The 49,311-nt window shown below is 67.4% G+C and carries 51 protein-coding genes and 1 pseudogene; 32 read left to right on the top strand and 20 right to left on the bottom strand.

Going from position 1 to position 49,311, the window contains the following annotated elements:
- A partial coding sequence (locus ABB33_RS13315; RefSeq protein WP_152985089.1) for a transposase occupies positions 1-90 on the bottom strand: 90 nt, incomplete at its 3' end.
- A 251-nt stretch (positions 91-341) separates the two neighbouring features.
- Between ABB33_RS13315 and ABB33_RS13310 the strand changes: the two genes are divergently transcribed.
- On the top strand, positions 342-647 hold the full coding sequence (locus tag ABB33_RS13310; RefSeq protein WP_012638437.1) for a helix-turn-helix domain-containing protein: 306 nt from the start codon (positions 342-344) through the stop codon (positions 645-647).
- Positions 648-710: 63 nt separating this feature from the next.
- Here the strand turns inward: ABB33_RS13310 and ABB33_RS13305 are convergent, their stop codons facing one another.
- A complete protein-coding gene (locus ABB33_RS13305; protein WP_012638436.1) occupies positions 711-1,025 on the bottom strand; it encodes a DUF736 domain-containing protein in 315 nt (104 codons plus the stop codon).
- A gap of 806 nt (positions 1,026-1,831) precedes the next feature.
- Here ABB33_RS13305 and ABB33_RS13300 point away from each other — a divergent pair.
- The gene (locus ABB33_RS13300) at positions 1,832-2,284 is read left to right on the top strand and encodes a nuclear transport factor 2 family protein (RefSeq protein ID WP_211260886.1); all 453 of its coding nucleotides are present in this window, start codon (positions 1,832-1,834) and stop codon (positions 2,282-2,284) included.
- Between the two features lie 132 nt (positions 2,285-2,416).
- Here ABB33_RS13300 and ABB33_RS13295 read toward each other — a convergent pair whose 3' ends face one another.
- The 3 genes from ABB33_RS13295 to ABB33_RS13285 form a co-directional block, all read right to left on the bottom strand.
- Positions 2,417-2,626, bottom strand: a complete 210-nt coding sequence (locus tag ABB33_RS13295) for a hypothetical protein (protein WP_012638434.1) — start codon at positions 2,624-2,626, stop codon at positions 2,417-2,419.
- A gap of 62 nt (positions 2,627-2,688) precedes the next feature.
- Complete coding sequence (locus ABB33_RS13290) at positions 2,689-4,743, bottom strand: ParB/RepB/Spo0J family partition protein (protein WP_012638433.1); 2,055 nt, start codon at positions 4,741-4,743, stop codon at positions 2,689-2,691.
- Positions 4,744-4,823: 80 nt separating this feature from the next.
- Positions 4,824-5,648 (bottom strand): DUF932 domain-containing protein, encoded by an 825-nt coding sequence (locus ABB33_RS13285; protein ID WP_012638432.1) that lies wholly within the window; start codon positions 5,646-5,648, stop codon positions 4,824-4,826.
- 283 nt (positions 5,649-5,931) lie between these two features.
- Here ABB33_RS13285 and ABB33_RS13280 point away from each other — a divergent pair, with 283 nt between their 5' ends.
- Positions 5,932-8,499 (top strand): ATP-binding protein, encoded by a 2,568-nt coding sequence (locus ABB33_RS13280; protein ID WP_225546706.1) that lies wholly within the window; start codon positions 5,932-5,934, stop codon positions 8,497-8,499.
- 68 nt (positions 8,500-8,567) lie between these two features.
- Here ABB33_RS13280 and radC read toward each other — a convergent pair whose 3' ends face one another.
- The 3 genes from radC to ABB33_RS13265 form a co-directional block, all read right to left on the bottom strand.
- Complete coding sequence (gene radC / locus ABB33_RS13275) at positions 8,568-9,074, bottom strand: RadC family protein (RefSeq protein ID WP_012638430.1); 507 nt, start codon at positions 9,072-9,074, stop codon at positions 8,568-8,570.
- Between the two features lie 325 nt (positions 9,075-9,399).
- Positions 9,400-10,488 (bottom strand): PDDEXK nuclease domain-containing protein, encoded by a 1,089-nt coding sequence (locus ABB33_RS13270; protein ID WP_248842454.1) that lies wholly within the window; start codon positions 10,486-10,488, stop codon positions 9,400-9,402.
- A gap of 71 nt (positions 10,489-10,559) precedes the next feature.
- On the bottom strand, positions 10,560-11,765 hold the full coding sequence (locus ABB33_RS13265) for a tyrosine-type recombinase/integrase (protein WP_012638428.1): 1,206 nt from the start codon (positions 11,763-11,765) through the stop codon (positions 10,560-10,562).
- A 254-nt stretch (positions 11,766-12,019) separates the two neighbouring features.
- On the opposite strand from ABB33_RS13265, the gene ABB33_RS13260 reads away from it, so the two are divergent.
- Positions 12,020-13,309: a nucleotide sugar dehydrogenase gene (locus tag ABB33_RS13260; protein WP_054664700.1), complete on the top strand. Its 1,290-nt coding sequence runs from the start codon at positions 12,020-12,022 to the stop codon at positions 13,307-13,309.
- A gap of 30 nt (positions 13,310-13,339) precedes the next feature.
- Positions 13,340-14,962, top strand: coding sequence for an FMN-binding glutamate synthase family protein (locus tag ABB33_RS13255; RefSeq protein WP_054664703.1), 1,623 nt, complete (start codon positions 13,340-13,342; stop codon positions 14,960-14,962).
- Positions 14,963-15,059: 97 nt separating this feature from the next.
- On the opposite strand, the gene ABB33_RS13250 is transcribed toward ABB33_RS13255, so the two are convergent.
- A complete protein-coding gene (locus tag ABB33_RS13250) occupies positions 15,060-16,307 on the bottom strand; it encodes a TIGR03862 family flavoprotein (protein WP_056932420.1) in 1,248 nt (415 codons plus the stop codon).
- Positions 16,291-16,722, bottom strand: a complete 432-nt coding sequence (locus ABB33_RS13245) for an FKBP-type peptidyl-prolyl cis-trans isomerase (RefSeq protein WP_054664709.1) — start codon at positions 16,720-16,722, stop codon at positions 16,291-16,293. Before ABB33_RS13245 ends, ABB33_RS13250 begins: the two co-directional genes overlap by 17 nt.
- Before the next feature lie 157 nt (positions 16,723-16,879).
- On the opposite strand from ABB33_RS13245, the gene ABB33_RS13240 reads away from it, so the two are divergent.
- The 3 genes from ABB33_RS13240 to ABB33_RS13230 all read left to right on the top strand — a co-directional run bounded on the left by ABB33_RS13240 (position 16,880) and on the right by ABB33_RS13230 (position 19,122).
- Entirely contained in the window at positions 16,880-17,245 is a 366-nt protein-coding gene (locus ABB33_RS13240) for a DUF6164 family protein (protein WP_056932419.1), read from the top strand.
- Between the two features lie 27 nt (positions 17,246-17,272).
- Complete coding sequence (locus ABB33_RS13235; protein WP_054668642.1) at positions 17,273-18,019, top strand: sulfurtransferase; 747 nt, start codon at positions 17,273-17,275, stop codon at positions 18,017-18,019.
- Positions 18,020-18,132: 113 nt separating this feature from the next.
- The gene (locus ABB33_RS13230) at positions 18,133-19,122 is read left to right on the top strand and encodes an LLM class flavin-dependent oxidoreductase (RefSeq protein ID WP_054664715.1); all 990 of its coding nucleotides are present in this window, start codon (positions 18,133-18,135) and stop codon (positions 19,120-19,122) included.
- A gap of 102 nt (positions 19,123-19,224) precedes the next feature.
- Here ABB33_RS13230 and ABB33_RS13225 read toward each other — a convergent pair whose 3' ends face one another.
- On the bottom strand, positions 19,225-19,902 hold the full coding sequence (locus tag ABB33_RS13225) for an exopolysaccharide biosynthesis protein (RefSeq protein WP_054664719.1): 678 nt from the start codon (positions 19,900-19,902) through the stop codon (positions 19,225-19,227).
- Positions 19,886-21,202 (bottom strand): hemolysin family protein, encoded by a 1,317-nt coding sequence (locus ABB33_RS13220; protein WP_056932418.1) that lies wholly within the window; start codon positions 21,200-21,202, stop codon positions 19,886-19,888. Before ABB33_RS13220 ends, ABB33_RS13225 begins: the two co-directional genes overlap by 17 nt.
- Positions 21,203-21,479: 277 nt before the next feature.
- On the opposite strand from ABB33_RS13220, the gene ABB33_RS13215 reads away from it, so the two are divergent.
- Positions 21,480-22,106 (top strand): DUF47 domain-containing protein, encoded by a 627-nt coding sequence (locus tag ABB33_RS13215; protein WP_054664724.1) that lies wholly within the window; start codon positions 21,480-21,482, stop codon positions 22,104-22,106.
- Positions 22,107-22,248: 142 nt separating this feature from the next.
- Entirely contained in the window at positions 22,249-23,370 is a 1,122-nt protein-coding gene (locus ABB33_RS13210) for an inorganic phosphate transporter (RefSeq protein WP_054664727.1), read from the top strand.
- 90 nt (positions 23,371-23,460) lie between these two features.
- Here the strand turns inward: ABB33_RS13210 and ABB33_RS13205 are convergent, their stop codons facing one another.
- Both ABB33_RS13205 and parE read right to left on the bottom strand, forming a co-directional pair.
- The gene (locus tag ABB33_RS13205) at positions 23,461-24,960 is read right to left on the bottom strand and encodes a S10 family peptidase (protein ID WP_054664730.1); all 1,500 of its coding nucleotides are present in this window, start codon (positions 24,958-24,960) and stop codon (positions 23,461-23,463) included.
- Between the two features lie 209 nt (positions 24,961-25,169).
- Entirely contained in the window at positions 25,170-27,059 is a 1,890-nt protein-coding gene (parE, locus tag ABB33_RS13200; RefSeq protein WP_056932417.1) for a DNA topoisomerase IV subunit B, read from the bottom strand.
- 162 nt (positions 27,060-27,221) lie between these two features.
- Here parE and ABB33_RS13195 point away from each other — a divergent pair, with 162 nt between their 5' ends.
- The 9 genes from ABB33_RS13195 to truD all read left to right on the top strand — a co-directional run bounded on the left by ABB33_RS13195 (position 27,222) and on the right by truD (position 34,937).
- A complete protein-coding gene (locus ABB33_RS13195) occupies positions 27,222-27,473 on the top strand; it encodes a hypothetical protein (RefSeq protein WP_054664739.1) in 252 nt (83 codons plus the stop codon).
- 187 nt (positions 27,474-27,660) lie between these two features.
- Complete coding sequence (gene pyrG / locus ABB33_RS13190) at positions 27,661-29,325, top strand: CTP synthase (protein ID WP_054664741.1); 1,665 nt, start codon at positions 27,661-27,663, stop codon at positions 29,323-29,325.
- A 157-nt stretch (positions 29,326-29,482) separates the two neighbouring features.
- Complete coding sequence (kdsA, locus tag ABB33_RS13185) at positions 29,483-30,316, top strand: 3-deoxy-8-phosphooctulonate synthase (RefSeq protein ID WP_056932416.1); 834 nt, start codon at positions 29,483-29,485, stop codon at positions 30,314-30,316.
- A 37-nt stretch (positions 30,317-30,353) separates the two neighbouring features.
- Positions 30,354-30,848 carry a hypothetical protein gene (locus ABB33_RS13180; protein WP_152985087.1) on the top strand — a complete coding sequence of 165 codons (495 nt, stop codon included), beginning with the start codon at positions 30,354-30,356 and terminating at the stop codon, positions 30,846-30,848.
- Complete coding sequence (gene eno / locus ABB33_RS13175) at positions 30,845-32,137, top strand: phosphopyruvate hydratase (protein WP_056932414.1); 1,293 nt, start codon at positions 30,845-30,847, stop codon at positions 32,135-32,137. Before ABB33_RS13180 ends, eno begins: the two co-directional genes overlap by 4 nt.
- Positions 32,138-32,142: 5 nt before the next feature.
- Entirely contained in the window at positions 32,143-32,493 is a 351-nt protein-coding gene (gene ftsB, locus ABB33_RS13170; protein WP_056932413.1) for a cell division protein FtsB, read from the top strand.
- Positions 32,490-33,185 (top strand): 2-C-methyl-D-erythritol 4-phosphate cytidylyltransferase, encoded by a 696-nt coding sequence (gene ispD, locus ABB33_RS13165; protein WP_056932412.1) that lies wholly within the window; start codon positions 32,490-32,492, stop codon positions 33,183-33,185. Before ftsB ends, ispD begins: the two co-directional genes overlap by 4 nt.
- Positions 33,186-33,239: 54 nt before the next feature.
- Entirely contained in the window at positions 33,240-33,737 is a 498-nt protein-coding gene (ispF, locus tag ABB33_RS13160; RefSeq protein ID WP_054664758.1) for a 2-C-methyl-D-erythritol 2,4-cyclodiphosphate synthase, read from the top strand.
- Positions 33,738-33,887: 150 nt separating this feature from the next.
- Positions 33,888-34,937, top strand: a complete 1,050-nt coding sequence (gene truD / locus ABB33_RS13155; protein ID WP_056932411.1) for a tRNA pseudouridine(13) synthase TruD — start codon at positions 33,888-33,890, stop codon at positions 34,935-34,937.
- Between the two features lie 52 nt (positions 34,938-34,989).
- Here truD and ABB33_RS13150 read toward each other — a convergent pair whose 3' ends face one another.
- A complete protein-coding gene (locus ABB33_RS13150; protein WP_056932421.1) occupies positions 34,990-35,529 on the bottom strand; it encodes a Smr/MutS family protein in 540 nt (179 codons plus the stop codon).
- 173 nt (positions 35,530-35,702) lie between these two features.
- Here ABB33_RS13150 and surE point away from each other — a divergent pair, with 173 nt between their 5' ends.
- The 5 genes from surE to ABB33_RS13125 all read left to right on the top strand — a co-directional run bounded on the left by surE (position 35,703) and on the right by ABB33_RS13125 (position 39,001).
- Positions 35,703-36,482 carry a 5'/3'-nucleotidase SurE gene (gene surE / locus ABB33_RS13145; RefSeq protein WP_054664760.1) on the top strand — a complete coding sequence of 260 codons (780 nt, stop codon included), beginning with the start codon at positions 35,703-35,705 and terminating at the stop codon, positions 36,480-36,482.
- Positions 36,479-37,153, top strand: coding sequence for a protein-L-isoaspartate(D-aspartate) O-methyltransferase (locus ABB33_RS13140; protein WP_056932410.1), 675 nt, complete (start codon positions 36,479-36,481; stop codon positions 37,151-37,153). The genes surE and ABB33_RS13140 overlap by 4 nt, the downstream gene beginning before the upstream one ends.
- An 18-nt stretch (positions 37,154-37,171) precedes the next feature.
- Positions 37,172-37,786 carry a YqaA family protein gene (locus tag ABB33_RS13135; protein ID WP_054664766.1) on the top strand — a complete coding sequence of 205 codons (615 nt, stop codon included), beginning with the start codon at positions 37,172-37,174 and terminating at the stop codon, positions 37,784-37,786.
- Positions 37,783-38,565, top strand: a complete 783-nt coding sequence (locus ABB33_RS13130) for a peptidoglycan DD-metalloendopeptidase family protein (protein ID WP_056932409.1) — start codon at positions 37,783-37,785, stop codon at positions 38,563-38,565. Before ABB33_RS13135 ends, ABB33_RS13130 begins: the two co-directional genes overlap by 4 nt.
- A gap of 208 nt (positions 38,566-38,773) precedes the next feature.
- Positions 38,774-39,001, top strand: coding sequence for a hypothetical protein (locus ABB33_RS13125; RefSeq protein ID WP_054664771.1), 228 nt, complete (start codon positions 38,774-38,776; stop codon positions 38,999-39,001).
- Between the two features lie 91 nt (positions 39,002-39,092).
- On the opposite strand, the gene ABB33_RS13120 is transcribed toward ABB33_RS13125, so the two are convergent.
- On the bottom strand, positions 39,093-39,476 hold the full coding sequence (locus ABB33_RS13120) for an Mth938-like domain-containing protein (RefSeq protein WP_056932408.1): 384 nt from the start codon (positions 39,474-39,476) through the stop codon (positions 39,093-39,095).
- 18 nt (positions 39,477-39,494) lie between these two features.
- Positions 39,495-39,800, bottom strand: a complete 306-nt coding sequence (yhbY, locus tag ABB33_RS13115) for a ribosome assembly RNA-binding protein YhbY (protein ID WP_056932407.1) — start codon at positions 39,798-39,800, stop codon at positions 39,495-39,497.
- A 64-nt stretch (positions 39,801-39,864) separates the two neighbouring features.
- Here yhbY and rlmE point away from each other — a divergent pair, with 64 nt between their 5' ends.
- The 8 genes from rlmE to ABB33_RS13080 all read left to right on the top strand — a co-directional run bounded on the left by rlmE (position 39,865) and on the right by ABB33_RS13080 (position 47,636).
- Positions 39,865-40,494, top strand: coding sequence for a 23S rRNA (uridine(2552)-2'-O)-methyltransferase RlmE (gene rlmE, locus ABB33_RS13110; protein WP_380609894.1), 630 nt, complete (start codon positions 39,865-39,867; stop codon positions 40,492-40,494).
- Positions 40,495-40,549: 55 nt separating this feature from the next.
- On the top strand, positions 40,550-42,472 hold the full coding sequence (ftsH, locus tag ABB33_RS13105) for an ATP-dependent zinc metalloprotease FtsH (protein ID WP_054664781.1): 1,923 nt from the start codon (positions 40,550-40,552) through the stop codon (positions 42,470-42,472).
- Positions 42,473-42,658: 186 nt separating this feature from the next.
- Positions 42,659-42,838, top strand: a complete 180-nt coding sequence (locus ABB33_RS18630; RefSeq protein WP_152985084.1) for a hypothetical protein — start codon at positions 42,659-42,661, stop codon at positions 42,836-42,838.
- The gene (folP, locus tag ABB33_RS13100) at positions 42,838-43,734 is read left to right on the top strand and encodes a dihydropteroate synthase (protein WP_054664783.1); all 897 of its coding nucleotides are present in this window, start codon (positions 42,838-42,840) and stop codon (positions 43,732-43,734) included. The genes ABB33_RS18630 and folP overlap by 1 nt, the downstream gene beginning before the upstream one ends.
- Entirely contained in the window at positions 43,734-44,687 is a 954-nt protein-coding gene (gene miaA, locus ABB33_RS13095) for a tRNA (adenosine(37)-N6)-dimethylallyltransferase MiaA (RefSeq protein ID WP_054664786.1), read from the top strand. The genes folP and miaA overlap by 1 nt, the downstream gene beginning before the upstream one ends.
- A gap of 90 nt (positions 44,688-44,777) precedes the next feature.
- Positions 44,778-45,053, top strand: coding sequence for an RNA chaperone Hfq (hfq, locus tag ABB33_RS13090; RefSeq protein WP_054668644.1), 276 nt, complete (start codon positions 44,778-44,780; stop codon positions 45,051-45,053).
- A gap of 14 nt (positions 45,054-45,067) precedes the next feature.
- On the top strand, positions 45,068-46,378 hold the full coding sequence (gene hflX / locus ABB33_RS13085; protein WP_054664789.1) for a ribosome rescue GTPase HflX: 1,311 nt from the start codon (positions 45,068-45,070) through the stop codon (positions 46,376-46,378).
- 85 nt (positions 46,379-46,463) lie between these two features.
- The gene (locus ABB33_RS13080; protein WP_152985083.1) at positions 46,464-47,636 is read left to right on the top strand and encodes a DUF6624 domain-containing protein; all 1,173 of its coding nucleotides are present in this window, start codon (positions 46,464-46,466) and stop codon (positions 47,634-47,636) included.
- 192 nt (positions 47,637-47,828) lie between these two features.
- On the opposite strand, the gene ABB33_RS13075 is transcribed toward ABB33_RS13080, so the two are convergent.
- The 3 genes and pseudogenes from ABB33_RS13075 to asd all read right to left on the bottom strand — a co-directional run.
- Positions 47,829-48,443 carry a DUF5625 family protein gene (locus tag ABB33_RS13075; RefSeq protein WP_056932405.1) on the bottom strand — a complete coding sequence of 205 codons (615 nt, stop codon included), beginning with the start codon at positions 48,441-48,443 and terminating at the stop codon, positions 47,829-47,831.
- Between the two features lie 55 nt (positions 48,444-48,498).
- Positions 48,499-48,627, bottom strand: a pseudogene (locus tag ABB33_RS18625) (phosphatidylserine decarboxylase); the annotation flags it as partial.
- 79 nt (positions 48,628-48,706) lie between these two features.
- Positions 48,707-49,311 (bottom strand): archaetidylserine decarboxylase (gene asd / locus ABB33_RS13070; RefSeq protein WP_056932404.1); only part of this gene is annotated, 605 nt, incomplete at its 5' end.

Raw genomic sequence — 49,311 nt, 5'->3', positions numbered from 1 at the left:
GGCTACGTCCACGACTGTAAAGCCGCGCTCGATTACCTGCTTCACCGCCTCTGCGCGGAACTCATCCGTGTACTGCTTGCTGTTGCCCATAAACACCTCGGTCATTGCCATCAATTATGGCGTCCGAGTGTCTACGAAAGGCTGGCCGGTCCAAGAACCGCGAAACCGGATTTGCGCCTTCGTGCGCAAGCACGGATGCGCTTACGCGGCTTTGCTGGAACGCGCCGATGCGGATTTCCGTAAAGCCACAAAAACGGATAGCAACACCAAATGAACACTATAGATTGTAGTCCTATAGGGCGCAATGGGCTGTCATCTTGGTTTTTTGAGGGAAACCATAGGTGGCGGCTGGGTATTCATTGGCAAAGGCATTGAAGACGGTCAGAAAGGCGCGTGGCTTGAGCCAGGAAGCCTTCTCTGACGTGTCCAGCCGCACCTATATGAGTACCCTCGAACGCGACCTGAAAAGTCCGACCCTGCATAAGCTGGCCGAGCTGTGCGAGGTGATGGAGATCCACCCGCTCACGCTGCTAACGCTGGCCTACGCGGGCGATAGCCCGCACAAGGCCGACGAGCTGCTGGCGCAGGTGCGCCGGGAGCTGGAGTCGGTGTTGAAAGAGCGCGACGCGGCGAAGCCGCGCGCGTGATGCGGTGATGTGCTGCGACCAGCAGCACAGCGCCCCGCCGCGATGGACGGGGCGCTGCGGCGGTCACGCCGCCTGGGGCTTGCTGCGCGACCAGATCAGGTCGTGCGTGCCGTCCTCGCCTTCGATCATGCGGGCGTAGACCGGAGCCGGGAACGAAGGATCGTCGAGGGTCACGGACAGGTAATCCCGCCCGGCTTCGCTGGTCTTCTTCCACGCCGCGCCGATGTCGTGACCGGCCGCCTGGACGCGGAAGTCCGGGGCTTTCTCGCTGTCCCCCTTGTCGTTGGGAACCAGCTTGACCTTGACGTTGAGCGTCAGGGTGCGAAGCGTGCCGGTGAAGCCGTCTTTGTCTGCGGTGAAGGTGCCGATGTTGGCCATGATGTTTTCTCCTTTCGGTTGAACAAGGTTCGCGCCCATCGCGTCCTTGTTGTGATCCGGCCGGCGGGGGACGGGCTGGCTGCACCGCTTGCGGTCGAAACGCAGTGGAGAACCGGAAGGCGAAAAGAATTTGTCCCGCGAGGAATGCGCTTCAGCGCAGGGGAAATTGTTTTCGCCGGACGGTTGCAGCCATGAAGCCCGAGGCGCAGCCGCGCCCCCGCCAGGATTCACAACGAGACAAGGACGCCTTGGGCCGAACCGCTCCGAAAGGAGATGGGGCCGGCTCGGCATCCCCGCATGAAGGCTGCTCCGACTCGCCCGCTGACGCGGGCCAGGTCAACCACCCGACGACAAGCGAGAACGCCCCTGCCGCACCTTGCGATGCCGGTCTTGAGGCGTGGCGTGGAAGCTCCATAGCGATGCCGGGCGGGTTGTCCGTGAACCGTCCTTCGTGATGTAACAGGCTGGAGCCGCCAGCGTTGAGGACGGCCCGCATTTGCACAACCTGCCGCAGCAAGCGCCAGCGTGTTCGCCAGCGCGCCGTCCATCGCGGCGGGGCGCTGGCCGGGCCGATCCGGCGTAGGCCGGTTCGGCGGCATCAAGGGGTGCCAAGCATCGCGCGGCGGGGATAGCCCGCAGGGCTTTCCCCTAGAGGCAAGCGGAGCGCGCAGCGCCGCAGGCGCGAAGGCGTGAGGGATTGAAGCCGAATGGCCGTGACGGCAAAGACGGCACGGGGCGCAGCCCGAAAGCCCGGCGGCGCATCGCGCCGACACGGCCTACCATGACGAGTACGAACAGCGAAGCCCATGCCCAAGGAAGCACCGATGGAAGAAAAGCGCATCCATGAGTTCTTCAAGCGATACCAAGACATCTTTCGCCAAGGATTGAAAAACGAAGCGAACATGGAGCAAGTGGCCTCGTCCTATGCCACCGCCTTCATCGCCGCCTCGCCGGCTAGGGTCATGGCAGGCCAGAACGACGAGCAACTGAAACAAGTCATGCGCCAAGGCTTCGAGCGTTACCGCCAACTCGGCACGAAGGACATGACTCTGCGAGGCATTCGCATCGCCCCTATCGACGCGCATCATTGCCTTGCACACGTCGCTTGGACGGCAACCTATGACCGGGGCGCGGCCCCGGACGTGTCTATCGACTTCGACGTCCACTACTTCGTGCAGCAGCTCGATGGCGATCCCAAGGTATTCGGCTGGGTGTCAGGCGACGAACAGGCGCTGTTGAGGCAGCACGGTATCGTCTGACGCCACTGCCGCGAAGACGGCGGCGCTCTGATTCGGCTGTTGGCCTTGAACACCGGGCGCGGCCACCGCCGCGCCCGGATTTGCATTTCACCGCGCCCAGGGCGGAACGGCCTGGGCGCGGTGCTGTTCGGGTTATTCCTTCGTCTCGATGAGCCACCACACGGCACGCGGCAAGGCGCGGCCCGTGATGGGGTGAATGTCGGTGAGGTCGGCGCGGGCTGACCAGCCCGAGGGCGGGCGGTAGCCGCGCACGTCGCCGTCGCCGTGCCAGCGGCGGGCGCGTACCGCGCCGGGGGCGTAGATCGCCGCCATGCGTGGGCGGCGGGTGGTGGTGCGGGTCATGGGGCGTTCTCCTTCCAGCGAAGCGCCCCGGTCGGGGCCGGGGCGCTTGCCATCGGCGCGGGTCAAGCGGCCAGCGCCACGGCGGGTTCATCCGCCAGTGCCTCGGCATCCTCCGGGGCATCGTCCTGCGCCTGCGGTTCTGCCTGCGTGGTTTCCTGCGCACCTTCTGCCTTGAAGATGGCGGGCATCCATCCGCTGCCGTTCGCCAGCCGCTCGGCCTCGCTGGCAATGTCGGCCTTCTTCAACTTCGCCAGCCGGGAAACCTGCTCGGGCGCGTAGTCGCCCACGGCTTGCAGAACTGCCGCCTTGGGAACGTGCTTGAAGTAGCCTTCTGCGGTCGGCTTCCACCATGCGGCCATGTCGAGGCCCACGGCCTGCGCCAGTTCCTCGCCGGGTTGGTGCGGCGGGGCGCGAGGCGTCACCACGTCCACCGTGGAAGCCACGCAGACGGCCAGCAACTTGACCAGTTCGTCTTGCGGCTTTGCCAGCAGCACGGCGAACAGTTCGGCGCTGTCCTGCGGCAAGGTTTCACCTGCCACCTGTTGCAGTTCGCGCAGCGCCACGGCGGCGGGCGATTCCGGCCAGTCCGGGGCCATGCCTTCCAGCCGGTCTTGCACGTTGAGGCGCACGCCGAGCGGCAGGCCGTCGCCGTAGGCGTCAGGCTGCAAAACCTCCTGCACCATGCCATGCACCAGCGCGGCCAGCGCCACTTGCGGATGCCGTGCCACTTCGATTTGCAGCGCCGCCGTGCGGTGTGCGCTCAACCGCTGCGCCAGCCGGTCGGACAGGCTCGCAGCCTTGGGCGCGTCGTCGGCGTCGTGGCCTTCGTCGTTGTCGGCTTCGCCTTCCGCGCTGCCGAAACCGCGCCGCAGCTTTTCCAGCGTGCGCAGCGCCTTTGCCTCGGCCTCGCGCAGCAGGCCGCGATGAATGACGGCCTCGCCGTTGCGGTCGATGGTGACGATGGCACCGGCCACCTCGCGCACTTCGGGCGCATAGCCTTGTAAGGCGTCATCCGCGTCTTGCAGTTCCCCGATCACCTGATCGCGCCGCTGTTCCAGCTTCTCGGCCTTGGCCTCGTCCTCGGCGTCGCTGGCGTCCTCCAGTTCGGCGTCGATCTTTTCAAGCCGGTTTTCCAGCGAGGCGATGCGGCGGGCCTCGCGCGTGGTCGGCTCGCGGCGGTGGCGCGGTGCGTTCTGGAACGCCTGCCGTTCCTCGTAGGCCAGATGCGGCACGGCCTCCACCCATGACCAGCCCTCGGCGCGCACGTTCTCGGCCAGCGTTGCCAGCTTCTCGCGCACCAGCGTTTCCAGCACTGCGGCGTCGGTGAGGTAGGTGCCGGCATCGCCTTCGGCGAACAGGTCGCGGCGGATGCCTCCGCCTGCCTGCCGGTAGGTGTCCAGCCCGACGAAGCGCACCAGCGCGTGCGTGGCGTCGATTTCGCGCTCGGTGAGGCGTGCGCGCAGCGCGGACGGGCCGCGCTGCCATTCCGGCGCAGCATAGAACGCGGCTTCCTGCGCGGCGTGGTCGTCGGTGATGGTCAGGGCCATCAACTGCTCCAGCGTGACGGTTCCGGCGCGGTAGTCGGCCATCAGGCGCGGCGCGATGTGGGCCAGCTTCAAGCGGCGCTGCACCACCAGCGGGGACACGCCGAAGTCGGCGGCAATGTCCTCGATGGGCCGGCCTTCCTTCACCAGCGCGGCGAACGCCTCGAACTGGTCGGCGGGGTGCATCTGCTCGCGCATCAGGTTTTCCGCGAGGCTGAGGGTGCGGGCGCTGCCATCGGCCACCAGCAGGCACGGCACCTCGTAGTCGGCGGAGATGCGGTGTTTCTTCGCCAGCAGCTTCAAAGCGGTCAAGCGGCGATCACCGGCCACCACCTCGTAATGCTCGCCATCGGCGGATGCGATCACGATCAGGTTTTGCAGCAGGCCGATGCGGGCGATGCTCGCGGCCAGTTCGGGGATGGACAGGCGCGGCATCTTGCGGGCGTTGCGCTTGGAGCGGCGCGGCAGCAACTGCGAGAGGGCAACCAAGATCAGGTTCTTGGACGGGTCGGCCATTTCCAGCGGCGCGGCGGTTTCGATGGCGCGGGCTTCGGTTTGGGTTACGGCGTTCATGGTGATAACTCCTAACGATTCAGGGATGCAGCAGCGAGGGATGCGGCAAGGGCTGCTGCCTGCCCCTGCCGCGTGGGGATTCAGGCTTTCAACTGGCGCAGGCCATCGGCCAGCAGCCACAGGGAGCGATTCAGGCGCACGCTCTGGTCAATGCCCTGCACGGGCCGGGTGGTCTGGCGGCGGCCATTGGCAGCGCGGGCGGACAGGCCGCCTTTGATGAGGTTTTCCTGCGTGCGGTTGAACACGCTCCACAGGTCGCGGCGGTCGTCGTCGCCACGGCGCGGCATCAGGATTTGCGATTCCGTGACGGGTGCGGGCTTGTCCTCGTCGTACTTCAAGGCCAGCGCAGCGCGGGCGAACACTTCCGATTCCCCTGCGTCGAGGGTGATGGCGCGCATGGCATCGCGGGATTCCTGCGCCCGGTCGAATCCGTGCAGGACTTCGTAAGCGCCTTCGATGACGTGCCCGGCCACGTCGCCTTTGTGGGGCACGCGCACGTCGGCCACGGTGTCGCCGCACACCAGCCCATTGCTGCACACGAAGCGGAACATTCCGGCCAGCATCTGGTAACTGCTGGTGCCGTCATGGGAGTTCAGCAGGATGATTTCGTTGGCCTCGCGCCCGTTGATCTGGCTGGCGTGGCGCAGGCGGATCATGTGCTTGGTGTAGTCGCGGCGGTCGTCGTGGCGCACGCGGGTCTGGCACACCATGAAAGGCTCGAAACCTTCCCCGCGCAGTTCCTGCAACACGGTCGCGGTGGGGATGTAGGCGTACCGCTCGGAGCGGCTTTCGTGCGGGGCGTCCGCGAAGATGGACGGGGCCACCCTGCGGATTTGGTCATCGGACAGCGGGTAATCGCTGCGCAGTGCCGGGGAACGGGAAGCGAAACGGGATGCGAGTTGCATGATCTTTCTCCTGACAAAAAAGAGGTTTGCTGTTCACCGCACACCGGATTCCTAGATTCGGAGCCCAGCCTTTCGGCTGTTTGGTGCGGTCGGCACGAGGAACCCGGTTGGCCCTGTTGCCACCGTCTTTCCTGAGTTCATCGCCCGCGACGGTCAGGAGCGCGCGGACGGGGGCCGTCAAGGAGGAAAGCGCAGGGTCGGTGCGGCCCGCAGGCGCAGCCGAGGACACGGCTCTGCGCGCCTTGATGGCCCACGGGAGCGGGCTACAGTCGCGGACAAGGTGATGAAGTCAGGGAAGACGGCTGGACATGGCAACGGCCTTCCCTGTGTGCAGACCGCACGGCAAGCGAAGCGCGCAGGCCCGAAGCTGGAAGCCGGGCCGGAGGCGTCAGCGATGCGAAAGGCTGGCAAAGCCAGTCCCGCCAGGGATGAGCGACTAGCGAACCTGGAGCAGCGCGATCCGCGAAGCGGAGACGCAAAAGAACTCTTCGTTTACCATTTGTTCTGCAAGCAAATGTTGCTAAAGCAAGAACACGGGGGGCTAAAAGTGATCGTCTGCATTAACCGTCTCAAGCAGTTCGGCATCTTCAGCGACTTCAATGGAACGAAGATCCAGAAGTTCGGCCGGTACAACCTTGTCTATGGCTGGAACGGAACAGGCAAGTCAACCCTATCGAATCTATTCTCTTGCTTTGAGCTTCGCTCGATGGTTCCTCGCTTCAGCGCGGGTCAGTTTTCAGTTATTTTGGAAGACGGCTCAACGATCACGGAAGCCACACTCCCTTCATCCCAATTAAATATCCATGTCTTCAATCAACGCTTTGTGCATGAGAATATTGATTGGGACAAATCCGTAAAAAGCATCCTTCTCATTGCGAAAGAGAAGATTGATGACTTGCAAAAACTGGAGAAGCTAAAAGGCGATCTTCAATCGAAGAAGAAAGCTCACGACGAAAAGCAAAGCGACATCAAGAAGCAGCGTGAAGCATTGGATAAATTTCTGACCAATGCTGCCAAGAAAATGAAGCTAGGACTTCAGGCGATTGATACGAGCGATAGCTACTACTTGAACTACGACCGCCGAAAGCTCTCCAATTTCATTCAGAATAATGGCAAGGCCATTGTTAATCCTGGCTCGGTTCTTCCAGATGAGAAGGTCATCGACCTCACGAATGCCGCCAAACCAGATCAACTTCCAAGTATTACCTTCGCCTCAACGGCCATTGAGCCGGACTACTTTAAGAAGGCGGCAGGTCGCATCAGAGACTTGATTGGAACTACAGCAGTCAATCAAGCTATCCGGCGGCTGACTGATAACCCGGACATTCGTGAATGGGTTCAAGCCGGCTTGGAAATTCATAAAAACCATGATTCGCAATCCTGCGAGTTCTGCGGCTCCCCATTCACCCAGCTTCGTGCTGAGGCACTTGCCGCTCACTTCAGCAAAGAGTTCACGGATTTTCAAAACCGGCTTCAGAGCGCCGCGACTTGGATTGAATCTCAAGGTGCTCCAGCCAATCAGTTGCCCGCAGCGACGGAGTTTTATAAAGAGCTATCGGCTGACGCAGATAAATTCCAGAAGGAATACACATCTGCTGCTGAGAAGATCAACCAGCAAATAGACGGATGGCGGCAAGCTCTGAAAGCCAAAATTACAGATCCTGCAAAGACAGACATTCAGATTTCGGATGTGGTTGAAGAGGATGTCACGAATTTCAATGAGATCCTAAAGTCGATCGTTGCGCTCGTCGGAAAGCATAACAATAAGACTTCAAACTTCAAATCTGAGACATCAAAAAGCAAGGTGGCACTGGAACTTCACTTTGCTGCGGCTGAGGTGCAAGAATTTGACTATGCTGGAAGTGAGAAGAAATGCAATGACCTTGAGGCTGAAGCAAAGAATGACTACAAGGAAATTGAAAAACTTGGTCAAGAGGTCGGAGCAATAGAGGCGCTGCTCTCAAATGAGACGGTGGGGGCGAAAGAGTTCAATGACATCCTGCATCGTTTCATCGGTCGTTCTGAGCTTTGCTTGAGCTTTAATCAAAATAAAAAAGGCTATGAGATCATCAGAAACGGTGTGGGTGAGCATGATGGGAATTTGAGCGAAGGTGAGAAGACTGCGATTGCATTTGTCTACTTCATCACGAAGCTCAAAGAAAATGGAAACAACATCAAGGACACAATTGTCGTCGTTGATGATCCGGTCTCAAGCTTTGATTCAAATCACCTGTTTCATGCCTATTCTTTCCTGAGAACTCAATGCACTGAAGCCAAGCAACTTTTTGTACTCACCCACAACTTCACTTACTTCAAGCTGGTGAGAGACTGGTTCACTGGAACGAACAGGAACAGGATCGCCAAAGGAAAAGCTGAGAATTGCTTCTTCTATCGACTGGATGCGCCTCCTGGTTCACCCCGCCACTCGCTGCTTGTTGACGCCGACGACTCTCTGAAGAATTACGGTTCGGAGTACCACTATATTTTCAAGAAGCTCTATGAATATAGGGCGCATACGACTCTTAACCGAGACGAAGCATTCTTGACGGCGAACCTCGCACGCAAGCTAGTTGAATCGTTCTTTACCTTCAAGTATCCAAGGCGGAGAAGCGACATTAGTCAATTAATGGATGTTGGCCTGAAAGACTGCACCATCACGACACCGGAACTCAAAGAGAAGATATACCGCTTTATCAACAAGTATTCGCATAGCGATGTAATTGAAATAACCGAGGAATCGGCAGAAAACTTGGCAGGCGAAAGTCACAGCGTCATCGGGCACATCTTTCAGTGGCTGGAGGAAGTGGACAAGAAACATTACGACGAGATGATTCAGGTTGCGACTGCCTGAGCGCCAGGCCCGCGAGGGCCGGAGTTGCGCCACCAGGCGCAGCAAAAAGGGGGCCGAAGCCCCCCTCGTCAAATCAGGCCGCGCTCGGCGAATGACGTGGTGCGAGTCCCCGCAACGATGACGTGATCCAGCGTGCGAACGTCCACCAGCGCCAGCGCCTGCCGAAGCTGCGCGGTCATCGATCTGTCGGCCGCGCTCGGCTCGGGGTTCCCACTCGGATGGTTGTGCGAAACGATGACCGCCGCCGCATTGAGCCGCAGCGCCTGCTTCACCACTTCGCGCGGATGCACCTCGGCGGCGTCGATCGTGCCGTGGAACATCTCCACGTAGTCGATCAACCGATGGCGCGTATCGAGAAACAGGACGGCAAAGACTTCGTGCTCGAAGCCGGCCAGCTTGGCGCGCAGGTAGTCCTTGACCGCCTCCGGCGAACTGAACGATGCACCGCGCTGCATCTTCTGTTCGATGACCTGGCGCGCAGCTTCCAGAATCTGGTCGGCGTCCGCCGGCCGATAGCGGCCACGGCCATCGCGCACCATCAGCGGGGTATCGTGAGAGAGGGAGAATTGCGACATGATCGTGCTCCGGTTGCTCGGGCGGAATTGCCCGGAACCGTGTTCAGCACGGCGCAGCGCAAGCAGTCAGGGGTCGCAGACGGCCACCAGGACGCAAGCGCGCATGGCGCGCGCCGCCCTTGACGGCGAGGACGCCGTGATACGGTGAAGGGAGCAGCAAGACCGCCTACACACCGCCCACTGCACACCCTCGGCTTTTGGGCAAGCGGAGCGCGCAGGCCCGCGAGGGCCGAAGGCGTCAGGGGTCAAGGCCGAATGGCCGCGACTCGGAACGAGGCGTGGGGCGCAGCCCGCGAACCCGACGGCGGAACGCCGGGACGCCCGGTTACTGCGGGAGTTTCTTGGGCTGCTTCGACGTGCGCGATTCCAGCAAGCGCCGCGTAGTCTCCAATTCCTTCTGCAACAGCTCGGCATCCGGCAGCACGGTACGGTAGTTCGCCGCCATCACCTTTGACGGCAAACCTTCCAAGGCATACCGCGCCAGGGCATGGCCCTTGTCGGCGCACAGGATCAACCCCACGGGCGGGTTTTCATCGGGATAGGCCCAATGCTCCTTGGCGTAGTTGCAATACATGAGCATCTGGCCCACGTCGGCATGGGACAGGCTGCCCAGCTTCAAGTCGATGATGACCAGGCAGCGCAGCCGCCGGTGGAAAAACAGAAGATCCACCCGATACCAGGTCTGGTCGATGCGCAAGCGCCGCTGCCGCCCGACGAAGGTGAACCCTTCGCCCAGCTCCAGCAGAAAATCCTCCAGCCGCTGGATCAGCGCGGCCTCCAGATCGGATTCGGAATACTCGTCCTTGAGGTTCAGGAACTCCAGCACGTAGGGGTCTTTGATGGCGTCGTCGGGCCTGACGGCATCCTCGGGCCTCGGCGCTGCGCCCTTGACCAGCATCGCCGCCTTGTCCTTGGACAAGGCCGTGCGCTCGTAGAACTGGCTGCCGATCTGCCGGTCAAGCTGGCGCACGCTCCAGCCGCCGCGCAACGCCTCGGCCTCGTAGAACCGGCGGGCGTGGTCGTCCTTGACCGCCAGCAGCCGCACGTAGGCCGACCACGGCAGCGGGAACACCTGCGCCAGCTCGGCCAGGGCGAATTTCCGAGACACTGTCTCGGAAATCTCGGCAGGCGGTTCGTCGCCTGATTTCCGAGACAGTGCCTCGGAAATCATGGGCCGGGGGTAGGCGGCGAAGAACCGCCGCATGTTCTCCAGATTGTCCGGGCTGAAACCGCGCCCGAAGCGCGCGGTCAGGTCGGCGGACAGCCGGGCAATCAACTGCTCGCCATAGCCCGCGCGCCGCTTGCCCTGTTGCTCGGCCTCCACGATGCGGCGGCCGATTTCCCAATAGCTGGCCGTCATCAGCGCATTGACGCTGCGCGCCGCCGCCTGGCGCGCGGCGTCCAGCAGTTCCACGATGCCGCCGTGGATGCCGGCGTAGCCGGCAGGCAGGGCGGCGTCTTTGGCGGCTTTGGGCGTCCGGGCGCTCATGCCGTGGCCTCCTGCGGCTGCGGTTGCCGCTTTCCGGTGATGGTCTGCCGACGGGTCGCCACCAGTTCGGCGGCTTGGCGCACAGGATCGTCCTCGGTGTGGACGTAGCGCATGAACATCGCCACGGTCTTGTGCGCCGTCAGCGCCATACCGACCTTGACCGGGACGCCCGAATTGGCAATGTCGGTCGCGGAGCGATGGCGAATGCCGTGGGTGCCGACCTTCGGCACGCCGGCATTGCTGAGGATGCGCCGCCACCCCTGATAGTAGGTGTGGGGACTGAGGGGCTGGCGGTGGTCGATGATCGCCGGGCAGACATAGGGCGAATCGCCATAGCGGGGGGCGCTCGTCAGCCGCCGCTTGGCTTCCTCGCTCAAGGGCTTGGACATATCGCCGGTCTTGCTGTCCGGCCAGACCACCCGGCCATTGGGCAGGTCGAGCCAATCCCACTGCAACAGCAGGATTTCCGACATGCGCGCCGCGAACTCGAATTGCAGCCGGACGGCCAGCAAGAGGATGGGATGCTCCAAGTTCTCGGCCTCGGCCTTGTCCAGATAGGCGAACAGCTTGACCATCTGGTCATCGGTAATGAGCCGGGTCGAGCCTTTCTCCGGGTACTTGGGCACATGGCGGCACGGGTTGGAGCCGTCCGGCCGATAGCCCCACAGTTCGGCCAGATTGAACATCTTGCGCACGAGCGACAACACCCGATTGGCCTGGGTGGGCGACTTCTCCATGCGCTTCATCAGCGCGGTAATGTCGTTGCGCGTGACTTCGTGAACCTTCTTGGTGCCGAAGGCCGGAATGACGAAGGTGTCGATCTGGTACTGGTAGCCGGCCTGGGTGCTCGGCTTGTTGTGCGGCTTGGAGTGGTCATCCATGAACCGGCCGCACAGCTCCTTGACCGTTGGGGCCTTGCGGGCATCCGCCTTGTCCAGTCCGGGGTCGCCGCCGCGCCGGACTTCGGCCAGCCAGTCTTGCGCCAGCGACCGGGCCTGTTCGACCGTCAGCTCGCCGAACTGGCCGAGTGACGGCTTGCGCCGAACACCGGAGTTCGTGCGGTACTGAAGCATGAATACCTTGCGCCCGGTTGGTGTAACCTTGCACAAGAAGCCTGGAACGAGCGTATCCCGGAGTTCCACGTCGCAGGTTCGCGCCTGTGCCGTGTCAACGACGGACTTGGTGAGTTTGATTTTCGCCATGAGGGTGCTCCTGAAAGGCCCCGATTCCAGGGGCCGGCTAGGAGCCAAGCGAAAGGGAACCGGGGCGGTTTGCATCGCGCACCGGGATATGATGGAAGGCATTGGTTAGCTGGAAAACCTGCTACAGCAAGCCCCATCCAACCCCAGCGGTGCCCCGGTGCGGAAGCCATGCTCTGGCTTAAAATCCGCCGGGGGCAACCCCATGCCGGTTCGATTCCGGCTCCGGGCACCAGCATGCAAACTCGAGGGATGGGATGAGCGCCGACATTTCCGCAGCCAGTGCGCCGCGCATCGCCGTCGTCGGCTTGGGCTATGTGGGCCTGCCGCTGGCGGTCGAGTTCGGGCGGACGCTGGACACGCTCGGCTACGACATCGATGCCACGCGCGTGGCCGAGCTGCGCCAGGGCCACGACCGCACGCTGGAGCTGGATGCCGCTGAACTGGCGGCGGCCACCTGCCTGCGCTACTGCGCCGACGCGGCGGAACTGGCCCGGTGCAATGTGTTCGTCGTCACCGTGCCCACGCCGATCGATGCGTGGGAGCAGCCTGACCTGGAGCCGTTGCGCGCGGCCAGCCAGCTGATCGCCGGGGTGCTCAAGCGCGGTGACCTGGTGATCTACGAATCCACCGTCTATCCCGGTACCACCGAGGAAGTCTGCGTGCCGCTGCTGGAGCAGGGCTCGGGCCTGCGCTTCAACCAGGATTTCTGGTGCGGCTACAGCCCGGAGCGGATCAATCCGGGCGACCGCCAGCGGCGCCTGCCGGACATCCGCAAGATCACTTCCGGATCCACGCCGGAAGCGGCCGAAGTGGTGGACGCGTTGTACCGCCGCATCATCGCCGCCGGTACCTGGCGCGCGCCGTCGCTGCGCGTGGCCGAAGCGGCCAAGGTGGTGGAGAACATCCAGCGCGACGTCAACATCGCCCTGGTCAACGAACTGGCGCTGATCTTCGACCGCCTCGGCATCGATACCCTGGACGTGCTCGAGGCGGCCGGCACCAAGTGGAACTTCCTGCCGTTCCGCCCGGGCATGGTCGGCGGCCACTGCATCGGCGTGGACCCGTACTACCTGCTGCACAAGTCCGAGAGCGTGGGCTACCACCCCGACCTGATCCACACCGCACGCCAGGTCAACAACCGGGTGGTCGCGCACGTGGTGGCGCGGGTGGACGCACTGCTGGCCGGCAAGGGCAAGCCGCTGCGCGGTGCCCGGGTGCTTGTGCTGGGCGTGACCTTCAAGGAGGACTGCCCGGACCTGCGCAACAGCCGTGCGCTGGACCTGGCGCGCCTGCTGGCTGGGCAGGGCGCGCAGGTGGATGCCTTCGATCCATGGGCGGATGCGGCCGAGGCCGAGCGCGAATCGGGCATGCGCCTGGTCGATGCGCCCGCGCAGGGACACTACGACGCGGTGGTACTGGCAGTCGCGCACCGCCAGTTCCGCGAGCTCGACGTTGCGCGCATACGCGCGCTGGGCGTGCCGGACATGGTGGTCTACGACATCAAGTCGGTGTGGCCGCGGCACGTGGTGGACGACCGGTTGTAGAATCCGCCATCCCCGGTCACGAGGACGGCAATGCATCGTTATCTGGTCTATGTACTGGCACTGGTCCTGTTGCCGGTATCGCTGGCGCTGGCGGCGCACTGGCCCGCGTGGTACTGGGGCGTCGGCCTGTTCGCCGCGATGGCGCTGATCGGTACCTGGGACATGCTGCAGCGGCGCAGCGTGCTGCGGCGAAATTATCCGGTGCTGGCGCACTTCCGCTACGGCTTCGAATCCATCGGCCCGGAAATCCGCCAGTACTTCGTGCAGAGCGACCTGGAGGACGTGCCGTTCTCGCGCCAGCAGCGCCAGCTGGTCTACCAGCGTGCGCGCAACGTGATGGACGTGGTGCCGTTCGGCACGCTGCGCAGTACCTACGCGGTGGACTACGAGTGGATCAACCACTCGATGGCGCCGACCAGCATCCCGCACCACGACTTCCGCGTGGTCATCGGCGCCGGCTGCGCACGGCCTTACTCGGCCAGCGTGTTCAACATTTCGGCGATGAGCTTCGGTTCGCTGTCGGCCAACGCCATCCGCGCGCTGAACAAGGGCGCGAAGATGGGCTGTTTCTACCATGACACCGGCGAAGGCTCGATTTCGCCCTACCACCGCGAGAACGGCGGCGACCTGGTGTGGGAGATCGGTTCGGGCTACTTCGGTTGCCGCGACGAGCAGGGGCGTTTCAGCGAGGAGCGCTTCGTCGAGAACGCCAACCACGACCAGGTCAAGATGATCGAGATCAAGCTGTCGCAGGGCGCCAAGCCCGGCCATGGCGGGGTGTTGCCCGCGGCCAAGGTCAGCGCGGAGATTTCGGTCACCCGTGGCGTGCCGATGGGCGTGGACTGCGTGTCGCCGTCGCGGCACTCGGCGTTCTCCACGCCGGTGGAACTGCTGCAGTTCGTCGCGCGCCTGCGCGAGCTGTCCGGCGGCAAGCCAACCGGCTTCAAGCTGGCCATCGGCCATCCGTGGGAATGGTTCGGTATCGCCAAGGCCATGCACGAGACCGGGCTGCTGCCCGACTTCATCGTGGTCGATGGCGCCGAGGGCGGTACCGGCGCATCGCCGGCCGAGTTCATCGACCACGTCGGCGTGCCGATGAACGAGGCGCTGATCCTGGTGCACAACACGCTGGTGGGCCTGAACCTGCGCGACCGCATCCGCATTGGCGCGGCCGGCAAGGTGACCAGCGCCTTCGACATCGCGCGGACCATCGCGCTGGGGGCAGACTGGTGCAACGCCGGGCGTGGTTTCATGTTCGCGCTGGGCTGCATCCAGTCATTGAGCTGCCACAACGACAAGTGCCCGACCGGCATCGCCACCCAGGATCCCAGCCGCTGGCGCCACCTGGACCCGACCGACAAGGCCGAGCGGGTACGCAATTTCCACGAGAACACCCTGCGCGCGCTGCGCGACCTGCTCGGCGCGGCCGGCCTGAACGACCCCTCGGAACTGGGCCCGGAGCACATCCTGCGGCGGGTGTCGCCGATCGAGATCCGCTCGATGGCGACGTTGTACCGCTACCTGGCGCCGGGCGAACTGATCGACCGGGTACCGGGCCATGCGGTGTTCCGCGAGTACTGGGCGGACGCGCGCAGCGATTCGTTCCAACCGCCCGCGCGCATCGCGGCGCTGCGCGGCACCAAGCTGCACTGAAACCCACGCCCCTCCCGGGGGAGAGGCTGGGGCGGCGGGTCGGGCACCGGGTGGAAGTACGGTGCCTCGCCGTCGTGGCATGCCCACCGCGGTGCGCTCAGCGCAGCCAGTCGACCACGCTCTCGGCCGCGCGCAGCGCGCTGGCATAGCAGGCGGTGAGCAGGTAGCCACCGGTCGGCGCTTCCCAATCCAGCATCTCGCCCGCGCAGAACACGCCGGGCAGGGCCTGCAGCATCAACCCCGCATTCATCGCCTCCAGGCGCACGCCACCGGCGGTGCTGATGGCCTCGGCCATCGGTCGCGGCCGCAGCAGGCGCAGCGGCAGGCGCTTGAGCGTGCGCGCCACCGCATCGGGGTCGTGGCCGGCATCCTTGCCCAGCCGTTCGAACACCAGCGCGGCCTTGACCGCATCGATGCCCGCAGCGCGCCGCAGATGCTCGCCGAAGCTGCGCCCCTTGCGCGGGCGCGACAGGTCGGCATGCAGGCGTACCGCGTCGCGGCCGGGCACCAGGTCCAGTTCCAGCAGCGCATGGCCGTCGCGGTTGATGGTTTCGCGCAGGTCGGCGGCGATGGCATAGACCAGGCTGCCCTCGATGCCGTATTCGCTGGCCACGCATTCTCCCTGCAGCTGCTGCGGCCGGCCATGCAGGTCGCGCCAGTGCGCGACGACCGGCTTCAGCGGGCTACCGGCATGGCGCTGCCGGAAATGCCCGCTCCAGTCGAGGTCGAAGCCGCAGTTGGCCGGCTGCAGCGGCGCGACGTCCACGCCGCGCGCATGCAGCGCCTGCACCCAGGCACCGTCCGAGCCGAGTTCAGGCCAGCTGCCGCCGCCCAGTGCCAGTACGGTGGCGTCGGCGGTCACGGCGATCTCGTCCTCGCCGCACTGCAGGCGCAGCGAGCCGTCGCCGTTCCAGCCCAGCCAGCGATGCTGGACGTGGAAGCGCACGCCCTGTTCCTTCAGTCGCCGCACCCAGCCGCGCAGCAGCGGCGCGGCCTTGCGGTCCAGCGGGAACACCCGCCCGGAACTGCCGACGTAGGTGTCCACGCCCAGGCCGCGCGCCCAGTCGCGCAGGGCATCGGCGTCGAAGCCGTCCAGCCAGCCGGCGACTTCGGCCTCGCGTTCGCGGTAGCGCTGGTCGAACTGCGGGCGTGGTTCGGAATGGGTGAGGTTGAGCCCGCCCTTGCCGGCGACCAGGAACTTGCGCCCGGGCGAGCCCTTGGCCTCGTACAGGTCGACCGACAGGCCGCACGCGCGCAGGCGCTCGGCGGCGAACAGCCCGGCCGGGCCGCCGCCGACCACCGCCACGCGCTTGCCGGCGCGCCCGGGTTCAGCGGGGCTGGACATCGAGCAGTTCGACGTCGAACACCAGCGAGGAACCCGGCGCGATCGGGCCGGCGCGGCGGTTGCCGTAGCCGTAATCGGCCGGGATCATCAACGTGCGCTTGCCACCGACCTTCATCCCGGCCACGCCTTCGTCCCAGCCGCGGATGACCTGCTTCTCGCCGAGATCGAAGGTGAACGGCTCGCCACGATCGAGCGAGCTGTCGAACTTCTCGCCATGCCTGTCGGCGCGGCGCTCGTCGTAGATCCAGCCGGTGTAGTGCACGGTGACCCGGGTGCCGGGTACCGCTTCGGTGCCGCTGCCCGGTACCGTGTCGATGCGCTCGAAGGCGGCGATGCTGCCCCCCGGGGGCGGACCGGGTGGGGTGCAGCCGGCGGCAAGCAGGGACAACAGCAACGGCACGAACAGGCGACGCATGGTGGGCTCCAGGTTGAAGGCGGCCGCGCGGGATGCAGGGCAGGCCAGGGTAGGGGGCTGCCGGACCGGCCCCGCGCACGCGCAGGCGCGTACTGCATGGGGGAGTCACGGCCAAGGCGCGCAAGGGTAGCGCATCGCCAGCGGGTATCATGGCGCGATGGGGAAACTGCTGCTCAATCTGCGTAATGTCGGCGAAGACGAAAGCCGCGAGGTCTGCGAACTGCTCGACCGTCACGGTATCGCCTGGTACCGCACCGAGCCCAGCCCCTGGGGGATTTCCAGTGGCGGCCTGTGGCTGCGTGATCGCCAGGACCATACGCGCGCGCGGGCCCTGATGGATGGCTACCAGGCCGAGCGCGGGCAGCGCGTGCGCGCCGAACGCGAGGCCGCGCTGCGCGACGGCACCGCCGAGACGTTCGGCTCGCTGCTGCGGCGGCGGCCGCTGTACGTGATTGCGGTGCTGCTGGGCATGCTGGCCGCGGCGGCGCTGGTGCTGCTGCCGTTCATGCTGCTGCGTGGCTGACGCCCGCGCGCGCCGTAAAATATGCCGATGATCGTCAACACCGCCGCTTACCACTTCGTCCCCGTCGCCGATGCCGACGCGCTGGCCGCCCGCCTGCTGGAACGGGCGCAGGCGCATGCGCTGCGCGGCACCGTGCTGGTGGCGGACGAGGGCATCAACCTGTTCCTGGCCGGCAGCCGCGATGGCATCGATGGTTTCTACGCTGAACTGAAAGCCGATGCGCGCTTTGCCGCCATGCGCGTCAAGTACAGCTACAGCCGCATGCAGCCGTTCGCCCGGCTCAAGGCCAAGGTGAAGCAGGAGATCATCAGCTTCCGCCGCGACGACGGCCAGCCGCTGGACTACCCGCGCGCACCCTCGGTGGAGCCGGCCACGCTGGCGCGCTGGTTGCGGCAGGGCCATGACGACGATGGCAGGCGCGTGGTGATGCTCGACACCCGCAATGCGCAGGAGTTCGCCCATGGCACCTTCGCCGGCGCCCTGACCCTGCCCATCGCCCGCTTCACCGACCTGCCGGCGGCACTGGAGCCGCACCGCGCCGCGCTGGCCGACGCCACCGTGGTGAGTTTCTGCACCGGCGGCATCCGCTGCGAGAAGGCCGCGCTGTGGATGCGCAACGACGGCATGGACAACGTGCTGCAGCTGGAGGGCGGGATCCTCGGTTACTTCGAGGAGGTCGGCGGCGAGGGCTACGATGGCCGCTGCTTCGTATTCGACGAGCGCGTGGCCCTGGACCCGCAGTTGCAGCCGCTGGTGGACGACGCGGCGGCCTGAGCCCGGCAGCAGGGGCGCTGGAAAACAGTGTTCGGCCGCCGGCGCCGCGCTAGGGGATGGGAAACCGCGCCGCGCGCCCCATGTCCTGCCCATCCCCTGCCGGAAACCGCCGCATGATTCCCCTTTCCGTCCTCGATCTGGCCCCCGTCTGCGAAGGCGCGACACCCGGCCAGGCGTTCGCCAACATGCTCGACCTCGCGCGCCATGCCGAGCGCTGGGGCTACCACCGCTATTGGCTGGCCGAGCACCACAACATGCCGGGCATCGCCAGCGCGGCCACCTCGGTGCTGATCGGCCATGTCGCCGGCGGCACCTCGCGCATCCGCGTCGGTGCCGGCGGCATCATGCTGCCCAATCACTCGCCGCTGCAGGTGGCCGAGCAGTTCGGCACGCTGGCTTCGCTGTATCCCGGACGCATCGACCTGGGACTGGGCCGCGCGCCGGGTACCGACCACGCCACCGCCCGCGCGCTGCGCCGCTACTTCGACAGCGCCGACCAGTTCCCGCAGGACGTGACCGAGCTGCTGCATTACTTCGAACCGGTGCAGCCGGGCCAGGCCGTACAGGCAGTGCCGGGCGCCGGCATCGAGGTGCCGGTGTGGCTGCTTGGCTCCAGCCTGTTCAGCGCACGGCTGTCGGCGGCGATGGGCCTGCCGTTCGCGTTCGCCTCGCATTTCGCCCCGGACGCGATGGACGAGGCCCTGGCGCTCTACCGCCGCGATTTCAGGCCGTCGGCACGGTTGCGCACGCCGTGGGCGATCCTGGCGCTGAACGTGGTGGCCAGCGAGTCGGAGGCACAGTCGCGACGCCTGTTCACCACCCAGCAGCAGGGCTTCGTCAACCTGCGGCGTGGCCGCCCGGGGCGGATTCCGCCGCCGGTCGACGACATCGAGGCGTTCTGGGAGCCGCACGAGAAGGCCGGGGTGGAGCGGGCGCTGGCCTGCACCGTCCTCGGCGACCCGGAGCAGGTGGGCGAGGGGCTGGCGGCCTTTGCCGCGCGCCACCGGCCGGATGAAATGATGCTCACCGCCAACATCTTCGACCATGCCGCACGGCTGCGCTCGTTCGAACTGGCGATGCAGGCCTGGCAGGCACGGCATTGAGCCCTGTGCCCGGATCGCGGCGGCGCCGGCGCACAGGGCCGGCCGTGGCGATCGCGGGCAATTGGAGCGGGCGGCCCGCCTGATGGCCGCGGTTGCCGCGGCTCAGCTAGTCCAGCGCTGGAACAGGTCGATGCTGTGGCTGACCAGCTGCCCGGAGCCGAGCCCGAAGAACAGGCAGGCGGCGAGTGCCGCGATCCAGTTGAACAGCATCAGCGCGCCGTCGCGCTCGATCAGTGCCAGCGCGAACAGCAGCAGCTGGAAGCCGAACAGATAGTTGGTCAGCGGAATCGGCAGCGACAGCAGGACCCCGGTCATGACCAGCAGCAGCCCCGTGAACACCCGCGCCGGCAGTGGCCATACCAGGGCCGACAGACGCGGCTTGAGCATCCGGTCCAGGCGCCGCAGCGGCCGGTCGATCCGGCCGAGAAAGCGGTGCATGGTGCCGCGCCTGGGCCCGCGCCGGGCGATGAACCCCGGCACCCAGGGCCGCGACAGGCCGGCCATCATCTGCAGGCCGATCAGCAGCACCAGCGGGCCGCTGACCGCGCCACCGATGCCGGGCACGGGAATGAATGCCGGCAGGATGGCGATGAACAGGAATACGCCGAACGCGCTTTCCTGGAGGCCCTGCAGGATCCTGCCCAGCGGCTGCTGTTCCTCCGGATCGCCATGCTCAAACATCGACAGCAGGGTGCGGATGCCCTCGTTGCGGTAGGCGCCCGGCGCCGGGCCGCCGCCGCCTTCCGGCCCGCCGTCCTGCGGCTCAGCCGGTGGTGTCATCTTCGTCTTCTTCCGGCAGCCGACGCAGCAGCAGCTTGTCGATGCGGGCGCCGTCCAGGTCGACGATCTCGATGCGCCAGCCGGACCAGTCGAAGTACTCGCTGGCGTGCGGGATGCGTCCGAAGAAGTGCATGCACATGCCGGCCAGCGTGTAGTAGTCGCCTTCCTCGGCATCGGGCAGCTCGACCCCGCCCATCAGCTCGCGCAGGTCGTCCACCGGCAGCGAACCGTCCACCAGCAGCGAACCGTCCTCGCGGGTGACCACCAGTGCATCCTCGTCGGTGTTCTCCGGCGCCTGCAGGCGGCCGACCACCGCGCCCATCAGGTCGCTGATGGTCACCAGGCCCTGGATCTCGCCGTATTCGTCCACCACCAGCGCCATCGACTGGTGTTCCTCGCGGAAGATCTCCAGCAGCTTCATCGCATGGGTGGACTCGGAGACATACAGCGTCTCGCGCAGGTTCTCGAACAACGCATGGGTGTCGCCCTGCAGACGGCGCGTGACCAGCGACTTGACCTCGAGGATGCCGGCGATGTCCTGGTCGTTGCCGCGGTACACCGGGTAACGCGAGAACGCATGCTCGTGCATGGTCTCCAGGTTCTTCTCGAGGTCGGCGTTGGTATCCAGCCAGGCGATGCGGTTGCGCGGGGTCATCAGGCTGTCGGCGGTGCGGTCGCCCAGGCGCATGACCCGGTTCATCATGTCGCGCTCGTGGATGTCGATCACCCCGGCCTCGTGGCTTTCGGCCACCAGCATGCGGATTTCCTCTTCGGTCACCGACGCCGAGTCGGTGTTGCCCAGCCCCAGCAGGCGCAGCACCAGCCGGGTGGTCCGCGACAGCAGCCACACGAACGGGAAGGCGAGGGTCGCCAGCCAGCCCATCGGCATCGCCACCAGCCCGGCGATGTCCTCCGAACGGGTCAGCGCCAGCCGCTTGGGCACCAGTTCGCCGAAGATCAGCGTGACGAAGGTGATCAGGGTCACCGCCAGCGCCTTGCCGACCGCGCTGGCATAGGCGAAGCCCGGCATCAGGCCCTGGATCCAGGCGGCGATGGCTTCGCCCAGCGCTTCACCGCCGAGGAAGCCGGTCAGCACGCCGATCACGGTGATGCCGATCTGTACGGTGGACAGGAAGTTCTCGGGCTTCTCGGCCAGCGCCAGGGCGCGCTCGGCGCGCTTGCTGGTGGCGGACATCTGCTTGAGCCGGCTCTTGCGCGAGGTCATGACCGACATCTCGGACATGGCGAAGAAGCCGTTGAGCAGGATCAGGGCGAAAACGATGAGGATCAGTTCAAACACGGGTCGCTCCCCGGGTTGTTGGCAGGGAGGGAGGGTGCTTGCGGTGGCGGCAGGGGCTCAGGGGCGTGCCCGGGCGCTGCGGCGGGGGGTAAGGGTCGTCGTCCATAGGGTGCGCCCGCGGAGGGCGCCGGCGCATCTTAGCAAACCGGCATGCGGTGCCTGCAACCGCCTGTTCATTTTCGCGGCCGGAAACGGGCCGGGAATACCCGAGAAGTCATCCAGCCGTCATAATTCGCCCCGGTGCCGTCCCTTCCGCGACGGCGGACAGGCATTTCCAATGTTTTCATTGCAGACCATTTTCGGCTCCGGCAAGCAGTTCTACACCTATCTCGACGAGGCCGCCCAGGCCGCCGCCGACAGCGCCAAGGCGCTGCACGCGATGATGCGCGAAGCCGACCGCGAGCCCGCCCTGGATGCATTCAAGCTGGCGCGCCTGCGCGAGCGCGCGGCCTCGGACAAGATCAGCCAGGCGCTGGTCGACAGCTTCATGACCCCGATCGAGCGCGAGGACATCGAGGCGCTGGGCTCGGCGCTGTACAAGATTCCCAAGCAGATCGAGAAGTTCGCCGACCGCTATGCGCTGGCCACCCAGCACCTTGCGCACATCGACTTCGCCCCGCGCGCGGCGATGCTGGAGCAGGCCGCCGGCGTGGTGGTGGACATGGTCAAGGACCTGCGCCACATGAACATCGACCGCATGACGGCGATGAACGAGAAGCTGCGCGCGCTGGAGAACGAGGCCGACCGGCTGATGCTCGAGCTGTACCGGGAAATCTATTCCGGGCGCCTGGACAACCTGCAGATGTTCCTGCTCAAGGAATTCTTCGAGATCCTGGAGAAGGCCATCGACCGCTGCCGCGAGGCGGGGGTGGTGGTCTACCAGATCGTGTTGAAGAACTCGTGATTGCCATGATGCGGATTCCGTGCATTTCCGGCTTCGGAAGCGGGGGCATCGGCCGTGCCGATGCCCGCGAGCCGCGCTTCCACATCCCCCGTCCCGCCGCGGCGCGGCAGTACTGCTCGCTTGACCCAAGGGGGCAGCTGCGATGCTGACCCTTGTCCTCGTAGTGATCCTGGCGGCGCTCGTCTTCGAGTTCATCAACGGCTTCCACGACACCGCCAACTCCATCGCCACCGTGGTGGCGACCAAGGTGCTCTCGCCCGGCTGGGCGGTGATGCTGGCCGCGGGCATGAACCTGATCGGCGCGCTGACCGGCACCGCGGTGGCGCTGACCATCGCCAACGGCCTGCTCAACACCAGCGTGGTCGAGGTCACCCCGCAGGTGATCCTGTGCGCGCTGCTCGGCGGCATCGTCTGGAACCTGATCACCTGGTGGAAAGGGCTGCCGTCCTCGTCCTCGCACGCGCTGATCGGCGGCCTGTGCGGTGCCGGCCTGGCCGCCGCGCACAACAACTGGGACGCGCTGATCTGGTCGCAGAACCTCGGCAACTGGGCGCAGAACAAGGGCCTGCTGTGGAAGGTGTTCGTGCCGATGATCACCTCGCCTATCGCCGGCTTCCTGCTCGGCATCGTGGTGATGTGCCTGCTGTGGGCGATCATCGCCGGCATGGCGCGGGCCGGTGGCGTGCTGCGCCGGCTGGCGCGCCCGCGCTGGGTCAATGCGTTCTTCGGCAAGGCGCAGATCGTCTCGGCCGCCTACATGGGCTTCGCCCACGGCCACAACGACGCGCAGAAGACCATGGGCATCATCGCCATGACCCTGATCGGCGCGGAGGCCACCGGCGCACTGGACAACCTGCCGTCGTGGCTGGCGTTCATGCACCCGGACGCGCATGCCGGCGACGGCATCGCCATGTGGATCGTGCTGACCTGTGCGGTGGTGATGGCCGCCGGTACCGCTTCGGGCGGCTGGAAGATCATCAAGACCCTGGGCCACAAGATGGTCAAGCTGCACCCGATCCACGGCTTCGCCGCGGAGACCAGCTCGGCCACCATCCTGACCCTGGCCGCGCACTTCGGCATGCCGGTCTCGACCACCCACAGCATCTCCACCGCGATCATGGGCGTTGGCTTCGCCAAGAACCCGAAGTCGCTGCGCATCGGGGTGATCGAGCGCATCATCTGGGCCTGGATCCTGACCATCCCGGCGGCCGGCGGCTGCGCCTACCTGATCCTGAAAGTGTTCGAGCTGGCCGGCTGGAACTGAGCGGTCGACGCGATTGCCGGCATGCCGGCCGACGCATGCGCAAAGGCCCGCCTTCCCGGCGGGCCTTTCGTTTGTGCGCCAGCGGCGGCTTCAGTTGCGCTGGTACATGGCGCGCACGTCGCGGCGGAACGCGGCCTGGCTGTCGGCGCGGCTGTAGAACATGTGTCCGCCCGGGTAGCTGCGCACCTGCACCCGCTGCGGGTCGCTGCCCATGGCCGGCATCTGGTCCACGGTCAGGATCGAGCCCATGAACGGGCACGACAGGTCGTTCCAGCCATGCACGATCAGCACCTGCAGGCGCGGGTCGATGGCCACGGCCTGGCGCAGCTGGGTGACCGCGCCGGCGCGCAGGTCACCGTTGCGGTCCCACTGGCGGTTCACCTCGTAGCTCAGCGCGTTGTAGCGGGCGTCGACCTTCCAGCCGACCACGCGGGTGACGAAGTCCACCATGGCGGTGGTGGTCGGGGCGATGATGCTGTCCAGCAACGGGTCGTTGGCACGCTGCCCGGGGTCGGTGGGGAACGGGTCGAAGGCGGTGACGTTGGAGTCGTAGCGGCTGCCCAGCGCGCCCTTGTCGCGGAATACCTCGCGCAGGTAGGCCTGGGTTTCCAGGCGGCCACCGGCGCGGCGCACGAACGCCGGGTCCAGGCCGGTCAGCTCGGTGACCCGGCGCAGCATCGCCTCGGTCGCCTGCGGGTCTGAGCGCCCCTTCATCAGCGCGGTGGCGTAGTCGCCGCGGGCGTACTCGACCACGTCGCGCATCGCCGCATCGGTGAGCCGGCCCTGGCGCTCCAGGTGCGCGGCGGCGATCGAGGGCAGGGTCTGGATCCAGGCCATCGGCGAGACGTCGCTGTTGTCCTCCAGGGTCGGGCTCAGGTACGGCGAGACCAGCACCAGGCCGTTCATCGCCACGCCCAGCCGGGTCTGCAGGTAGTGGGTGATGCGCGGACCGCGGTAGCCGCCGTAGCTCTCGCCGGCCAGGTACTTGCGCGCGGTCATGCGCTGGTTCTTCAGCAGCCAGTCGTAGACCACGCGCGACAGGTACTCGATGTCGGCGGTCGGGTTGAAGAACTGCTTCCTCGCCTCCTCGTCGGGAATGCGCGAACGGCTGAAGCCGGTGCCGATCGGGTCGATGAACACCAGGTCGGTGAAATCCAGCCAGGTGCCGGGGTTGTCGCGCAGTGTGGCCGGCGCCGAGGCGCTGTCGCCCTCGCTGCCGAAGGCCACCACCTTCGGGCCCACCGCGCCGAGGTTCAGGTACACCGACGAGGCGCCCGGGCCGCCGTTGAGCGCGAAGGTGACCGGGCGATCCTTGCCGGGCATGGTGTAGGCGGTGAACACGACATCGCCGATGGCCTTGCCCTGCGCATCACGCACCGGCAGCGAGCCGACGGTGGCGGTGTAGTCCAGGGTGCGGCCTTCGAGGCGCATGCTCTGGCGGACCGAGGCATCGGCCGGCAGCGCCGCGGGAGCGGCTGCAGCGGCCGCAGCGGCCTTGTCTTCACCGGCGTCGGCGGCGGGCCTGGCCGGGGCGGGCGCGGCGAACAGCAGGCCGGCGCCGAGCGCGGCCACGTACAGCAGGTGTTTCATGCGGATGACCACAGGATCGGGGAGCGGACGATCCTAGGCCCGTGACGGGAGCGGCAAATGTGCCCAAAGCCATGTGGGGTCGGCCCAAGGGTGCAATCCCGGGCGCGAAGCGGCGCAGGCGGGGGAGCCCCGCCGCTGCCCCGGGGCGTGACGGCGGCCGCGCCAGCGTGCCTGCGCCGTCGCCACGACAGCTGCCGCCCGCGCCGGAATCAGACTTCCAGCGAGGCCAGGTCGCCCTTGCTCTCGAGCCACCCCTTCCGGTCGCTGGCCCGCTTCTTGGCCAGCAGCATGTCCATCAGCGAGCGGGTCTGCTCCTCGTCGTCCACGGTCAACTGCACCAGGCGACGGGTGTCGGGGTGGATGGTGGATTCGCGCAGCTGCTGCGGGTTCATCTCGCCCAGGCCCTTGAAGCGGGTGACGCTGACCTGGCCGCGGATCTTCTCGCGCTCGACCTTTTCCAGCAGCGAGCGCTTCTCTTCCTCGTCCAGCGCGTAGAACACCTGCTTGCCCACGTCCACGCGGAACAGCGGCGGCATCGCCACGAACACGTGGCCGGCGGCGACCAGCGCCGGGAAGTGCTTCAGGAACAGCGCAGCCAGCAGGGTGGCGATGTGCAGGCCGTCGGAGTCGGCGTCGGCCAGGATGACCACCTTGCCGTAGCGCAGGCCCGACAGGTCGTCCTTGCCCGGGTCGCAGCCGATGGCCACGGCCAGGTTGTGCACTTCCTCCGAGGCCAGCACGCTGCCCGAGGCCACTTCCCAGGTGTTGAGGATCTTGCCGCGCAGCGGCAGGATCGCCTGGAAATCCTTGTCGCGGGCCTGCTTTGCACTGCCGCCGGCCGAGTCGCCTTCCACCAGGAACAGCTCGGTGCGCGACAGGTCCTGGCTGATGCAGTCGGCCAGCTTGCCGGGCAGGGCGGGGCCCTGGGTGACCTTCTTGCGGACGACCAGTTTCTCGGTCTTCAGGCGCGCGCTGGCGCGCTCGATGGCGATCTGCGCGATCTTCTCGCCGACTTCCACGTTCTGGTTCAGAGCCAGGCTGAAGGCATCGTGGGCGGCGCCCTCGACGAAACCGGCGGCCTGGCGCGAGGACAGGCGTTCCTTGGTCTGGCCGCTGAACTGCGGGTCGGTCATCTTCAGCGAGAGCACGAACGACACCCGGTCCCATACGTCTTCCGGCGCCAGCTTGACGCCGCGCGGCAGCAGGTTGCGGAAATCGCAGAACTCGCGCAGCGCCTCGGTCAGGCCGGTGCGCAGGCCGTTGACATGGGTGCCGTGCTGGGCGGTGGGAATCAGGTTGACGTAGCTTTCCTGCACCAGTTCGCCTTCCGGCAGCCAGGCCACGGCCCAGTCCACCGCCTCGGTTTCCTTCTTCAGGACGCCCGCGAACAGGTCGGCGGGCAGCATTTCGCGTTCGCCCAGCTCGGTCTTCAGGTAGTCGCGCAGGCCATCCTCGTAATACCAGGTCTCGGTCTCGCCGGTCGCCTCGTCGGTCAGCCGGACGGTCAGGCCCGGGCACAGCACCGCCTTGGCGCGCAGCAGGTGGCGCAGCGCGCGCACGTTGAACTTGGGGGTGTCGAAATACTTCGGGTCCGGCCAGAAGCGCAGCCGGGTGCCGGTGTTCCTGCGGCCGACGGAGCCGACCACTTCCAGCGGGCTGGCGCGGTCGCCGTCGCGGAAGCTGATGCGGTGCTCGCTGCCTTCGCGCTTGATGTGGATCTCCACCAGCGTGGACAGCGCGTTGACCACGGAAACGCCCACGCCGTGCAGGCCGCCGGAGAAGGTGTAGTTGCGGTTGCTGAACTTGCCGCCGGCGTGCAGCCGGGTCAGGATCAGTTCGACGCCGGGGATCTTCTCCTCAGGGTGGATGTCCACCGGCATGCCGCGGCCGTCGTCGCTGACCTCGCAGCTGCCGTCCTTGAACAGCACGACCTCGACCGTTTTTGCGTGCCCGGCCAGCGCCTCGTCCACCGAGTTGTCGATGACTTCCTGCGCCAGATGGTTCGGGCGCGCGGTGTCGGTGTACATGCCTGGGCGGCGTTTGACCGGGTCCAGGCCGGAGAGGACTTCGATGTCGGCGGCGTTGTAGCGGGCGTTCATGTATCTCGATAAGGCGCTGATGCGACGGGCAAGTTTGCGGTCTGCCGGGGAAATTTGCACGCCGGTGTTCAGTGCCGGGAGGGGCGGGCAGGGGTATCCTGTTGGCACTGGAAAGTACGCAGCCGGCACCCCATGTGCCGGCGAGAACTCCGGAGGATGACTATGAAATCGTCGAAATTGCTGGTTCTGGCCGTGGCTGCCGCCGCCGTCGTTGCGGTGCCGCTGGTGATGGCGCAGAGCGCGGACAAGGCCAAGACGGGCGAGGCCGCCCAGAATGCCGCCGCCGACAAGGCGCAGAGCGAGGCCGAGCAGAAGGCCAAGCGCCGCGCAGCCGCCGCCGCCCAGGAAAAGGCCAGGGGCGAGCAGCCGGCCCCGCGCGAAGAGGAAGAAGAGGAAGCCCGCAAGCGTCGCTGATGCGGGTTTCCCGGTGTACGTGGACGCCCCGGCGCAGGCCGGGGCGTCTTTTTTTGTTACGGCCCCGTGGCGGCCGGGCCGTACGCCCGGCGCGGCGCGGGCAGGATTTTCCGCGGTCGCCGCATCCGGTGCTTGGGTGTTCGCGCGACAACCTTTAAACTAGGGCTTTCCGGGAGGCAAGTGAGCCATGACCCCCCTTATTTTCGTTACCGGCGGTGTGGTGTCCTCGCTTGGCAAGGGCATCGCCGCCGCGTCGCTGGCCTCCATCCTCGAGGCGCGTGGCCTGAAGGTCACGATGATGAAGCTGGATCCGTACATCAACGTCGATCCGGGCACCATGAGTCCCTTCCAGCACGGCGAGGTCTACGTCACCGATGACGGTGCCGAGACCGACCTGGACCTGGGCCACTACGAGCGCTTCGTCCACACCCGGCTGAGCCGCAAGAACTCGGTGACCACCGGGCGCATCTACGAGAACGTGATCCGCAAGGAGCGCCGTGGCGACTACCTCGGCGCGACCGTGCAGGTGATCCCGCACATCACCGACGAGATCCGCCGCTGCATCGACGAGGCCACCGAGGGCTACGACGTGGCGCTGGTGGAAATCGGCGGCACCGTCGGCGACATCGAGTCGCTGCCGTTCCTGGAGGCGATCCGCCAGGTGCGCACCGAGCGCGGCCCGGAGAAGGCGCTGTTCATGCACCTGACGCTGGTGCCGTACATCGGCGCCGCCGGCGAGCTGAAGACCAAGCCGACCCAGCATTCGGTCAAGGAACTGCGTTCGATCGGCATCCAGCCGGACGTGCTGCTGTGCCGCTCCGAGCAGGCCATCCCCGATTCGGAGCGGCGCAAGATCTCGCTGTTCACCAACGTCTCCGAGCGCGCGGTGATCAGCGTGCCGGACGTGGACGTGCTGTACCGCGTACCGATGGGCCTGCATGCGCAGGGCCTGGACGAGATCGTGGTCAACCAGCTCAAGCTGGCCGACAAGGCCGGTCCGGCCGACCTGTCCGAGTGGGAGGCGGTGCTGGATGCGGCCCTGCACCCGCTGGACGAGGTGACCATCGCCGTGGTCGGCAAGTACGTGGACCACCAGGACGCCTACAAGTCGGTCGGCGAGGCGCTCAAGCACGGCGGCCTGCGCCAGCGCACCCGGGTCAACCTCAAGTGGCTGGAAGCGCAGGACCTGGAAGAAGGCGGGATGGCCGCGCTCGAGGGCGTGGACGGCATCCTGGTGCCCGGCGGCTTCGGCGACCGCGGCTTCGAGGGCAAGGTGCTGACTTCCAGATATGCCCGCGAGCACAAGCTGCCGTACTTCGGCATCTGCTACGGCATGCAGGCGGCGGTGGTCGACTATGCCCGCCACGTGGCCGGGCTGGAGGGCGCCAACAGCACCGAGAACGATCGCCAGTCGCCGAACCCGGTGATCGGCCTGATCACCGAGTGGCGCACCGCCAGCGGCGAGGTCGAGAAGCGCGACGAGAAGTCCGACCTGGGCGGCACCATGCGCCTGGGCCTGCAGGAGCAGCGGCTGAAGCCGGGCACGCTGGCGCGCGAGCTGTACGGCAAGGACGTGGTGGCCGAGCGCCATCGCCACCGCTACGAGTTCAACAACCGCTACCGCACCCAGCTGGAGGACGCCGGGCTGGTGATTTCCGGCAAGTCTATGGACGACACCCTGGTGGAAGTGGTGGAGCTGCCGCGCGACGTGCATCCGTGGTTCCTGGCCTGCCAGGCGCATCCGGAGTTCCTGTCCACGCCGCGCGGGGGACACCCGCTGTTCATTGGTTTCATCCGCGCCGCGCGCGAGAAGAAGGCCGGCGGCAAGCTGTTGAAGGAAGCGCGGGCCTGACGCTCGTTTCCGCCTTCTCCCGCGGGGGAAGGCGCACCGTAGGGGCGGACGGGAGCCCGGCGAAGGCCTGGGTTCCCGGTTCCGCAAGGGCCTGGCCCCGGCCCCTCATCCAACCCCTTTCCCGCCGGGAGAGGGGCTTCAAACACGAGGTAGTTGAATGAAGCTCTGCGGATTCGAAGTCGGCCTGGACCAACCGCTGTTCCTGATCGCCGGCCCGTGCGTGATCGAGTCGATGCAGCTGCAGCTCGATACCGCCGGCAAGCTCAAGGAAATCACCGGCAAGCTGGGGATGAACTTCATCTTCAAGTCCAGCTTCGACAAGGCCAACCGCACCTCCGGCACCAGCTTCCGTGGCCCGGGGCTGGAAGAGGGCCTGAAGGTGCTGGCCGAGGTGAAGAAGCAGATCGGCGTGCCGGTGCTGACCGACGTGCACGAATACACGCCGATGGACGAGGTGGCCTCGGTCGTCGACGTGCTGCAGACCCCGGCGTTCCTGGTGCGCCAGACCGACTTCATCAAGAAGGTGTGCAGCGCCGGGCGGCCGGTGAACATCAAGAAGGGCCAGTTCCTGTCGCCGTGGGACATGAAGCCGGTCGTTGAAAAGGCGCGCTCCACCGGCAACAACGACATCATGGTCTGCGAGCGCGGCGCCAGCTTCGGCTACAACAACCTGGTCAGCGACATGCGCTCGTTGAGCGTGATGCGCGACACCGGCTGCCCGGTGGTGTTCGATGCCACCCACTCGGTGCAGCTGCCGGGCGGGCAGGGCAGCAGTTCCGGTGGCCAGCGTGAGTTCGTGCCGGTGCTGGCGCGCGCGGCGGTGGCGGTCGGCGTGGCCGGCCTGTTCGCCGAGACCCATCCCGATCCGTCCAAGGCGCTGTCCGACGGCCCCAACGCGTGGCCGCTGGACAAGATGGAAGCGCTGCTGGAAACGCTGCTGGCGCTGGATTCGATCACCAAGAAGAACGGGTTCCTGGAGAGCGCGCTCTGATGGCCGATCGCGGCGAGTCCGCGCAGGAGCGACCCGCGTGAAACGGGCCGCTCTTGCCGTTGCCGGCGTGCTTGTGGCGATGGCGGGCAATGCCGGCGCATGTGCCACCAACCCGCCGATGACCACCCCCGCGCCTGCCGACGCCGCGCGCGCCGCAGACATCGTCGCCGTCATCCACGTGGATCATGTCGCGCGCCTGACCGCCAGGGAGCGGGCTGAGACGGACCGCATGTTTGCCACGGCCGATGGCGGGTTCTTCGTGCCACCCGCGCCTTCCGTGCGCTTCACCGTGAACCGCCTGCTGAAGGGAGAGGTTCCGGTCGATGCGCTGGTCCGCAACGGCCCCACCAGCTGCGAGGTCGTGCTGCAGCAGGGTGGGGACTATGTTTTGTTTGCGATGAAACCACAGGCGCGGGGCGACCGGATCGTGCCGATGAATGGTACCTTTCGCCTGGACAAGACCCCCAACGCCGCCACCCAACTGGCCGCCGTGGAATCCTCACTTACCCACCTCGACCCGACTCAACCATGACCAACATCGCAAAGATCCACGCCCGTGAAATCCTCGACAGCCGTGGCAATCCCACGCTGGAAGCCGAAGTCACTCTGGCCGACGGCTCGTTTGGTCGCGCCGCCGTGCCCTCGGGCGCATCGACCGGCACCAAGGAAGCGGTGGAACTGCGCGATGGCGACAAGACCCGCTACCTGGGCAAGGGCGTGCGCGACGCGGTGGCCAACGTCAACGGCCCGATCGCCGCGGCGCTGAAGGATTTCGATGCGCAGGACCAGGCCGGGCTGGACCGCCGCCTGATCGACCTGGACGGAACAGAGAACAAGGGCCGCCTGGGCGCCAACGCGCTACTGGGCGTTTCCATGGCCGCCGCGCACGCCGCCGCCGCCTCGAACAAGCAGGCGCTGTGGCAGTACCTGGCCGGCAAGACCGGCGCCACGCCGTCGCTGCCGGTGCCGATGATGAACATCATCAACGGCGGCGCGCACGCCGACAACAACGTCGATTTCCAGGAATTCATGGTGCTGCCGGTCGGCTTCGGCTCGTTCGGCGAATCGCTGCGCGCCGGCACCGAGATCTTCCACGCGCTCAAGTCGGTGCTCAAGGGCCACGGCCTGAGCACGGCGGTGGGCGACGAAGGCGGCTTCGCGCCGGACTTCCGCAGCAACGTCGAGGCGCTGGACACCATCCTGGAAGCCATCGGCAAGGCCGGCTACACCGCCGGCGAGGACATCCTGCTGGGCCTGGACGTGGCCTCCAGCGAGTTCTACGAGAACGGCAAGTACAACCTGGTCGGCGAGAACAAGCGCCTGACCTCCGAGCAGTTCGTCGACTTCCTGGCCGACTGGACCACGCAGTACCCGATCATCACCATCGAGGACGGCCTGGCCGAGAACGACTGGGCCGGCTGGAAGCTGCTGACCCAGCGCATCGGCGGCAAGGTGCAGCTGGTCGGCGATGACCTGTTCGTCACCAACCCGAAGATCTTCGCCGAAGGCATCGAGTCGGGCACCGCCAACGCCATCCTGATCAAGGTCAACCAGATCGGCACCCTGAGCGAGACCCTGGAAGCGATCGCCATGGCCGACAAGGCGCATTACGCGGCGATCGTCTCGCACCGCTCCGGCGAAACCGAGGACACCACCATCGCCGACATCGCCGTGGCCACCACCGCCACCCAGATCAAGACCGGCTCGCTGTGCCGCAGCGACCGCGTGGCCAAGTACAACCAGCTGCTGCGCATCGAGGAAGCCCTCGGTGGCAACGCGCGCTACGCCGGGCGTGACGCGTTCGTCTCGCTCAAGCGCTGACACCGATGCGTGACTGGCGCTGGCTGCTGCTGGTGCTCGCGGTACTGCTGGCGCTGCTGCAGTACCGCTTCTGGTTCGGGCCGGGCAATTCGGGCGAGGTGATGATGCTCGAGGCCCAGGTCAGCAACCAGAAGCGGGACAACGAAGGCCTGCAGCAGCGCAACGACGCGCTCGCCGCCGAGGTCAAGGACCTCAAGGAAGGCGAGGCCGCCATCGAGGAGCGCGCGCGCAGCGAACTGGGCATGATCAAGCCCGGCGAGAAGTTCTATCGCGTGGTCGAGGATGCGCCGCCCGCGCGGCCGGGCGTGGCCCAGCCCGGCACGCACGATACCGCGACGCAGGAGGTCGTGCCATGACCACCCAGGTCTGGGCCGTGGTGCCCGCCGCCGGCCGCGGCACCCGCTTCGGCGGGCCCGTGCCCAAGCAATACCTGCTGGCTGCGGGCGAACCGTTGCTGGCGCATGCGCTGGAGGCGCTGCTGTCGCACCCGGGCGTGGCCGGGGTGATGGTGGCCATCACCGAAAACGATGCCGACTGGCCGGGCTGGAATGACTTCGCCGGCAAGCCGGTACTGACCTGCACCGGCGGCGACAGCCGCGCCGCCTCGGTGCTGGCCGGTTTGCAGGCGTTGCCGGAAAGCGTGCGCGCTGACGATTTCGTGCTGGTGCACGACGCCGCGCGCCCGAACCTGCCAGCCGCCGACCTGGGCCGGCTGCTGGAGGTGGGGCGTGCCGATCCGGTCGGTGCCATCCTCGCCGCGCCGGTGCGCGACACTCTCAAGCGTGCCGGCGACGACGGCGGCATCGACCGCACCGAGCCGCGTGAGCGGCTGTGGCGCGCACTCACGCCGCAGCTGTTCCGGCGCCACCAGTTGACCCGTGCCCTGCTGGAAGCGACCGGCGCCGGTGTCGAGGTGACCGACGAGGCCATGGCCATGGAGCGCCAGGGCGCGCGGCCGTTGCTGGTCGAAGGCGACGAGTGCAACTTCAAGGTCACCACGCCGGCCGACCTGGCCCGCTTCGAGTTCGAGCTGTCGCGGCGTGGCTGAATCCCGTCCGGCGAATCCCGTGCCGGGCCCGAAACGACAACCTGATCCGACGCCATGAATCCTCCTGCCTTTCCTCCCATCCGCATCGGCCAGGGCTATGACGTGCACGCCTTCGGCGAAGGCGACCACGTCATGCTCGGCGGCGTGCGCGTGCCGCACCGTTGCGGGGTGCTCGCCCACAGCGACGGCGACGTGATCCTGCACGCCCTGTGCGACGCGATGCTGGGGGCGCTGGCGCTGGGTGACATCGGCCAGCATTTCCCGCCCAGCGACGACCGCTGGAAGGGCGCGGACAGCAGCGATTTCGTGCGCCACTGCAACGGCCTGCTGCGCGAGCGCGGGTGGCAGGTGGGCAACACCGACATCACCGTGATCTGCGAGCGGCCCAAGGTCGGCCCGCACGCGCAGGCCATGCGCGAAACGCTGGCGCGGCTGCTGGGCGTTGCGCTGGACCGGGTGAGCATCAAGGCCACCACCAGCGAGAAACTGGGCTTCACCGGCCGCGAGGAAGGCATCGCCGCGCAGGCGGTGGTGCTGCTGCTTCCCGCATAATTCCCATTCCGCAGGCGTGTCATCGGTTGCGACCGGGCGTTGCCCGGCGCTCCGCCGGCAGCATCGCCGCCCTCCGCACGGCTTGCCCGGCGGACCCGCCGTCACTGGCGCGGCCGCTGCAGGCGAGCCGGGCCATTGTTCAGGACCGACATGATGGATCTTCCCCTTGCCTATGGCGCCCCGGTATTGAGCGCGTCGATGCGCAGCGTGCCGGAGGACTTCCAGGTCGACGAACTGCCCGCCTTCGAGGCCAGCGGCGAGGGCGAGCACCTGCTGCTGGACATCCGCAAGCGCGGCGCCAATACCGTGGCCGTGGCCAGGCAGCTGGCGCAGTGGGCCGGCGTGCCGGAAATGGGTGTCAGCTATGCCGGGCAGAAGGACCGGCATGCGGTGACCACGCAGCGTTTCAGCGTGCACCTGCCCAAGCGGGTTGCGCCGGACCTGGCGCTGCTGGAATCGGACGAGGTGCATGTCCTGGCCTCCACCTGGCACAACCGCAAGCTGCAGCGCGGTGCGCTGGCCGGCAACCGCTTCACGCTGGTGCTGCGCGGCGTGCAGGGCGAGCGGGCGGCGATCGAGGCGCGGCTGCAGGCCATCGCCACGCGCGGCCTGCCCAACTGGTTCGGCGAGCAGCGCTTCGGCCGCGACGGGGGCAACGTGCCGGCGGCACTGGCGATGTTTGGCGGCCGCAGGGTGCGCAAGGACCAGCGCTCCATGCTGCTGTCGGCGGCGCGCTCGGCGTTGTTCAACCGGGTGCTCGCCGCGCGGGTGGAGCAGGGCAACTGGGACGGTGCGCTGGAGGGCGAGGTGTGGATGCTCGACGGCAGCCGTTCGGTGTTCGGTCCCGAGCCGATGAGCGAGGCGCTGGCCGAACGCCTGGCGCGGTTCGACATCCACCCCAGCGGGCCGTTGTGGGGCGCGGGCGAACTGCGCGCTGCCGGCGCGGCACTGGCACTGGAACAGGCGGCGCTGGCCGATGAGCAGGCGCTGGCGCTGCGTGCCGGACTGGAGCAGGCCGGCCTCAAGCAGGAGCGCCGCGCGCTGCGGCTGCGTCCGGCGTTGATGCGGCATGCCTGGCTGCAGGACGACGTACTGGAGCTCGCCTTCGCGTTGCCGCCGGGGTGCTATGCCACCGCGGTGCTGCATGAACTGGGGTCCGTGGCCGACGCCAGCCGCGCCGGGGCGCCGGCGGCGGAGTAAGCCCGCGGCTGCCTTGGCGGCGCGCAGGCGGGGTGCGCCCGCCTGGCCGCGCTCAGCGTCGCGCCAGCAGCACCAGCACCGCCCCGGTACCGCCCTGCGCCGGCGGCGCCGAATGGAACGCCAGTACGTCGTTGCGCTGGCGCAGCAGGCGGTCCACCAGGTTCTTGAGCACCGGCGCGCCGCCATCGGACTGCAGGCCCTTGCCGTGGATGATGCGTACGCAGCCGTGGTCGTGCGCATGGGCATCGAGCAGGAACTCGCGCAGCAGCTGCTCGGCCTGGGCGACGCCGGCGCCGTGCAGGTCCAGTTCGTCCTGCACCGAGTACTGGCCGCGCTTGAGCCGCTGGAACATACGCGCGGGCAGGGTGTCGCGGCGGTAGCTGGCCACGTCACCGGCTTCCAGTGGCGCGCTGGAATGCAGCAGCCGGGCGAACTCGCCCAGCGCCTGGGCCTCGTCCTGCTCGGCCATGCGCGCGCGCGGCCTGGGCCGCGGGCGGGTGATGGCGGACGTTTCCACCTTGCGCAGCGGCTTTACCTCGCCGATGGCCGAGCGGAACAGGGCGCCGTCGTCTTCGTCTTCTGGGTGCGACATGCGCATAGCGTAACGGCTGCGGCAATGGGGAGGGCGTCACGGGAAGGCGGTGGGCGCATTCCGGTATCATGCCGGATCGGGCCATGCCGGCCGGCGTGCAGCACGCCGCCGGGATGGCGGTGGACGGCGAGGCTGCAGTGGCGCCGTCATGGATTCAGCGATTCAGGTCTTCAATGCGCGTACTTGTAAGCAACGACGACGGCGTGGACGCCCCCGGCATCAAGATGCTCGCCGAGGAACTGCGCAATGCCGGCCACGAAGTCACCGTGGTGGCGCCGGACCGCGACCGTTCCGGCGCCAGCAACTCCCTCACCCTGGACCAGCCGGTGCGGCTGCGCCGGATCGACCACTACACCTGCGCGGTAAGCGGAACGCCTACCGACTGCGTGCACCTGGCGCTGACCGGCATGCTGGAGCACGAGCCGGACATCGTGGTCTCGGGCATCAACAATGCCGCCAACCTCGGCGACGACGTGATCTATTCCGGGACCGTGTCCGCGGCGATGGAAGGGCGCTTCCTCGGCCTGCCGTCGGTGGCGGTATCGCTGGTCACCCAGCGCCATGAGGCACGCAATTTCCTCAGCGCGGCGCGTGCGGCCATCGAGATCGTGGCGCGGCTGAAGGCCGACCCGTTGCCCGCCGACACCATCCTCAACGTCAACGTGCCGGACCTGCCATGGGAGCAGATCCGCGGGTTCGAGGTCACCCGGCTGGGCAACCGCCACCGCGCCGAGGCCTGCATCCCGGCCACCGACCCGCGCGGCAATACCGTGTACTGGATCGGTCCGGCCGGTTCCGAGCAGGATGCCGGCCCCGGTACCGATTTCCACGCGGTGCGTACCGGGCATATCTCGATCACCCCGATCCAGGTCGACCTCACCCGCTACGAGGCGCTGGAAAAGGTGGCCAGCTGGGTGGGCGGGTTGTCCGCCACGCTGGGGCCGCGGGCATGACCCCACGGCTGCGTCTTTCCCCGGAAGCAGTCGGCAGCGGCATGACCTCGCAGCGGGTGCGCGACCGCCTGGTCGATCGCCTGCGCGAGGTGGGCATCGGCGACGAGCGCGTGCTCAACGCGGTGCGGGTGGTGCCGCGGCACCTGTTCATCGACGAGGCGCTGGCCTCGCGCGCCTATGAGGACACCGCGCTGCCGATCGGCCATGGCCAGACCATCTCCCAGCCGTGGGTGGTGGCGCGCATGACCGAGGCGGTGCTGCAGGTGGCGCCCAGGACGGTGCTGGAAGTGGGCACCGGCTCGGGCTACCAGGCGGCGATCCTGGCCGCGGTCGGCCTGGAGGTGTTCACCGTCGAGCGCATCGGCGACCTGCTGCGGCAGGCCCGCAAGCGCCTGCGGCAGCTGGGGATGAACGTACGCAGCAAACACGACGACGGGCGCATCGGCTGGCCCGAGCATGGCCCTTACGACGCCATCGTCGTCACCGCCGCGGCACCGGCGCTGGTGGATGCATTGATCGAACAGCTGGCCGTTGGTGGCCGCCTGGTGGCGCCGGTCGGCGGCCCCGGCGGGCAGGTGCTGCTGCAACTTACCCGGCAGGCCGACGGCATCGTGCAGGAGGAACTGGCGCCGGTCAGCTTTGTGCCGTTGCTGTCGGGCATGCTGGACTGACACGGGAACCTCGCGACGATGAAGATATTCGGGCCGCTGTACGACCGCGCGCTGTACTGGGCCAGCCACAAGCGTGCGCCCACCTACCTGACGGTGCTGAGCTTCATCGAGGCCATCATTTTTCCGGTGATGCCGGAAGTAATGTTGATGCCGATGTGCGTGGCGCAGCCGCGCAAGGGCTGGCGCTTCGCCACCCTGAGCCTGGCCGGTTCGATGGTCGGCGCGATGGTCGGCTATGCGCTGGGCCACTATGCGTTCGAAGCGATAAAGCCGCTGTTCGCCGCGCTGGGCATGCTGCCGGCGATCGAGTCGGGCATCGCCACGCTGCAGGCGAAGATGGTCGAATCGCCGTGGGCGGTGTTCACCTTCCTGGTGCTGGGTGGATTCATGCCCATTCCGATGAAGGTGTTCACCTGGGCTTCCGGTATCGTCGGCGTGCCGCTGCCACAGTACGTGCTGAGCATGCTGGTCGGGCGCGGGAAGCGCGTATACGTGCTGGCGGCGGTGATCCGCTTCGGCGGCGCGCGTGCGGCCGATGCGCTGCGGCGCTGGATCGAACCGCTGGGCTGGATCGCGACCGCGCTGGTCGTCGGCCTGGTGGGCTGGCTGGTATGGAGGGCGAAATTCGCATGAATGCAGAGGTAGGGATCAAGGGCGCTTCCAGGGCGGTCGCCGGCATGGCGGCGCTGCTGCTGGTGGCGATGGCGGCCGGTTGCGGCACCGCCACGGTGGTCAAGTCTTCCGGCGGCAGTTCGTCCAGGGCCGCGGCCACGCCGCGCACGTCGGTGCCCAAGCCGGGGCAGACCACGGTGGTGCGCCGGGGCGACACGCTGTACGCGTTGGCCCGCATCCACAACATCACCCCCGGCGACCTAGCGGCGTGGAATGGCCTGTCCAACCCCAACGCGATCTATCCGGGGCAGACGCTGCGCCTGTATCCGGGTGGCACGGGCGCGTCGCGCCCGGCCACGGGCAGCAGCGGGTCGGCCGCGCGGCCATCGGTACCGCCGCCCGCGGCGACGCCGGCGCCGGCCAACAGCGGCATCGGCTGGCGCTGGCCGGCCGACGGCGCGCTGGTCGGTCGCTTCGTCGCCGGCGAGACCACCAAGCAGGGCATCGACATCGCCGGCAGCAGCGGGCAGCCGGTGCGCGCCGCTGGCCCGGGCGTGGTGGTCTATTCCGGTGCCGGCCTGGTCGGCTACGGCGAACTGATCATCATCAAGCACAACGAGCAGTGGCTGTCGGCCTACGGCCACAACCGCAAGCGCCTGGTCAACGAGGGGCAGAACGTCAAGGCCGGCGACCAGATCGCGGAAATGGGCCGCACCGGCACGTCGCGCGACATGCTGCACTTCGAGATCCGCTACAACGGCAAGCCGGTGGATCCGCTGCAGTACCTGCCGCAGAAGTAAGCCATGGCGTCTGGGGCGCAGGCTGGCGGCCCGCCTGCCGTGCCCTGGCGGGATGGAAGGCGCGTCGCGGCCGGGCATGGTGCCCGCTCCTGCGTCGTCTCCGGACCATCGGGTATCCGCCTGCCCGACGGGTGTGCCGCACCGCAGGCCGTGGCGTGACAGCGACCGGGCATGCATGCGCGTCCGCCATCGACCAAGGAGCAACAGCATGGACAGACCCCGTTACTGGTTCGCCGCCAAGGAGCTGGGGTGGGGCTGGGGCTGGCCGCTTGCGTGGCAGGGATGGCTCGCCTACGCCAGCGCGGCCGCGCTGCTGGTTGCCAGCTTCGTGGTCTTCCCGCCAGCGGCCGCTCCGGTCCGCTTCGCCGCCTGCAATGCGGGCGTGGTCGTGGCGCTGCTGCTGGCGTGCTGGCTCAAGGGCGAGCCCCTGCGCTGACCTAAAGCCGGGGCGCCGGACACGGGTGAGGGCGCGCTGCCGCCGGTCGTGCCTGCCGCGGGCTGGCGCTCCGGCGGTCGACGGTGCGGGGTCAGCTGCCCGTGGCGTCCAAGATGAAGGCCGCGACCACGCGGCGGTTTTCGCCGGCCAGCACGTTGAAGGTGCGCGCGGCCGATGCGTTGTTCATCACTTCGATGCCGACGCCGCGGGTCAGGCAGGCGGCCATGACTTCCACCGGCGGAAACACCTGGCGCTCGCCCGTGCCGAGGATGAACACGGCCGGGTTCTGTTCCAGTGCCGGCGCCAGGTCGGCCACGCTGAGCTGGCCGGCCGCGGCCACTGCCCAGTCCTCGATCAACTGGTCGGGGGCGAGGATGAAGCTGCGCGCCAGCGTCCGGTCGTTGACCCGGGCCTGATGGCCGTCGGCCGAGCGCAGGGCATAGATGTAGTCGGGCAGTTCGCGGCTCAGTTGCATCGTTCGCTTCTCGGCGGATCAGCCGCGGGGCAGCACGATCTGGCGCTTTTCCCGGGCCGGGCGGTACAGGACGGCGACATGGCCGATGCGCTGGACCAGCGCGCCGCCACTGGCCTGGACCAGCTCGGCGACCATCGCCTCGCGCGCCTCGCGGTCCTCGGCGGCGATCTTCACCTTGATCAGTTCATGGCGTTCCAGCACCTCGTCCAGTTCCGCCAGGAAGGCGGGGGTGACCCCCTTGCCGCCGATCTGCAGCAGTGCTTTCAGATCGTGGGCCATGCCGCGCAGGAATCGGTTCTGGGCCGGGGTGAGGACGATGGACATGCAGTGATTACGGGTTATCAAGGGGGTTCAGGGTATCATGACCACCCCTACAGGCCGCATTCCGATGTCCCGCAGCAAGAGCAGTCAACGCTGGTTGAAGGAGCATTTCTCCGACCCCTTCGTGAAGAAGGCGCAGGCCGAGGGCATGCGCTCGCGCGCCGCCTACAAGCTGGAGGAGCTGCTCCAGCGCGACCGGCTGCTGAAGCCGAACATGGTGGTGGTCGACCTCGGCGCAGCGCCGGGTGGGTGGTCGCAGCAGGTGCGGAGACAGCTGGGCGACAGTGGCCGGGTGCTGGCGCTGGACATCCTGGAGATGCCGCCGCTGGCCGGCGTGGAGTTCCTTCATGGTGACTTCAGGGAAGAAACGGTCCTATCCCAGTTCGAGGCCATGCTCGGCGGCCAGCCGGTAGACCTTGTCCTGTCGGATATGGCCCCCAATAAGAGTGGCATGGATGCGGTGGACCAGCCGCGGATGATGCACCTGGCGGAGCTGGCGATGGATTTCGCCGATCACCATCTCAAGCCGGGTGGGGCGTTCCTGATCAAGCTGTTCCAGGGCGTCGGCTTTGACGACTACGTGCGGGAAATGCGCCGCCGTTACGACAAGGTCGTGATCCGCAAGCCGGAAGCCTCGCGCAAGCGCTCGCCCGAGGTCTATGCGCTCGGGCAGGGCAAGCGCACGCAGATCAAGTAAGCTCGACACCATACGAATCGCGTCAGAAATTAGAGGAACACCGGAGCCGATGAGGATGAACGACCTGACCAAGAACCTCCTGCTATGGGTGGTTGTCGCCGTCGTGCTGATGGTGGTGTTCCAGAGCTTCGCCCCGCGCGGCGGCACGCCGGCGGTCGGCGACGCCAGCAACTACACCCAGTTCCTGCAGGAAGTGGACGCGGGCCGGATCAAGTCGGTGGAGTTCACCGACGACACCACCCTGACCACCAACGCCATCCGCTTCAAGCGCAGCGACGGCAGCGAGGGTTCGCTGTATGCGCCGCGCGACGAGAAGCTGATCGACCAGCTCTACACCAAGAAGGTCGACATCGTGCGCATGAAGCCGGCCACCGGGCCGAGCTTCTGGTCGATCCTGCTGCAGTTCCTGCCGGTGCTGCTGCTGATCGGCTTCTGGATCTTCATGATGCGGCAGATGCAGGGCGGTGGCGGCGGTGCCAAGGGCGCGATGTCCTTCGGCAAGTCGCGCGCCAAGCTGCAGGGCGAGGACCAGATCAAGGTCACCTTCGCCGACGTGGCCGGTTGCGACGAGGCCAAGGAAGAGGTCGGCGAGCTGGTCGACTTCCTGCGTGACCCGTCCAAGTTCACCAAGCTCGGCGGCAAGATCCCGCGCGGCGTGCTGATGGTCGGCCCGCCCGGTACCGGCAAGACCCTGCTGGCGCGTGCCATCGCCGGCGAGGCCAAGGTGCCGTTCTTCAGCATCTCCGGCTCGGACTTTGTCGAGATGTTCGTCGGTGTCGGCGCCAGCCGCGTGCGCGACATGTTCGAGCAGGCCAAGAAGCACGCGCCGTGCATCATCTTCATCGACGAGATCGATGCGGTCGGCCGCCACCGCGGTTCCGGCATGGGCGGTGGCCACGACGAACGCGAGCAGACCCTGAACCAGATGCTGGTCGAGATGGACGGCTTCGAGGGCGGTGAGGGCGTGATCGTGATCGCCGCCACCAACCGGCCGGACGTGCTCGACAAGGCGCTGCTGCGCCCGGGCCGCTTCGACCGCCAGGTCATGGTCGGCCTGCCCGACATCAAGGGCCGCGAGCAGATCCTGCGCGTGCACCTGCGCAAGGTGCCGGCCGCCGACGACGTCAGGCCGGAAGTGCTGGCGCGCGGCACCCCGGGCTTCTCCGGCGCCGACCTGGCCAACCTGGTCAACGAGGGCGCCCTGTTCGCCGCGCGCCGCGGCAAGCAGGAAGTGAGCATGCAGGACTTCGAGGACGCCAAGGACAAGATCTACATGGGTCCGGAGCGCCGCAGCATGGTCATGCGCGAGGACGAGCGCCGCAACACGGCCTACCACGAGTCGGGCCACGCGGTGGTCGCCATGTCGCTGCCCAAGGCCGACCCGGTGCACAAGGTCACCATCATGCCGCGCGGCTGGGCGCTGGGCGTGACCTGGCAGCTGCCCGAGCACGACCACATCAGCAAGTACAAGGACCGCATGCTGGAAGAGCTGGCGATCCTGTTCGGTGGCCGCATCGCCGAGGAGATCTTCGTCGGCGAGATGTCCACCGGCGCCTCCAACGACTTCGAGCGCGCCACCAAGCTGGCCCGCGGCATGGTCACCAAGTACGGCATGTCCGACGTGCTGGGCACCATGGTGTATGCCGACGAGGAAGCCGGCTACGGCATGCACAGCAAGACCATTTCCGAGGCTACCCAGCAGAAGGTGGACGCGGAGATCCGCCGCATCCTCGACGAGCAGTACAACGTGGCGCGCCGCATCCTGGAAGAAAAGCGCGACATCGTCGAAGCGATGACCGCCGCGCTGCTGGACTGGGAAACCATCGACGCCGAGCAGGTCAAGGCGATCATGGAAGGCCGCAAGCCCTCGCCGCCGGCCGGCTGGGTCGACAAGGGCAAGGGCGACCCGTCCGACGGCGACAAGGGCGGCGACGAACGCCCGGTGGCACCGATCACCGACCCGGCCGGCCAGCACTGAGCCAGCGGCGTCGCCATGCACGCACGACGGGCCGGGTTTTCCCGGCCCGTTGCTTTTATGACCGGCCTGGCGCGGGCCTGTCCGTGGCCTCTGGCCGCGGCGCCGCGGCCGCCGATGCGTCTGGCCGCGTCTCCCCATCACCCTGACGGCAGGCTTTTGCCCCCGTCCTCGGCTACCCTTCGCAGCATGAACGAACCTTCTCCCAGCACTTCCACCCACATCCCCGAGATGGTGATCGCCACCGTGGCCGGCGTCGCCTTCGGGGTGAAGACCGGCCACTACCTGACGGGCATTTTCATCGGCATCGTGCTGGGCGTGGCGCTCAGCGTGCTGGGCACCGTGGTGCGTGCCAGGAGCCGGCGCTGATGTTCGATACCTCGCCGGTCGTGGATTGTGCCGGCCGGCCGCTGCGGCTGGACCGCCCGCGGGTGATGGGCATCGTCAACGTCACCCCGGATTCGTTCTCCGACGGCGGGCGGCATTTCAGTACCGATGCGGCCATCGCCCATGCGCTGGCGCTGGTCGAACAGGGCGCGGACATTCTCGATATCGGCGGCGAGTCGACCCGGCCCGGCGCCGGGCAGGTATCGGCGCAGCAGGAGATCGAGCGCGTGGCGCCGGTGATCGAGGCGCTGGCGGCGCGCGTGCCGGTGCCGCTGAGCGTGGATACCTTCAAGCCGGAGGTGATGCGCGCCGCAGTGGCGGCCGGTGCCGGCATGGTCAATGACGTGCAGGCGCTGCGCCAGCCCGGCGCGCTGGAGGTCGTGGCCGGTTCCGGCGCGGCGGTGGTGCTGATGCATGCGGTTGGTGGCCCACACGACGCTGGCGTGGCCTGGGACAGCGACGATGTCGCAGGCGACGTGCAGCGTTTCCTCGCCGAACGCCTGTTCGCCGCGGAGATGGCCGGCATCGCCCGCAACCGGCTGGTGGTCGATCCCGGGTACGGCTTCAACAAGGACACCGCGCAGAATTTCGCACTGCTGGCCGCGCAGGAAAAACTGCTGGCGCTGGGCGTGCCGTTGCTGGCCGGGCTGTCGCGCAAGCGCTGCATCGGCGAGGTCACCGGCCGCACCGTTGTCGCCGAGCGCGTGGCCGGCTCGGTCGCCGCACACCTGCTGGCGGTGCAGCGCGGCGCCGGCATCGTGCGCGTGCACGACGTCGCCGCCACGGTCGATGCGTTGAAGGTGCTGGCCGCGCTCGACGCGGTACCGGCGCCCCGTGCCGACCGCGTGGCGCCGCCGCGCTGGCCGGACGAGGACTGATGGCGGCCGACACGCGGCCGCTGGCGATCGCGCTGATGGGCCCCACCGCGTCGGGCAAGACCGCCGCGGCGATCGAACTGGCCCGGCGCCACGGCGGCGAGATCGTCAGCGTCGACTCGGCGCTGGTGTACCGCGGCCTGGAGATCGGCGCGGCCAAGCCCGACCTGGCCGAACGCGCCGGCATTGCGCATCACCTGCTGGACCTGCGCGACCCCTGGCAGAGCTATTCGGCCGCCGAGTTCGCGGTCGACGCCGCCGCCGCGGTGCGCGACATCGTCGCGCGTGGCCGGCTGCCGATCCTCGCCGGCGGTACCGGGTTGTATTTCCGGGCGCTGCTGCAGGGGCTGTCGCCGATGCCGGAAGCCGCCCCGGCCCTCCGCGCGGAGATCGCGGCCGAAGCCGAAGTGGCGGGCTGGCCGGCGCTGCATGCGCAGCTGGCCCGGATCGATCCGGCCGCGGCCCGGCGCATCCATGCCACCGACCCGCAGCGCATCCAGCGCGCGCTGGAGGTGTACCGGCTCACCGGCAAGCCGATCAGCCATTGGCAGGCGCTGCCCGGCGTCGCCAGGCTGCCGGCGCGCGTGCTCAAGCTGGTGCTGGCGCCGGCCGACCGCGCGGTGCTGCATGCCCGCATCGAACGCCGCTTCGACCTGATGCTGGAGGCCGGCTTTCTCGACGAGGTGCGGCGCCTGCGCGCGCTGCCGCCGATGGCCGGGGTGCCGGCGCCGCTCGACCTGCCGGCGATCCGCGCGGTGGGTTATCGCCAGGCCTGGCAGTTCCTGGACGGGTGCGACAGCGCCGCGGGTTTCCGCGACAAGGCGATCTTCGCCACCCGCCAGTTGGCCAAGCGCCAACTGACCTGGCTGCGCGGCGAGCTGGACGCGCGCTGGTTCGATCCGGCCACCGATGCCGGCCGCCTGCAGGACGCGGTTTCCCTGTTCCTGGGGCGATGAAGCGCGCCGGGCGGTGTAACATCCCCGTTCCGGGCAGGCAGGGGAAGCCGCATGGCCCGGGTCGATAAGAACAATAAAGAGGAGTTGAAGATGTCCAAGGGGCAATCTTTGCAGGACCCGTTCCTGAACGCACTGCGCCGCGAGCGCGTGCCGGTTTCGGTGTACCTGGTCAATGGCATCAAGCTGCAGGGCACGATCGAGTCGTTCGACCAGTTCGTGGTGCTGCTGCGCAATACGGTCAGCCAGATGGTCTACAAGCACGCCATTTCCACCGTGGTACCGGCGCGCAACGTGCGCGTGGGGCCGGGCGGCGGCTACGTGCAATCGGCCGACAGCAATCAGGCAGGCGATGACGACAACGAATAAGCAGGACGTGGCGCGTGTTTGACCGCTCCAAACGAGGCGAACACGCGCTGTTGATCCAGCCGCACTCGGGGCGGCTGGAAGAGGATGTGCTGGAAGAGTTCACCGACCTGGCCCGCTCGGCCGGCGCCAGCATCGCGGCCACCGTGACCGCGCGCATCGACCGCCCCAATCCCTCCACCCTGATCGGCAGCGGCAAGCTGGACGAGGTCAAGGCCATGGCCGACGCCACCGGCGCCGACCTGGTGCTGGTCAACCATGCCCTGACCCCGGTGCAGGAACGCAACCTGGAGCGGTTCCTGGAGCGGCGCGTGATCGACCGCACCGGGCTGATCCTGGACATCTTCGCCCAGCGTGCGCACAGCCACGAAGGCAAGCTGCAGGTGGAGCTGGCGCAACTGCGCCACCTGGCCACGCGCCTGGTACGCGGCTGGACCCACCTGGAGCGCCAGCGCGGCGGTTCCATCGGCCTGCGTGGCCCCGGCGAAACCCAGCTGGAAACCGACCGTCGCCTGCTGCAGAAGCGGGTGGAGCAGTTGCAGAAACGGCTGGAAAAGGTCGAGGTGCAACGCACCCAGATGCGCCGCGCGCGCGTGCGCAGCGAAATGCCGCGGGTGGCCCTGGTGGGCTATACCAACGCCGGCAAGTCGACCCTGTTCAATGCGCTGACCGGTGCCGGCGCCTACGCCGCCGACCAGCTGTTCGCCACCCTCGACCCGACCGTGCGCCGCATCGCGCTGCCCGGCGGCAACGCCATGCTGGCCGACACCGTGGGGTTCGTCCGCGACCTGCCGCACGAACTGGTGGCGGCGTTCCGCTCGACCCTGAGCGAGGCGCGCGAGGCCGATTTCCTGCTGCACCTGGTGGATGCCGCCGATCCGCTGCGCGAGGAACGCATCGCCCAGGTCGACGAAGTGCTGGAGGCGGTGGGCGCGGGCGAGCTTCCGCAACTGCTGGTGTTCAACAAGATCGACCGCATCGAAGGTGCCGAGGTGCGCCACGACGCGCAGGACGGCGTGCCGGACGAGGCGCGCCGCGAGCGGGTGTGGATCTCCGCGCGCGACGGCCGCGGCCTGGACCTGCTGCAGTCGGTGCTGGGCAAGCGCCTGGGCCTGCAGCACGTCACCGGCCGCGTGCGCCTGCCGCCCAGCGCCGGCCGGCTGCGCTCGCGCCTGCACCAGCTGGAGGTCATCCGCAGCGAACAGGCCGACGAGGAAGGCTGGCTGATCGAGGTGGACATTCCCATCGCCGAGGCCGAGAAGCTGGCTGCCGGTGCCGACGGCCAGGTGATCCGGGCGCTGCTGCCGGAGCGCGAACCGGAGTGGTGAGTGGTAACGCGGACATCAAACCCGGCGTGTAGGCCGGGGCTGCCGGCAGGGAGAACGGACGGCGGATCATTACAAGGAGGGGACGATGAAGGCACGATGGAAGTTGGTCGCATGTGCGTTGCTTGCCTGGGCCTCGGCCTGGGCGCAGGCACAGACGCCCGCCGAACCCCGTTACGTCATCAGCAAGGCCGATGAAGTCGACCGGGCCTGCCTGGCACGGTTGCTGGCGCTGGTTCCTGACGGCAACGGGGCGCTGGACCCGATACGGCTGGAGCAGTTCAAGCAGCATCTGCGCACCTGCGGCTGGCCGGGCCTGCCCTCCGCTGGCCGGCAGGGTGTCGATGCCGCGGGCCAGCTGCTGCTGCGGTCCAGTGCCGACAGCGCGTTCCAGGAGCAGGTCATCGACCTGGTGCAGGAGCGGGTCGGCATCGATATCGATGCGTTCGGGTACGCCTGGCTCAACGATACGATCCAGGTGCAGCATGGTCGTCCGCAGCAGTTCGGCACGCGCATCGCGGCGGAGGGCGGCACGCTGGGGTTGTCGCCGAAGCCCGAAAGAACCCCGCGCTTCTGGCGGGATTTCCTGGGACTGCCGCCGGTGGAGGAATGGCTGGCAGGGCTGCAGGCCGCGCTGGACGCCGGCGGAAGCCTCGATGCTGCGGTGCTTTCGCCGCCGTTGGCGATGGGTGCGTATCGGCCGCTGACCGAGCCCGAGCTGCGTCGTCGCGTCGGACGGATGGTCAATCGCGACCAGGACCTCCGTGGCGAGGCGATAGCCGCGATGAGGCAGGGTGATGAAGAACGGCGCAAGGCGCTGGACCGGCAGATCGAACGCATCGATGCGGAGAACCGCGCCAGCCTGCGGGACATCTTCGACAGGCATGGCTTCCCGACCCCGGAGATGATCGGTCGCGACGGTGTCTCGTCCGTGTTCGTGCTGGTGCAGCATGCCGACGACGATCCGGTCTTCCAGGCGCACGCACTGGCGCTGGCCGAGCCGTTGATGCAGCGCCGCGACCTGTCGCGGCAGCAATACGCGATGCTGGCCGACCGGGTATTGCTGGCCCAGGACCAGCCGCAGCTGTATGGCACCCAATACAAGGTCGAGCACGGCAAGATCGCGGTGCTTCCGCTGACCGACCCGGAAAACGTGGATGCGCGCCGGGCGCGCATGGCGATGGGCACGCTCGCCAGCTATCTGGATACGGTCGCCAGGCAGTTGGGCGCGACTGTCGAATCCACCGGATCCGGCAACTGAAAGGCAACGGGTCAGTGGAGAGGGGGCGGGAACGAAAGCGTGGCCATGGTGCGTCCTTCATTCCTCATGGCTGCCCTGCATGCATGCGCGTGGAGCGGTCCGGCGTCGTGGGTGCAGGGTCTTGGCGTTTCTGCCGCCAATGCCTGTTGTCGGTGAGCGGGCTGCCGGTGGCGAGTAACGATCTGGTGACAGTCAGCTGGCCGTCCTGGCGCTATGGTACGCACGGGCCGCGCGCCACAGCAGCACCAGCAGCACGAGGATTGCCAGCGGGCCGATCAACAGGACGTTGGCGATCGAGCCCCACCAGACAAGGTACAGTTGCCAGGTGCAATACGCCTTGGGCGAAAGCTGCATCACCAGCCGTGTATCGACGTGCGCAAGCCCCGGAATGTCCTGCAGCACCTGCGCCTTGAAGCGGTAGCGTCCGCTGGGGACACGGATGCCCCCGACATCGTGCTCGACGAAGGTGGTCGACCAGCCATGCATGCCGCGCGTGTCGGCTTCCCCCGATGCCACGATCCGCCCATCGGACACGCGTGCCAGCGACCACCGGATGGGAATCGGTGTCCCAGCCGATGTCGAAGCAACGCCACCCACCGCGATCTGCAGGTGTTTGAGCGGCTCGCTGGTGCGATCGAAGCGGAACGCGAGTGTGTAATGCTCCGGGACGACGATTTGGATTTTCCTGTCGATCATGCCGGCTGGCGCGAGCGCGATGGACACGTCCAGCGGCTTGGCGGTGATCCAGCGCGACCAGGCGGAAAACAGCGACAGCCAGGTGACCAACAGTGCCAGCAGCAGGAGCAACCGACGCTGCCTGTGAAGAAATCCGCGCACAGTGTCCGTTCCGGTCGGCATGCGCTCAGCGGGTGCTCAATCGCGCCAGTGCCTGCCCCAGCCGCACCGGGCTTTCGGCCTTCAGCGCCGGATCGAACTGTGCCACGCCCGGCGGCAGCAGCACGATCACGGTGGAGCCGTAATTGAAGCGGGCCGCGCCTCAATGAGACCAGGGCGTCTGAGAGGTGGGCGCGTCGCCACGCGTCGTGATGTGGCCGCGTCGGAACAGGCCATTACTTCAATCGCGCCAGTGCCTGCCCCAGCCGCACCGGGCTTTCGGCCTTCAGCGCCGGATCGAACTGCGCCACGCCCGGCGGCAGCAGCACGATCACGGTGGAGCCGTAGTTGAAGCGGGCCATCTCCGCGAACCGTTCCAGCGTAATCCCCTTGCCGCGCCAGTCCTTGCGGGTGATGCGGTCGCCGTAGGCGGGGATTTCCTCGCCGCTCCAGACCGTTTCCACGCCGCTGACCAGCAGCGCGCCGACCATCACCTGCACCATCGGGCCGAAGTCGGTGTCGAAGTGGCACACCAGCCGCTCGTTGCGGGCGAACAGCCGCGGCACGTGGGCCACCGCGGCCGGGCCGACGCTGAACAGGCGCCCGGGCACGTGCACGGTTTCGCGCAGGGTGCCGGTCCAGGGCATGTGCACGCGGTGGTAGTCGCGTGGCGACAGGTACACGGTGGCGAACAGGCCGTTGGCGAAGGGTTCGGCAGCGGCGGCGTCGCCGAGCAGCTCGGCGGCGGTGAACGACTGGCCCTTGGCCTGGAAGATGCGACCGTCCTCGATCGGGCCGAGCTGGCTGATGCGCCCGTCGGCCGGCATCAACAGCGCACGCG

The sequence above is a fragment of the Stenotrophomonas acidaminiphila genome, from assembly GCF_001431595.1.
GTDB classification, from domain to species: Bacteria; Pseudomonadota; Gammaproteobacteria; order Xanthomonadales; family Xanthomonadaceae; genus Stenotrophomonas; species Stenotrophomonas acidaminiphila.
This window is presented reverse-complemented; position numbering and strand designations above follow the sequence as displayed.

Excerpts from the sequence above, each read along its gene's own strand:
- ABB33_RS13210 (WP_054664727.1), top strand. The coding sequence starts at position 22,249 with ATGCTGACCCTTGTCCTCGTAGTGATCCTGGCGGCGCTCGTCTTCGAG.
- ABB33_RS13280 (WP_225546706.1), top strand. The coding sequence starts at position 5,932 with ATGAAGTCAGGGAAGACGGCTGGACATGGCAACGGCCTTCCCTGTGTG.
- ABB33_RS13265 (WP_012638428.1), bottom strand. The coding sequence starts at position 11,765 with ATGGCGAAAATCAAACTCACCAAGTCCGTCGTTGACACGGCACAGGCG.
- surE (WP_054664760.1), top strand. The coding sequence starts at position 35,703 with ATGCGCGTACTTGTAAGCAACGACGACGGCGTGGACGCCCCCGGCATC.
- rlmE (WP_380609894.1), top strand. The coding sequence starts at position 39,865 with ATGTCCCGCAGCAAGAGCAGTCAACGCTGGTTGAAGGAGCATTTCTCC.
- ABB33_RS13245 (WP_054664709.1), bottom strand. The coding sequence starts at position 16,722 with ATGCGTCGCCTGTTCGTGCCGTTGCTGTTGTCCCTGCTTGCCGCCGGC.
- hfq (WP_054668644.1), top strand. The coding sequence starts at position 44,778 with ATGTCCAAGGGGCAATCTTTGCAGGACCCGTTCCTGAACGCACTGCGC.
- truD (WP_056932411.1), top strand. The coding sequence starts at position 33,888 with ATGATGGATCTTCCCCTTGCCTATGGCGCCCCGGTATTGAGCGCGTCG.
- eno (WP_056932414.1), top strand. The coding sequence starts at position 30,845 with ATGACCAACATCGCAAAGATCCACGCCCGTGAAATCCTCGACAGCCGT.
- ispF (WP_054664758.1), top strand. The coding sequence starts at position 33,240 with ATGAATCCTCCTGCCTTTCCTCCCATCCGCATCGGCCAGGGCTATGAC.
- ABB33_RS13250 (WP_056932420.1), bottom strand. The coding sequence starts at position 16,307 with ATGTCCAGCCCCGCTGAACCCGGGCGCGCCGGCAAGCGCGTGGCGGTG.
- ABB33_RS13205 (WP_054664730.1), bottom strand. The coding sequence starts at position 24,960 with ATGAAACACCTGCTGTACGTGGCCGCGCTCGGCGCCGGCCTGCTGTTC.
- ABB33_RS13290 (WP_012638433.1), bottom strand. The coding sequence starts at position 4,743 with ATGAACGCCGTAACCCAAACCGAAGCCCGCGCCATCGAAACCGCCGCG.
- yhbY (WP_056932407.1), bottom strand. The coding sequence starts at position 39,800 with ATGTCCATCGTCCTCACCCCGGCCCAGAACCGATTCCTGCGCGGCATG.
- ABB33_RS13125 (WP_054664771.1), top strand. The coding sequence starts at position 38,774 with ATGGACAGACCCCGTTACTGGTTCGCCGCCAAGGAGCTGGGGTGGGGC.
- ABB33_RS13260 (WP_054664700.1), top strand. The coding sequence starts at position 12,020 with ATGAGCGCCGACATTTCCGCAGCCAGTGCGCCGCGCATCGCCGTCGTC.
- ispD (WP_056932412.1), top strand. The coding sequence starts at position 32,490 with ATGACCACCCAGGTCTGGGCCGTGGTGCCCGCCGCCGGCCGCGGCACC.
- ABB33_RS13150 (WP_056932421.1), bottom strand. The coding sequence starts at position 35,529 with ATGTCGCACCCAGAAGACGAAGACGACGGCGCCCTGTTCCGCTCGGCC.
- ABB33_RS13195 (WP_054664739.1), top strand. The coding sequence starts at position 27,222 with ATGAAATCGTCGAAATTGCTGGTTCTGGCCGTGGCTGCCGCCGCCGTC.
- ABB33_RS18630 (WP_152985084.1), top strand. The coding sequence starts at position 42,659 with ATGAACGAACCTTCTCCCAGCACTTCCACCCACATCCCCGAGATGGTG.
- ABB33_RS13240 (WP_056932419.1), top strand. The coding sequence starts at position 16,880 with ATGGGGAAACTGCTGCTCAATCTGCGTAATGTCGGCGAAGACGAAAGC.
- ABB33_RS13230 (WP_054664715.1), top strand. The coding sequence starts at position 18,133 with ATGATTCCCCTTTCCGTCCTCGATCTGGCCCCCGTCTGCGAAGGCGCG.
- ABB33_RS13300 (WP_211260886.1), top strand. The coding sequence starts at position 1,832 with ATGCCCAAGGAAGCACCGATGGAAGAAAAGCGCATCCATGAGTTCTTC.
- ftsH (WP_054664781.1), top strand. The coding sequence starts at position 40,550 with ATGAACGACCTGACCAAGAACCTCCTGCTATGGGTGGTTGTCGCCGTC.
- folP (WP_054664783.1), top strand. The coding sequence starts at position 42,838 with ATGTTCGATACCTCGCCGGTCGTGGATTGTGCCGGCCGGCCGCTGCGG.
- ABB33_RS13130 (WP_056932409.1), top strand. The coding sequence starts at position 37,783 with ATGAATGCAGAGGTAGGGATCAAGGGCGCTTCCAGGGCGGTCGCCGGC.
- ABB33_RS13285 (WP_012638432.1), bottom strand. The coding sequence starts at position 5,648 with ATGCAACTCGCATCCCGTTTCGCTTCCCGTTCCCCGGCACTGCGCAGC.
- ABB33_RS13120 (WP_056932408.1), bottom strand. The coding sequence starts at position 39,476 with ATGCAACTGAGCCGCGAACTGCCCGACTACATCTATGCCCTGCGCTCG.
- ABB33_RS13080 (WP_152985083.1), top strand. The coding sequence starts at position 46,464 with ATGAAGGCACGATGGAAGTTGGTCGCATGTGCGTTGCTTGCCTGGGCC.
- ABB33_RS13225 (WP_054664719.1), bottom strand. The coding sequence starts at position 19,902 with ATGACACCACCGGCTGAGCCGCAGGACGGCGGGCCGGAAGGCGGCGGC.
- ABB33_RS13215 (WP_054664724.1), top strand. The coding sequence starts at position 21,480 with ATGTTTTCATTGCAGACCATTTTCGGCTCCGGCAAGCAGTTCTACACC.
- ftsB (WP_056932413.1), top strand. The coding sequence starts at position 32,143 with ATGCGTGACTGGCGCTGGCTGCTGCTGGTGCTCGCGGTACTGCTGGCG.
- ABB33_RS13295 (WP_012638434.1), bottom strand. The coding sequence starts at position 2,626 with ATGACCCGCACCACCACCCGCCGCCCACGCATGGCGGCGATCTACGCC.
- ABB33_RS13255 (WP_054664703.1), top strand. The coding sequence starts at position 13,340 with ATGCATCGTTATCTGGTCTATGTACTGGCACTGGTCCTGTTGCCGGTA.
- radC (WP_012638430.1), bottom strand. The coding sequence starts at position 9,074 with ATGTCGCAATTCTCCCTCTCTCACGATACCCCGCTGATGGTGCGCGAT.
- ABB33_RS13135 (WP_054664766.1), top strand. The coding sequence starts at position 37,172 with ATGAAGATATTCGGGCCGCTGTACGACCGCGCGCTGTACTGGGCCAGC.
- ABB33_RS13235 (WP_054668642.1), top strand. The coding sequence starts at position 17,273 with ATGATCGTCAACACCGCCGCTTACCACTTCGTCCCCGTCGCCGATGCC.
- kdsA (WP_056932416.1), top strand. The coding sequence starts at position 29,483 with ATGAAGCTCTGCGGATTCGAAGTCGGCCTGGACCAACCGCTGTTCCTG.
- parE (WP_056932417.1), bottom strand. The coding sequence starts at position 27,059 with ATGAACGCCCGCTACAACGCCGCCGACATCGAAGTCCTCTCCGGCCTG.
- ABB33_RS13305 (WP_012638436.1), bottom strand. The coding sequence starts at position 1,025 with ATGGCCAACATCGGCACCTTCACCGCAGACAAAGACGGCTTCACCGGC.
- ABB33_RS13140 (WP_056932410.1), top strand. The coding sequence starts at position 36,479 with ATGACCCCACGGCTGCGTCTTTCCCCGGAAGCAGTCGGCAGCGGCATG.
- miaA (WP_054664786.1), top strand. The coding sequence starts at position 43,734 with ATGGCGGCCGACACGCGGCCGCTGGCGATCGCGCTGATGGGCCCCACC.
- pyrG (WP_054664741.1), top strand. The coding sequence starts at position 27,661 with ATGACCCCCCTTATTTTCGTTACCGGCGGTGTGGTGTCCTCGCTTGGC.